The sequence below is a fragment of the uncultured Flavobacterium sp. genome (assembly GCF_963925415.1).
Lineage (GTDB): Bacteria > Bacteroidota > Bacteroidia > Flavobacteriales > Flavobacteriaceae > Flavobacterium.
On sequence record NZ_CAWUTS010000076.1, the window covers coordinates 1 to 42,013 of the forward strand.

The window sequence follows — 42,013 nt, forward strand, 5'->3', positions numbered from 1 at the left end:
TCCTGCACGCGGCATGGCTGGATCAGGCTTGCGCCCATTGTCCAATATTCCTCACTGCTGCCTCCCGTAGGAGTCTGGTCCGTGTCTCAGTACCAGTGTGGGGGATCTCCCTCTCAGGACCCCTACCCATCGTAGCCTTGGTATGCCGTTACCATACCAACTAGCTAATGGGACGCATGCTCATCTTTCACCGATAAATCTTTAATATCATGTTGATGCCAACTCGATATACTATAAGGTATTAATCCAAATTTCTCTGGGCTATCCCTTTGTACAAGGTAGATTGCATACGCGTTACGCACCCGTGCGCCGGTCTCAAAGGAGCAAGCTCCTTCTACCCCTCGACTTGCATGTGTTAAGCCTGCCGCTAGCGTTCATCCTGAGCCAGGATCAAACTCTTCATCGTATAATTTTAATATTGTAGATAAAGTTTACTAGGTCTATTGTGCTACTCGAAAAATCTTACTCTCTCTTAATTTACAATCCTAAATGTTGAAGAAATAAATTTCCTCGCTACTTAAAATTGTGCTGTCAATCCAATATGTCTATGAACGTGTCATTCTTTTTAATATCGCTTGTTTCTCAAAGCGGGTGCAAAAGTACAACTTTTTTTTTATCTCGCAAGTTTTAATGAAAAAAAACTTATTTTTTTATCCTTAAAAAATTACTCAATAAATCAATGAACTTGTAATGCTTTAACCAATTTCTTGGACGGCAAAGGTAAATCAAGTTTTTATATCTGGCAAACTTTATTTTGAAAAAATTTAAAGTTTTTCAACATCTTTTTTACCTCAATAATAGTATGAACTACTGCTCTAATGCGGGTGCAAAAGTAGAATCTTTTTTCTAATCCACAAGTATTAACTCATTTATTTTTATTCTTTTATTCGCATTTGTTTTTACACCTTTGGTTATGTGAACTTTACAGCATAAACTTTTTTTAATCCTTTTATTATTAAAACAAATAATAAACAAACTTAAAGCCCTTTTTAAAGAAAAAAATGTAGAAAATTAAACAACAATACAAGTAATATAAAAACTAACATGAAAATATAGTTAATATATATGGAGAAACTAACAAAAATTATAATGAAATTTCTTCTTTTTAAGATGAATTAATTAAAACGAATCGCTTTTAAAGGAGAAATTTTTGTAATGATGTAAGACGGAATTAACAATACTAAGAAACAAATGATTATTGTGCCTATATTTAATGCTAGTATATTTACTAAATTTATGTCCACTGGCGCAAGATTGACATAATAATTTTCTGGATTAAGTTTTATGATTCCAAAATATTGTTGAATGAGTAAAAGAAATATTGCGATTCCGTTGCCAAAAAGCAATCCTCTAAAAATAATATAAGACGCGTTATACAAAAATATTTTTCTAATGTTCCAATTATTTGCACCCAATGCTTTTAAAATTCCTATCATCTGAGTTCGTTCTAATATTAAAACCAATAAAGCTACTATCATATTAATAGTGGCAACAATTATCATAACTATTAATATGACTATCGTGTTGAAATCAAAAAGTTTTATCCATTCAAAAATGCCGTAATATTTTTCTTCTATAGTTATGCTGTTATATGTAGATGGAATTTGTTTGTAGATCTCTTCCCCTTTTTGTTTTATTTGATCAAAATCGTCTATAAAAACCTCGAAAGCTCCAATTTGATTTGAATTCCATTTGTTTATTTTTTGAATGTGACGTATATCGCCTATAATATAGGTTGCATCAAATTCTGAAAATCCGGAATTATAGATGCCTACAATTTTAAAAATACGCAAATTAGGCTTACTTCCTGATTCTTTTAAAAAGTAGGTTTTGAATCGATCATTTAATTTAAGGTTTAATCGATTTGCTATATATTGAGAAATAAGCACTTCTTCGTTTAATGTTGATTTTAAATTTGGCATTCTGCCTTGTGTTATATATTCGTGTAGATATTGAAAGTTACAATCTTTGCCTACACCTTTTAATATAATTCCTTCAAAAGAATCTTCGGTATGAATAATACCCGCCTTGCTTGCTACAGCTTGTATATGAGAAATGCCTGAGATATTTTTAAATTTTGGGTAAAAATTTTGCTTTATTAAAATGGGTGTTTTAGAAACTTCAGATTGATTATCATCATAGTTTGAAATTATTACATGACCATTAAAAGCTGAAACTTTTTCTCGTATTTTTTTTTGCAGTCCTACACTTATGGCCACAGAAAGAATCATCATCATAATGCCAATTGCGATAGCCGTTGTTGCAATTTTTATAATTGGTGAAGAAATACTACTTTTATAACTTTTAGTAGTAATTAGTTTTTTTGAAATAAAATATTCTAAATTCAAATTTGTTTTTACTTTTGAGTTCAAAAATACATCTTAAACTCTAATTACACTAATAATTTTATTACACCTATATATAATGAGATATTTAGCTTCATTTTTTGGATTTTTGTTTTTTACTCTATCGTGTGGAAATTCTGTGATAAAGAAAGAAAGAAAAGGAAATGTAACAAAAGAAATAATTAAAATTGACACTATTTTTGAAAAATTAAAAATGGGTGCAGATAATTTTGTACGCTACCTGCCTTTGCTAGCAGAAAAAAAAGTAGGTATTGTAACCAATCAAAGTGGCCTTTTATCTGACGGAACACATGTTGTTGATTTTTTACTTTTAAAATCTATAGATGTTAAACGAATTTTTTCTCCAGAGCATGGATTTAGAGGGAATGCAGATGCTGGAGAACCTATAAAAGATGGGAAGGATAGCAAAACCGACTTGCCTATAATTTCGCTATATGGTGACAATAAAAAACCCAAACAAGACCAGTTAAAAGGAATTGATGTAATGGTTTTTGATTTACAAGATGTTGGCTCTCGATTTTACACCTACATATCGTCGCTACACTATGTAATGGAAGCCTGTGCTGAAAACAATATAACACTAATTGTTTTGGATAGACCAAACCCGAATGGCAAAATTGTAGATGGTCCTGTTTTAGAAAAAGAATTTACAAGTTTTGTAGGAATGCATCCCATACCTGTTTTGCATGGAATGACAATAGGCGAATATGCAAAAATGATTAATGGGGAAAAATGGCTTAAAAATAATATTCATTGTGAGTTGATCGTAATTCCTTGCTTGAATTATAGTAGAACTATGGCTTATGATTTGCCTGCTAAACCATCACCAAATTTACCTAATGCCCAAGCTGTTAATTTGTATGCGAGTTTGTGTTTTTTTGAAGGCACCAATGTTAGCGTTGGCAGAGGAACGGAAAAACAATTTCAAATTTATGGCTCCCCTTTTTTACCTAAACGTAAATTTAGTTTTATTCCAACACCCAATATAGGGGCAAAAAATCCCATGCATAAAGATGCCCTTTGTTATGGCGAAGATTTGTCTTCTGTCTATAAAATAAAGCAATTGGAGTTAAAATGGCTCTTAAAAGCATATAACGAAACCTTTGATAAAGCTAAGTTTTTTAATTCCTTTTTTGTCAAACTAGCTGGAACACGAAAGCTACAAGAACAAATAAAATTAGGTGTTTCTGAAAAAGAGATTAGAAATAGTTGGAAAGAGGGGTTGAAAAAATTTAAAACAATGAGAGCCTCTTATTTAATTTATAATTAAAGGATGCTGCAACAGAGGCAATAATATTTTACATGGTATCTTTTGTAAATGTAATTTTTTGTTTCATTTTCTCAACAATATTATAGGCTGCAGGACAAATGGGGATATTTTTTAATGTAACATCTGTAATTTGATTGAATTTTTTTCGGTCGGTGTGAGGAAATTCACGACAGGCTTTTGGCCGAATATCATAAATAAAGCATTTATTATTGGCATCTAGAAAAGTACAAGGAACAGTGTTTAGTACATAATCGTTATCTTCATCAATACGCAAATACTGAGTAATAAAATCCTTTGGCTTTTGTTTGAAACTCTTTGATATTCTTTCGATATCGGTTATGGTAAATAAAGGCCCCGTAGTTTTACAACAATTGGCACATTCTAAACAATCGGTTTTTTTAAATTCCGCATCGTGTAAGTTTTGCATTATACCATCCAAATTTTTAGGTACACGCTTTTTTATCTTGTCAAAATATTTTTTAGTTTCCTTATGTGTATCTTTGGCAAGTTCTTTTAATTCGTCTAGATTTGGTTTTAGCATATTTTAAATTTCTTAGCACAAAAATAGATAACTTTAGACTAGAAAACTAATTATAGCATTGCCTATAAAAAGATTATACATAAATTCAGCATAGATGAAAGACCTATTTGGCAAAGCTATTTTAGATTATTTAACCCACAATTCTCCCGAAAATTTAATTACAGAAACATCTATATCTGATGAAGAAGAAATGAGTGTTGCCTATTTGTTTAGAAGTTTTGATGAAATGCCAAAAATAGAACAGAAAGCATTGCAGTTGACAAAAGGTATGGTTTTAGATGTTGGTTGTGGCTCAGGAACTCATTCACTTTACTTGCAAGAAAAAGGCTTTAACGTAACTTCTATTGATGTTTCTGAGAATGCCATAAAAGCTTGCAAATTACGAGGTATAAAAAAAGCTAAAGTTCAAGATATTTTGACGCTTGAGAATGAAAAGTATGATACCATTTTACTTTTGATGAATGGAACTGGTATTTTTGGAACTTTAGAAAATTGTTCGAAATACTTATTAAAATTAAAATCTCTTTTAAATGAAAACGGGCAAGTTTTAATTGATAGTTCTGATATCATTTATATGTTTGATAAAGATGAAGATGGTGCTTATGAAGTTTCTGCAAATTATTATTATGGTGAATTAACTTTTACTGTTCAATATAAAGGTGAAACTGAAGATTCATTTCCTTGGTTGTATTTAGATTATAATACTTTACAAAATGCTTGTTTAGCAAATGGTTTAGAATGCGAATTAATTCTAGAAGGTGAACATTTTGATTATTTGGCAAAAATTACAAAATAAAAAAATCCCAAAACGTTAATTTTGGGATTATATTTTTTATTACGTTAAATTTATTATTCCATATATTTCATCATCATTCCTTGAAGCGCCATTCCCCATTCTTTTCCAGACTCCATGTTTTTCTTTAATATTTCAGAAGCAGTGTCAGAAATTTTCTTTCCAACAGGCGATTCATAAAATTTAAGCATTTCTTTAACATCATCGTGTGTGTATGATGTCATATAATTTTCTGCCATAGCATCATATAATGAAGGTAATGTTTCATCAAACTCTTTTGAAAATTCTTCAAATTTTGCTTCTGGAATCATAGCCTTAATTTGGTCTTTTGCCAATTCCATTTGAGATGCAGAGCCCGACGCTTTAATAACTTTAATAACATCTGCTTTAAATTCGTCTTGTGCTATTGTTAGTTGAGCTACTAAAAGTAAAACAACTGATAAAATAATTTTCTTCATTATAATAGTTTTTTTTATTGCGTAAATATAAACTTTTTTTTTAAAATTATGGTATATTTAGGTATTTATGGGTCTGAAGTGAAACCCTCCATTTTGGGTTTTTCATAACATAATCAACTATTAATGGGGTCATTTGTTCTTTTTTACTCCATTCGGGTTGTAAAAACAAAATGGCCTCTTTATTTACTTTTGCTGCTTGTTCTTCTGCAAAAATAAAATCGTGTTTGTTGAAAACAATAACTTTTAATTCGTTTGCAATATTGTATGCCTCATCAACAGGCAATTTATTTTTTTTTGGTGAAAGACAAAACCAATCCCATTGACCGGTTACCGCATAAGCACCAGATGTTTCAATATGAACCTTTAAATGTTCATTTTTTAACTTTGCTGTTAAGTTTGACATGTCCCACATTAAGGGTTCACCACCAGTAACAACAACAGTTTCGGCATGTTTTTTGGCATTTTCGACAATGATATTTGAATGAGTTGGAGGGTGTAATTCTGAATTCCAACTTTCTTTAACATCACACCAATGGCAACCAACATCACAACCTCCAATTCGAATAAAATATGCGGCCGTTCCTGTATGGTATCCTTCTCCTTGTATGGTGTAAAATTCCTCCATTAAAGGAAGCATTACCCCTTTTTCAACTGCTAATTGTGTTTCTTTATCTAACATTATATTTTTAATAGTATGCAAATATAGGCAATGGGAATTAAAATTTTGAAAAAAGAAAACAGAATGTAACGAATAGCTTTAAGGTATAAAAAGCCGCATAGGCCAGCAGTGCTTAATTTTTCATGTCTTTTAACAAACCCTTTGCAAAATAACCAATTATTGCAATTCCGAATAAAATGCAAATCCACATAAAAGCATTTGATTGCCAAAAGGGTTTTTTAGAAGTGTTTTCTTTTTCAGTTTCAATTGTTGTAAGGTTTGAAATTGTTGCTTTTGGATAATCAATCTTAGATTCATTAATAAAATTACCCAAATCATACTGAGGCTTTGTCAATGAAGAATCAATACTAACTTGGTACTTTTCATTAGTTTTTATGTCTGCAATTACATATAATGACTTTTGTAGTAATTCAATTTCACTAAAAGCTAAAGGTTGATTGTCTTTATTTTCAATTTCAATTGTGAATTTTTTTTCAAAAAAACCATTTAACTGAAAAGAATTTAAAGTGCTTGAGTTTAAAACAAAATTTGAAACTTCTTCTTGAAAAATTTGAGTCTGTCTTTTTATCGTTTTTGTTTTTGTTAACAAAAGACTAGCATTTCTTGAAAACAACTTGTTTGAAATTACAAATGAAATTTGGTCTACTTTTTGAAAATCATCCGCTAAAAAAGTAATTATTGTTTTCTTGTCTTTCTTGTTTTCTGTAATTTTATATTGAAAATTTGTTACTTGGCATGTTTGGAGCTGCTTTCGATTAATCTTAAGACTTCCTACTTCGGATATGTTTATAGGCAAAGACTCTTTGTCATTTAACACAATTTTTAAAAAATTATAATCATTATTAGGCAATGTTACCGTTTTAATAACAAAATTATTGCTTATATGGTTAAGATTAGTAAATACTTGGTTTGAAATTAAGCCATACCAGTCTTTAGCATTATAACTGCCTGATATTTTATATTTTTTATTGTGTTTGGTGTTTGAAATTTTAAATGCTAATTCATTATTCTTGTTAAACAATTCATTGTCAATAACTAGTTCAGTAATGGAGTCTAACCGGCTTGTTTTGCTTATTATTTGTTTGCTTTTAAAAACGGCTTGTTCTGTATTTATGTTGTCTGAAGAAACAAGGTAAGAAACTTCATTGTTTTTAGAATCAAAAATTCTGAAATAGCTTAAGTTATCCATTGATGCAGAACGGACTTCTGGTGCAATAAAAATTTTATGATATCCGTTTTGTTTTACGTTTTCAATAGTTGCTTTATAATTTTGGGCAAAAGTAAAACCAAATATAAACACACAAATTATTTGAAGTTTAATTTTCATTTGATTCTTTTTTTGGGATTTCGTCTGAAACTAATTTTTGTATTTTTTGATAAACAAAAGATATGATTAAAACTAACACCCCCAGTAATATAAAGGCGGTTATTTTTCCTGATTCAGATGCATTATTAATGTCATACACAAATAATTTAATGATGGTTATACCTAATAAGGTTAAAGCTATAATTCTTAAATTTTTCCATTGCTTTCTTATTCCAACAACTAAAAAAATAAAAGAGAAGACTCCCCATAAAACAGGATATATAATTTTTATTATTTGTTGTTTAACTGTTTTAAATTTTATATTTAGATATTGATTTTTTTCGTAATCTAGATAATAGTCTGCTGCGTCTGGTTTTGGAAAATTTTGAGAAAACTGAACTTTATCAATACTGTTTTGAGAAAAATGCAAACCATGTGTCATGAATTCGTTACTTAAGATATAAACTATAGCAAACACAAACAGCCAAGGAGCGATTTTATAATTTAATATTTTTAGTTTAGGTTGGGTTATGGTAATTTTAAATAATTGAAATGCGAAAAAGGCTAAACAAGCTAGTGTAATATAATGCAAATAAAAAGCATAGTTTGTATTTGTTTCTTGGATAAAGTTTGCAGTAATTTCTTTGTTAGGGATATTAAAAAACCATACCATATAAAGAAAAGCACTTATTAACATAATAGCTACACGTGTTTTTATAAAAATTATGTTTTTATATTTTGAAACTAAAAACAAGACTAAAGCAGTATAAATAAAATGATAGGTCACCGAAAAAGACAATGCGGTATTTTTATTTAGAAACCATTGATTTGATTGATAAATGGTTTCTAAAATTCCTGTAAAGTAGATGACTAATACTGTTGCAATTACAAGTATTTTATTATAAAATGAAACGTCAAATGTGTAATTAAGTATTGTATAATTAGTAGCTTCTTTTTTAAGAAGAAGATATGTAACAATTAATGAAACAGAAACAAAAATACCTGATATGCATATTGGATTAAAAATTATTGAAAATTGATTTTCATTAAATGCATACTTATTCCAATCCATTATTAAACTAATAATTGTTAAAAACTGAACAAGAACAGCTCCTGTTTTAAACGAGGTTATTTTTGATTTTTGTGAGAACCAAAATAACAAAACAGCTTCGGCAGCCCAAAAAAGTGTAATTTGATTGCCATCAAATTGAATTGGAATAGTTAATGTTACAAAAGTTAAAGCCAGTCCAATTAAAAGATAAACAGCTTTTTTATCTAATCCAAATTTTTTATATAAAACTATGGCATAGCCCAGATTATATAATGCTAATAACAATGTAAAAATTCCTTTAAAATTGATTCCCCAATTGTGAATAATTCCTAAGCCTAAACCAAAAAACAAGAACGTGTTTACTACTAATATTCCGTATTCGATTGTTGAAAACACCCCTTTGTTTCTTAAATTATTCATCACAATTACAATGCTGAAAATGAAGTAGAATAAAGTTGCGAATAATAAAGCTCCCAAATGAGGTAATTTGTTATCGTATAATTCTGTTGTGTACCAAGAAGCAAATAAAATACTAGTTAATACGAATGATAAAATTGTAACTACTTTCCATTTTTTGAAGTAGGCAATTGCTAATAATCCAATGTTTAATATAGCTATATAACTAAATAATACTATGTAATTTCCACTTCCTGTGCTTATCATAAAAGGAACCGCAAAACCACCAATGTATGATAGAACAGCCAGTTCTTGCCTGTTGTAAGAAACAGAAACCAAGACACTAAATGCCGTAATTACAATCATTATAGCAAAGGCGACTGTTTGACTAAACAAATGATATTCATGAAAAGCAATAGCTATTGTAAAGTAAAAAATACTTATAGCCCCTGCTACTAAAACAGAACTAAAAGCTGCAAAGTTTTTCTTAAGTTTGTGGGCTACAGCCATTAACAATGAACCCGCTAAAATTCCAATTCCTACTCTTGCAGGCTCATTTAACCAATTTTTATCAATAGCTAATTTTACAAAAAAACTAATTCCTAAAACCAGAATTAATATTCCGATTTTATTAATTAAATTCTCTCCAATAAATTTTTCTAAATCAGGATTGTTATCTTTAAATTTATTAAACCATGATTTTTTTGGTACATAAGCCTGTTTTGGTACAGGAGGTAATTTTGATATAGAAATTGGTTCAACAGCATTTGTGGGGGTTTCTAAAACAGGGTTGTTGTTTTTATCAAATACAGAATCAACAATTAAAACCGGCTCTATTTGTTCAATTGTCTTAGGTATTTCATTAGGTTTTGAAACTTCTAAAATATCGTCTGTTGTTTTTTTAACTGATTTTAATTCGAGTTCCTTTTTTAGCTCTTGAATTTTATCATTTGTTTTAAATAATAAATTTTCTATGTTTTTGAACCTAGTGTTAATTGTATTAAAAATGACTATTAAAAAAAAAACTACTACTATATAAAACAGAAATTCCATAATTTAAATCATTAGGGTTAGGTCAAATGTAATAAAAAGTTTATTAAATAAATGTTTTATACATTTAACAATTCTAAAATACGGTGCTCTACAACTTCAGATTGCCAAATTTTTTCGATGTGATCCATTTGTAAAATATCAGCCATTATTTCATTTTGACGGTCTCCAACAGCTAAAGCCTCTGCATAAGGTTGATGGCTAAACGTAACTCTACTATATAAAGGAATCCATTTTTCAGGATGTTTATCTGAGAACCATTTTTCAATTTTCTTTTGCAATAAAAAATGAGCATCTGCAGTTTTTGTACTCATTTCTATGAAATTTCTGTACGACAACTCAGCTATAGCATCTGCATTTGGTTTGCGTAAATTTTCATATTCTGTAAAAATTGTTTGCCAATCGTCGCCATATTGCTGCATTAATTCATTTAAAACTGTGATGTCTTCAAAACCAACGTTCATTCCTTGTCCGTAAAAAGGAACAATAGCATGGCATGCATCACCAATTAAGGCAACAGTGTCATTATGTGTCCATGGAAAACACTTCATAGTAACCAAATAACTTTTTGGGTTTTTAAAAAAATCTTTTGATAGATCAGGAATAACTTCTGTCGTTGAAGGAAAATGTTTTGCAAAAAAGGCTACCAATACTTCTTCATTATTTAATTGTTCAAATGAATTTTCTCCTTTAAGCGGCATAAATAAAGTGCATGTAAAACTTCCATCTATATTAGGCAGAGCTATAAGCATAAAATTACCTCTAGGCCAAATGTGCAGAGAATTTTTATCTAATTTATGAGATCCATCAGCATTTGCTGGTATGTTTAATTCTTTATAGCCTATATCTAAAAATTCTTGCGAGTAATTAAACATGCTTTGTCGTTGCATTCTGTGACGAACTCTAGAAAAGGCTCCGTCAGAACCAAAAATCATATCAAACTTATGTTTTTTCCATTCTCCTTTTTCATCTTCTCCAACATGTAAAATAGCTTCCGATAATGAAACATCCCACACTTTTTGTTCAAAGAAAAATTCAACTCCGTTTGCTTCGGCTAAATCAATCATCTTTCGGTTTAATATTCCGCGAGATAATGAAAAAATAGCTTCGTTATCTTTTCCATATTTTTGAAAGTTTAGGTCTTGATCAACTGTATGTATGGCTCGCTTGTCCATTGGAATGCCAATTTTTTTAATTTCTTGTGCAATTCCTATGATTTCTAAAGCCTTCCAACCTCTGTTTGACATGGCAAGATTTATACTTCTACCCGAGAATTGAATATTACGAATATCGGGACTTCTATCATAAACATGTACTGAATGACCTGCTTTTCTTAGATATATTGCTAACAATGAACCAACTAATCCTGCTCCAACTATGGCAATTTTTTTTGGTGTTTGCATTTTTTTATACTTTGCTTTTATCAAAAAAATATGATAAAATTATGATTATTTATTTTTGAAAAACTATTTTATTTCCTACCGTCATGTTTTGTGATTTTGCCAAAACGCCACACATGTGAAAAAGCATTCTTGCTCCTACATTTCCGTCCCAATCATCATCACCTGGTGCAACTTCTACCAAATCAAACCCTATGATTTCTTTGTTTGATTCTGACAATCTACTTAATAAATATGCAGCTTGTTCATATGACAATCCTCCAGGAACTGGAGTGCCCGTATTGGGAGCGTATAAGCGACTCATTGCATCTATATCAAATGAAATACATACTTTTTGTGGTAACGAATATATCATATGGTCACATAAATGTTGCCAAGTATTTCCTTCAAAAAGTTGTTTTTTAATATCCGTGTCCGTGTGTACTAAAACTCTTCCTTTTTCTTCTTTTACAACATCAACTTCTTGTTTGCAAAAATCGCGAATTCCAACTTGTACTATTTTTGTAATTTGAGGAATCTGTAAAGCATTATACATAATTGAGGCATGGGAATATTTAAAACCTTCATAAGCAATACGCAAATCCATGTGAGCATCTAAATGTAGAATTCCAAAATCTTTATGTTTTGTTGCCAAAGCTTTATAATAACCCAAAGGTGTAGAGTGGTCTCCGCCAAGTAGCGCTACTTTTTTACCTTTATTCAACCAATATATGGTTTGTTGCTCTACCGCATCAACCATATTGAAACAAGCATGATTTATTTTTTCTAAATCTTGTTTTAAACTAAAGTTTTCTTCTAAATTTTCTCCTTTTTCAAGAGCATTGATGATAGGCTGAGCAAGTTTTTTATATTTTTTTGAATTGGAAGAAATATCTTTTGGTGCTTCATCTAAATGAATTCCTAATTTCCATAATTCTGGAAATTCTTGATGTAATAAGTCGATTTGAAATGATGCTTCTAAAACGGCTTCAGGACCATCACTTGCTCCTGATCCATAACTCACCGTTACTTCCCAAGGTACTGGAATTATAATTATTTCTGATTGTTCTGAAGAAAAAGGCAAACCAAAAATGGTAGCATCTGCTAAGCCAGGTTGCGATGGGTCAAATGTATTTATTATATCTTGTTTGTTCATTTTATAGATATTGGATGTCAGATGTTAGATTTTCGGATAAATTTCGTAAAATTTGATGATAGTTTTATTGATTGATGTTTTAATTTTTTGATTTATTTTGTAAATACTTCATAAACTTGATTGTCATTTTAATTAAAACTAAAAGGTCATTATTTAATAACTCATAATCAGAATCTTTTATATAATTTAAATCTTTTGAAACTAACAATTGTGTTTCTATTTCATAACAAGAACCTAATGTGTTTTCTAAAAAAATATTAAAAAATGTTTGTCAGATGATTTTGCTGAACCTTCTGCTATATTTGATGGAATAAAAATAACAGCTCTTGTTAATTAACTAATTAATCCAAATTTTTTAGAATCTGGAAAAACGCTTTTTTTTTATATATTTTGGGACAAAATTTTATACTGTTTTTCCAAATTTCTAATTTTTTATAATTATGCATGTTTTTTAATATATATTGTCAGAAAAATCAAATATCTGAAAATCTATTCGGATAATATTCCTTTTTTCAAAATTTGGCCAAATTGATACATATCTTCAAAACTTGAATAAATTGGAACGGGTGCTAAGCGTATTACATTTGGTTCTCTCCAATCTGTGATTACTCCGTTTTTCATTAAATACTCAAATAAACTTTTACCTTCGCCATGAAGAAAAACAGATAGTTGGCAAGCTCTTTCGTTTTGATTTGAGGGCGTTATAATTTCAAATGAACTATCAACTTCTTTATCAATTTCGTGTAAAATAAATTCTAAATAAGACGTAATTAAATTACGTTTTTTAATTAATTTTTTCATGCCAATTTCGGCAAACATATCTACTGATGCCAAATATGGTGCCAAAGAAAGGATTGGTAAATTACTTATTTGCCAACCGTCTGCGCTTCGAGCTGGATCAAATGTGGGCTCCATTAAAAATCGTCTGTCTTTATTGTGTCCCCACCAACCCGAAAATCTTGATAAATTGGTGTTGTTATGATGTTTTTCGTGCACAAAATATCCTGAAGCGTTTCCAGGGCCAGAATTCATATATTTATAACTGCACCAAGCAGCAAAGTCTATGTTCCACTCGTTTAGTTTTAATTCAATGTTTCCTGCTGCGTGTGCTAAATCCCACCCTACATAAGCTCCATATTTATGTCCCGCTTCTGTAATGGCTTTCATGTCAAAAACTTGACCTGTATAATAATTTACACCTCCTATTAATACTAAAGCTAGTGCATCTCCTACTTCATCAATTTTAGCTAAAACATCTTCCAGCCGAATGTTGTGTTCTCCTTCTCTTCTTTTAATTTCAACAATAGCATCTTCTGGTTTTAAACCATGAAAATCGACTTGACTTTGAAACATATATTGGTCTGAAGGAAATGCTTTTTCTTCGCAAATAATTTTATATTTTTTTGGTGTTGGTTTATAAAACGACACCATTAGTAAATGTAAATTAACCGTTAAGGTATTCATAACTCCTACTTCTGACGGCTTAGCCCCTACAATTTCTGACAGGGGTTTGCAAAATCGTTCATGATAATCCCACCAAGGTTTTTTGGCATAAAAATGGCCTTCAACGGCAAGATTTGCCCAATCATTCATAACCTCATCTACATATTTTTTTGTTCGTTTAGGTTGTAACCCTAAAGAATTTCCTGTAAAATAAATAACTTGTTTTCCGTTTACTTTTGGATATATAAATTCGTCTCTATATGAATTTAATTCGTCTTGAGCATCTAACTGTTGCGCAAATTCTTTTGTATTTTGGAAATTCATTTTTTTTTTTTAATATTTAATGGGGTGGTGTTTGTGTATCTACTTTGTATTGTGTGTAAAAATAGCGAAAAGTTTATAGGTTTAAAAGTATAGTTCTTTAAAAGTTTAATTTTATGTAAGATCATTGTTCATTAGCCCTAATGGGAATGACATCCTTTTTTGTAAAAAAAGATACAATGAACAGTAGGAAAATACATTGTTAATTGGCTCGTGCCATTTGCTTTTAATAAAAAAATCTCATCATTGCTGATGAGATTTAATGTTTTTATAAAACCGAAAGACAAGTTGAAATTAAATGATCAACATGGCATCTCCGTACGAGTAAAATTTATAGTTTTCTTTGATTGCTATTTGATAAGCTTCTTTCATTAAATCATGACCACAGAATGCAGAAGCCATCATTAACAAGGTTGATTTTGGCAAATGAAAATTTGTAATCATACAATTTGCGATACCAAAGTCATAAGGAGGATATATAAATTTATTAGTCCATCCTGAAAATGGATTTAGAGTGTTTTGTGATGAAACAGTGCTTTCTATGGTGCGCATTGAAGTTGTACCTACTGCACAAATTCTTTTTTTATTAATTTTTGCCAAATTAACAATATCACATGCTGCTTGATTAACTACCATTTCTTCTGAATCCATTTTGTGCTTAGATAAATCTTCTACCTCAACCGGATTAAAAGTTCCTAGGCCTACGTGAAGGGTTACTTCGGCAAATTCGACTCCTTTAATTTCTAATCTTTTTAATAGGTGTTTAGAAAAGTGTAAGCCTGCAGTTGGTGCTGCTACAGCTCCTTCTTCTTTTGCGTAAATAGTTTGGTAGCGTTCTGCATCTTCAGGAATTAAATCTCTAGTGATGTATTTTGGTATTGGAGTTTCGCCAAGTTCTGTAAGTTTTTTTCTAAATTCTTCGTAAGATCCATCGTAAAGAAAACGCAATGTTCTACCACGTGATGTGGTGTTATCAATTACTTCGGCAACTAATGAATCGTCTTCTCCAAAGTATAATTTGTTGCCAATTCTAATTTTACGAGCTGGGTCAACTAACACGTCCCAAAGACGCTGTTCTGCATTAAGCTCTCTTAATAAAAAAACTTCGATGCGTGCACCTGTTTTTTCTTTGTTACCGTATAAACGTGCTGGAAAAACTTTTGTGTTGTTTAAAACCATTACATCGCCTTCATCAAAATAATCAATAACGTCTTTGAACATTTTGTGTTCAATTGTTTTTTCTTTTCTGTTGATAACCATTAAACGAGATTCGTCTCTGTTTTCTGCTGGATATTCTGATAATAATTCGTCTGGAAGATTAAATTGAAAATGAGATAATTTCATTGATCGTTTGTTGATTTATGGTTTTTGAATTTTGATTTCAGGATTTTCTAAACTCAAAAGAGTGCAAATATACGATTGTGAAATAGGCCTTGTCAAGTGTTTTGATGTTTATTTTTATTTTTGCAACAAATACAGGCCTTCACAAGGTGTTTGTTTGGCTTGTTGGGTTCTTTATTCTGAAATTTGAAACCCTATGCTTTTTAAATCTTCCCAAAAAGTAGGGAATGATTTTGAAACCACTTCGGCTTCATTAATGATTATATTGGTTTGTAATGCTAATGGTGCAAATGCCATTGCCATTCTGTGATCTTGATAGGTTTCTATTGTAACGTTATCTTTTATATGAGACGATGGTTCTAAAATTAAACTGTTATTTGTAACCGAAATTTGCGCTCCAAGTTTTGACAATTCGTTTTTTAAAGCTTCTAATCTATCTGTTTCTTTTATTTTTAAGGTATGTAAACCTGTTAAATGACAACCCATTCCTAATCCGAAACAGGTTACTGCAATGGTTTGGGCTATGTCTGGAGATGATTGTAGGTTGTAGGTTGTAGGATGTAGGTTTTGAGAATTGAATTTTGAAATAGTAATTAAATTTTCATTAAAAACTGTTTCTACTCCAAAATCTTTGTATATTTCTGCTAATGCCGAATCTCCCTGTAAGCTGTTTTGCTTATAGCTTGATAAAGTTATTTGAGTACCAATATCTGAAAGTGCCACGATGGAATAAAAATATGATGCTGACGACCAATCTGATTCAATTGTGAATTGTGAATTGTGAATATTGGCTTTTGAATTTACAATAATAATATTTTTTTCAAAACTAGTTTCAACCCCAATGTCATTCAGTAAAGCCAATGTCATTTTTATGTATGGAATAGATGTAATTTGTCCTTCTAAAGTTAATTCTAAACCGTTTTCTAATTTTGGAGCAATTAATAATAGTGCAGAAATGTATTGACTGCTAACATCGGCTTTTAATGACACTCTGTTTTTTGTGATTTTTTGACCTTTGATTTTAATTGGAGGGAAACCTTCGTTTTCTTCATACGTAATTATGGCTCCAAGTTGTTTTAAAGCTTCAACTAATATTTTTATTGGACGTTGTTTCATTCTTGAAGAACCCGTTAAAACTATTTCTTTATTTTCTTGAATAGCAAAAAAAGCAGTTAAAAAACGCATGGCTGTTCCTGCATGATGAATGTCAATTGTTTTGTCCTTTGATGAAATTGCTTTTTGCATTACATCTGAATCATCTGAATTTGAGATGTTTTTTAATGTAATGTTTGGATACAAGGCTTGTAGTAATAGTAATCTATTGCTCTCAGATTTTGATCCGGTTATATTAAGCATCCTTTCCTCCGATTGAGGAGTTAATTGTGAGGAAGAAAGTTTAAAATTCATTGAGTTGCTGCGATTTAATAAAACACAAAGTTAAGTATTTTGAAGTAGATAGGAAAAAAATTATTTCAATTTTTCATTATCTTTATGTCTATTTTTATCTCGTATAGATTTTAATTCTAATTTTTTATCAAATGCTTCTTGAAGATTAATTCCAGTTTGGTTGGCTAAGCACAAAATTACAAAAACAACATCGGCAAGTTCTTCGCCGAGGTCTTTGTTTTTATCGCTTTCTTTTTCAGATTGCTCTCCATATCTACGAGCAATTATTCGGGCCACTTCACCAACTTCTTCCGTAAGTTGCGCCATGTTAGTAAGTTCGTTAAAGTAACGAACTCCGTGCTCTTTTATCCAAATATCTACTTCTAGTTGGGCATTTTTGATATTCATTATTATAGAGGCTTTATATTTTTACTAAAACTATTTTTTCGGTTTGTTTTTCAATCATCATTTTATAAAAGTTTTTAAGCATTGTATATTGTTCAGCTGGAACTATTGATGCATTAATACTAAACGACGAAGATATTTGAATTGTATTTGCGGTATTACTAATGTTAAATAAGTAACTGCCATAATTCTCTTGCATAGCTACATTTATTTTTTCCGGTATAAATTCTATTTTATAACCTTCTGGAATATTTAAAGTAATTTTATACAAATCAGCAAATGGTATTGAAAAATCTATTGGAAAATTTCTGTTTTCTAACTTAAATGGATTTTCTTTAGTTTCAAAAAAAAGTAATGGAGAAATGTACATTTTTTCACCTATAATTTCAACTAAATTTGAATTTTTAAACGAATAGGTTTCAACAATAGGCTTTTCCAAATCTTGCATATTAGAAACAGAATAATCATCTATTTGAATTCCTTGATATCTCTTTTCAAGTTTTTCAATGTACGTTTCTTCATTTAGTTTTGAATTGTTTTCTCTAAAAAAATAAGCGTTATAATCAAAATATTGATCCCTTAATTTTCCTTCAATAATTCCTGATTGATCAATATTTGCCATAATGATTACGTTTTCTTTTGAAATATTTGTTGGTAATAAATCAATATTTATTGAGCTTCCTGTATCTCGAATTAATCTTCCCGACCAGTTTAAATCACGAAGGGGTAAAATTCCAGGTAAAGAGTTTTTACTTGTTGCATCTAATAAAATTATTTTATTTTCTAGTTCAATTCCGGCAATTACATAATTAAAAGCTGAACGAGAAGGGTATAAAGCTATCCCATTTGAACGAGTACTTAATAAAACAGGATTTGCTTTTAGACCTGCATAGCGTAACATAGCCGTAAGCATAAGGTTTATGTCTGCTACATTTCCTGATTGCTCTTTATACGCCTTATTGACACCTTTTAAACAGCTATATCCGTTGCTTTCATTCCAGTTCATTTTGTTTTTTACAAAATTTAAAATCGCAATGGCTTTTTGTGAAGGAGAAGATATATTTTGTAGCAATGCATCAATTTCTGTTTCAAAGTAATTTGTTTTATTTAATTCTGGTCCAAAATCGTCATAATCATATATAGTTTTTGTTATAGTCTCCCAATCTGTAGAATATGTTTGCATCATTGAATTTGGAAACTTAGTCATTGCCAATTCATGGAACAAAGATGACATATAGTTTCTTATATTATTTACATATGGTTCATTTTTAACAGCCGAAACATTTTCTAATGAATATGTTGTTTTTGTTTCTGAAAAATTTATTTCTTCTACATTAAAATTAGCATTTGAAACTCGGTTTATTTCTTGTCTGTCTTTGCTTCTTAAAATTATTTTTTGAGTAATATTTTCTTTTTCTTTTTTTGGAATTAAATACCCTCTAAAATGTGTGTTGTACTCGTAATATTGAGGTATGGAAGTCTCATATTCTACATAATCAATTGGAATACTTGTTTGAAATTCCCATTCATCAATTGTTCCTTTTCCTATATCTTTTATAACGTATTCCAGTTCTATAATTGAACCTTCTTTAACGTTAGGCATTGCTATTTTCTTTTTTGACCAAAATTGATTTGTTTTTTCTTCGAATTCACCATCTGATCTGAGTTTTGATTTTTCTATCTTTTTTCCTTCAAGATTGTAGGTATTTGCTGATTTAATATATAATGTTTGCTTAGCATTTGTTTCATTATACAGAGGTATTTCAAAGTTTCCCCAATCGTAGCCTTCTTTTTCATAAATTTTTATTTTTACTTTTATATTAGTTATTATATAAAAACCTTCTTGTTGGTTGAACTCAAAACTAACTTTACCTTTTTTAAATAAAATTGCTGCAACGGCACTTGAATCAAGTGCATGATTTGTTTGGCTAAGTTCTTCAATTGTAACTTCCCCCAATTCGTATTTTTGGCTAAAAATGTTAAAGGACACCAAAAATGTTAAAATAAGTAGTTTTTTCATGTTTATAAAGATTTTGTAATAACAATTTTTAAATTATCGCTTTTTGCGATTTTTTCTCTAAAGTTTCTATAGGTTTCATATTTCAAACTTTCGTAAAAGCCTTCTTTTATGATTAATTTTCTTTTGTATAGTATTCGTTTTGAATCCGTGATGCTAAGTTGAATTTTATAATATCCAAACTCATTATTTATTTCTATATCATCAGGTTTAGCTTCAATTTCATATCCATCAGGAAGTACGATTTCAATTTGATCTTCATCGGTATACCCTCTTTGAATTTCAAAAGGAAATTTACGTAATTTATATCTTTTTGGTACGTATGAATTTTGATTAAAAGGATTTAATACAAACATAAGCTTTTGGTTAAAATTTTGAGCATATGATTCTGCTTCAAATTCTAATTCTTCTGTAAATTCAATGTTGTTTTTATCATTATTTTGTTTAATATCCTTTAAAATAAAGTTATTAATATTACTGAATTCTTGTTTGTATTTTTTTATTTGATCCTCACTACTGAGTCTTACTTTTGCCTGTTCCCAGTCGTATTGTAAACCTTTTGATTTGATTGTTAAATTGCCCGTTAACATTCCTTTTTCATTTATTTGATAACTACCTTTATATGATTTTAAATTATCAGATTCTGAAAATGTATTTGTTTTAACAATTTCTCCACCATCTGGTTTGATTACTAGTGCATTTCTGCCATCAGTAAAGTCACCACAAAACCCAAATGGGGAAGTTTGACTGGTACACTCAAGCCAAACATAGTGGTTATCGACAGGGATTGACAATATCATGTGATTGCCTTGCATTGAAACAAAATCATTATCAATATCTCTTTTTTCAGAATCTCCGTAGATTAGAGTATAATATGACTTAACACCTACAACTTCTAATAATGATTTTGCATAATTGGTTAATGCCTTACAATCTCCATAACCCAGATTGTCGACATCTTTTGCCATCATTGGCTTCCATCCGCCAATACCAATTTGAACGCTTATATATCTGGTGTGTTCTTGTAAAAAATTATAAATTATTTTTGCTTTATTTATAGGGTCTTTTTCAGCACCAACTAATTCTATTATTTTGCTTTTTGTTTTGTTAGGAATATCCGATATACCCTGGGCTAGTTTTTCGGAATACCATATTCCATATTCTTTCCAAGATTTTGCGTTTCCTTCAATTTCTTCAAGATTAAATTTTTCTAAACTAAATGAAACATTTGGAACTATTTTTTGAAATGGTGGTGCATCGTTTTCTTTCTTTAGCGAATTAATATTGGAAACTTTATAATGCAAAGAATTGGTGTGTTCTGTTTTTTCAATAGCATACCCTTCTATATTTAATTCTTTATATTTAAATCCTAAATCACTCGGATATTCAATTTTAAACTCTGAGTTTTCAACACTTTCAAAATAATCATTAATAGGATACCATTTTGGTATAAAAGCCGTGTTTTTACTTTCGACCTCACTTTCAAAAATAAGGGTAAATGGGTATGCTGTGGGTGTATAATTTAAATAGAGAACCCTTCCGCTTAACATTAAAGAAAAACCATCGGCTACACTTTGATCGACAAAGTCTTTTTGTTTGATTTTTTTTATTTCGTTACCATTAGAATCTAAAATTATTGCTTGTATTTTTTTTATTTTTTTGGATTCAGAATAGTATTCTTTAGCGTCTATGTTTTTTATTCCATTTTTATTTAAAACAGTAACTACTACTCTTTTTACTATTGAATATGATTTTTGAGATGCAATAGTAATTTGAATGGATTGTTCTCTAATTACACTATTGGCATCAGTTCTAAATTCTGATGTAATAAAACTTGTGCTATAATTTTGTTGGGAGTAAGAACCTAAACAGTGAAGCAATAAAATTAATATTATATTTCGCATTAAAATTTGTTAATTTATTATTAACGTTAAATGTATGTTTTTTTTTTTTTAATCAAAAAGTTATTCTTTATTTTTAGTATCAATAATTATGGTGACTGGTCCATCATTTATTAAAGCAACTTTCATGTTTGCTCCAAATTGACCAGACTGTACTTTTTTGTTGATTTTTAATTCAATACTTGAAAGAAAATTTTCGTACAACGAAATAGCTTTTTCGGGCTTTGCTGCTTTTATATATGAAGGGCGATTGCCTTTTTTTGTTGAAGCATGTAAGGTAAATTGACTAACTACAATAACTTCTCCATCAATGTCTTTTAGAGATAGATTCATGATGTTTTTTTCATCTGCAAAAATGCGAAGGTTTGTGATTTTTGAAACCAACCAGTCAATATCTTCTTGATTGTCTAGCTCTTCGATTCCTATCAAAATTAATAAGCCATGATTTATTTGGGCAACAACTGCTTTTTCAATGGTTACTGATGCTTCTGATACTCTTTGAATTACCGCTTTCATATAAATTGTATATTATGAATTGTATATTTATAATTCACAATTAGTTACTCGCTTTTTCTAGTTTTATCACTTTCAGCTCTTTCGTCTCCATAAATGTCATTTCTGTAATTATCCTCGTCTCCTTCTAATAATTGAAGGTAGGTTTTATATCTTGACCATCCTATTTGGTCTTGTTCTAATGCGTCTTTAATAGCACAATGAGGTTCTTCTTTATGCAAGCAATTATTAAATTTGCATTTTTCTTTTAAGACAAAAAATTCAGGAAAGTAATTACCAATTTCTTGTTTTTCCATATCTACAATTCCAAAACCACGTATTCCAGGAGTGTCAATAATTTGTGCACCAAAAGCCAAATCAAACATTTCTGCAAATGTTGTAGTATGTTTTCCTTGCGAATGAGATGCTGAAATTTGTTTAGTTTTTAAATTCAATGAAGGTTCTAAAGTATTCACCAAAGTTGATTTTCCAACACCTGAATGTCCTGAAAACATTGAAACTCTATCTTTCATTAAAGCTTTAAGTTCTTCAACTCCTGTTCCATCTTTTGCCGAAACACGCAAACATTTATAGTTAATTTTAGTATAAATATGTTGCATGTATAATTGTTCGTTTAATGTAGGCTCATCAAAAGTATCTATTTTATTAAAAACAATGACAGCCTCAATTCCATAAGCTTCTGCTGTAACTAAAAATCTATCTATAAAACTTGTTGTTGTTGGTGGATTATTAATTGTTACCAATAAAATAACAATATCAATATTTGATGCAATAATATGCATTTGATGCGATAAATTAACCGATTTTCTTACGATATAGTTTTTACGATCATGTATGGTATGAATTGTTCCAATATTTGCTTCATCTAGGTTATCCACATCAAAGTCTACCACATCTCCAACAGCAATGGGGTTAGTGCTCTTAATTCCTTTCATTCGAAATTTACCTTTAATACGACATTCGAAAAATTGATTTTCGTATGATTTAACGGTGTACCAACTTCCTGTAGATTTATAAACGATTCCTGTCATGTTTGCAAAGATATACAAACTAACTTTATTACATAAAAAAAAGGCTATCCTAAATTAGATAGCCTTTTAAAAATTTAATATTTAACTGAGCTTTTAAAATAAATTTACTGAATAATCATTCTTCCTAATTTATCCGCTTTTTTTCTTGAAGCATAAATTAAAAATTCGTTATCATTTTTTCTATAATAAACACCTGGTCTTATTACTAATTCGTTTTTGATTACTTCTTCTGGATCAAATCTTGTGATATTACCTTTAGCATCAAATCTAAATAAAGTTGGAACTGCATTGTTATAATTACCTAAACTTTTTATTTCCTCAATATCAGTAATTCCTTTATTTTTTTTATTATCATTAAAAATAATATTTAATTGACCATCTTTATAAATAGGAATAGCACTTAAGTATTCAGGACCTTTACCCATTACCGCTAATGGAATTGAAACGCTCATTCCTACTGAAAAACTTCCACTACTTGAACCTCCTGAAAAACCAATAGATAATACTGAAACTGCTGCTGCTTGATCTTTTGCTACTACATTACTCCATTCTAGAGAACCATCAGGTTTTAAGCAGGTTACAATTATTTCATTTTTAACAAAAGTTATAGGTTGAATTGCAAATGGACCTATTCCAGATTTTTTACCTACAATTACTAGTTGATATTCTGATAAAACAATTAAACCTCCATCATTTTTTTCAATTATTGTATGAATATTATATAATGGTTTTACATCTTTTCCTTTTTTAGCTCTTCTTTCTCCTAATAACTTTACTTTGGTTTCATAGTCAAACTCATTAAATTTAAGGTTTTCATTTACGTTTGTTGCTAAATTAATTGTTGCATTGTAAACGCCTTTTAATTCTTTATTTGCTTTTCCATTATCTCTAACACTTGAATAAAAACCTACTAATTGTAGCGTTTTTTTATTCGTAGCCATCATTTTACAATTGATTATTTCTTTATCTTTAAAATTAATATCAATTACTTCTTTTTTATAAGCATTCGCATTTTTAAATGCAAAAACTTGAAATTTTTCAACTTTTTCTTTCTTTTTAGAATCTCTATAACTTTCATTAACTACTAAGAAAACGTCGTTAAAAACATTTACATCAAAATCTGACAAAATAAATTGATAATCTTTTTTTGAATCATCATAAGTAACTTTATCTATGTTTGAAAAAACTTCTTTTAAGTTAGAGTCAAATAATTTTAGTGCATATTTTAGTGCATCTTCCTTTTCAAAAACAGCAGTATGCATAATTAGGATACTGTTTTCATCTGGTGAAACTTTAAAATAAAAAGCTCCTTTGTCTCTATTTTTAGCTACTTCAGATTCGAAAAGTGTAAGCATGTTTTTTTTCAACTTTCCATCTTCACCAAGCTCCAAACCTACTAAAGTATATATCTTGTCTTTTTTATGATACACACTTCCAATAATATATGGTTTACCATCTAACAAAGCTACTTCTTCAAATTCTATCTCTCTATCTTTTAACTCAGGCAAAACGATTAGTTTACTTGAAAGCATTTTCATTTCACCGGAACTAAAAGTTTTAATGTAATAATCATTCTTACCTTTTAAAGCTAAGGCATATACAATTCCCTTATTTTCGCCAAAAAGCTTTACAATTTTAGCTTTATCATCTGGTAATTCAACACCATAAGAAATTTTGATATTCTCAATATCATACTGTGCAAAAAGATTTGTACTACACCCTACAAGGAGTGCAAGAAAAAAATAGATTTTATTCATTTTTTATATTTTTCTTGCAATAGTAAGAAAAAAAAACGACAATCAGTTATTTACAACCTTTTCTTGATGATTTATACTTTCTTGGTGAATGGCTTTAAACAAATGCATCACAAAATCATTGCTTAATCCTTTTTCTTCACCCTCTAAAATCATTTTTCCTAAAATTTCATTCCAGCGTTTGTTTTGAAGGATAGCTACATTTTTTTCTTTTTTAAGCAAACCTATTTTATCTGCAACTTTCATTCTGTTGCCTAAAACTTCTAATATTTTGCCATCAAATTCGTCAATTTGAGAACGCAAACCGTTCATTTTACTGTTATAATCCCCTTCTTCATCTGATTCTTTTCTAACTTTTAAATCCTTAAATATTTGTTTTAAAGTTGCGGGTGTTACTTGTTGTGCTGCATCACTCCATGCGTTATCTGGATCTGTATGTGTTTCAATAATTAGTCCATCAAAATTCATGTCTAATGCTTGTTGAGACACTTCTTGAATCATATCTCTTTTTCCTGTAATGTGCGATGGGTCACAAATTAAAGGTAAATCTGGGAAACGATTTTGCAAGTCGATAGGTATCTGCCATTCGGGTATGTTTCTATATTTTGTTTTTTCATAGGTCGAAAACCCTCTATGAATAACTCCTAACTTCTTAATATTGGCTTTATATAGTCTTTCTACGCCACCAATCCACAACGCTAAATCTGGATTAACAGGATTTTTAACCAATACTATTTTATCTGTTCCTTCTAAGGCATCAGCAATTTCTTGAACTGCGAATGGGTTAACAGTAGTTCGTGCGCCAATCCATAAAACATCAATATCATGCTCTAAAGCTAATTTTACGTGAGCAGCATTTGCTACTTCAGTTGCCATAAGTAAACCTGTTTCTGCTTTTGCTTTTTGCAACCATTTTAAGCCTATTGCACCTACACCTTCAAAACCTCCTGGACGTGTTCTTGGTTTCCAAATTCCAGCTCTAAAAACACTTACGTCAGAATTTTTTAATTCGTGTGCAATTTTTAATACTTGTTCTTCTGTTTCTGCACTACAAGGCCCGGCAATTACTAATGGATGATTTAAATTAAAATCATCTAACCATGTGCGCATTTGTTTGTTGTTTTCCATAATTTAACTATACTAATTTAATTGTCTTATACCTATTTTAATATTTCTTTTATTCTATTTGTATTTTGCATTTCATTAAAAAGTTCTTCAAAATTTTCATTTTTTAATAATTCTTTGAAATGGTTTAAATTTAAAATGTATTCGTCTAATGTTTCAATAATATTAGCTTTGTTTTGTTTAAAAATAGGGGTCCACATGGATGGTGAACTTTTAGCTAAACGAACAGTACTTTCAAAACCACTACCTGCCATGTCAAAAATATCGCGTTCATTTTTTTCTTTTTCAATAACTGTTTTTCCTAACATAAATGAGCTGATGTGTGACAAGTGAGACATGTAAGCAATATGCTTGTCATGTGACTTAGCTTCCATATATCGAATTCGTATTCCTAGTTTCTGAAACAAATCTAAAGCTGTTTCTTGCTGTTTGTAAGCTGTTTTTTCTATTTCGCAAATAATGCTTGTTTTGTCTTTAAACAAATTTGTTACAGCTGCTTTTGGGCCTGAAAATTCAGTTCCTGCAATAGGATGTGTTGCCAAAAAATTACGCCTTCTTTTATGTTGAGCTACCGCTTCGCATATTGGAGATTTAGTTGAGCCAACATCTAAAACTAATGCATTATCATTGATACCATCTAAAATTTGAGGCAAAAGCATTAAAGCTATATCAACTGGAACAGCAACAATTACAACATCTGCTTGATCCAATTCATCCATTGAAACCTTTTTATCAATTATTCCTAAATGGAGAGCATCTTCTATATGAGTTTTATTGGAATCCATTCCACAAATAACAGCGTCATCATACTTTTTCTTTATATCCAAAGCCATGGAGCCTCCTATTAAACCTATACCAATTATGTAAATATTCATGTTTAATTTTATTTTAATTGCAATACTCTTATTTTAGCTTTTTAACATTGCAATCTTAATTGATATTACGTTTAACCTATTCTTTCTATGGCTTCTGTTATTTTTTCTTCTGTTACACATAACGAAAATCGTATATATCCTTCGCCGTTACTTCCAAAAATAGTTCCTGGTGTTATGAATATGTGTTTTTCATTTAATATTGTATCAATAAATTTTTCTGATGATTTAATTGTACTTGGCAACTTTGCCCAAACAAATAAACCAACAGAGTCATTATCTACTTCACAACCTAGTTTTTTAGCCAATTGAATAACGAGCGCTTTTCTTTTTTCATAGACTTTATTTTGAACCGTAAACCAGGATTTATCTAATTTTAATGCGGCTATAGCTCCTTTTTGAATGCCATAAAACATACCGCTATCCATGTTGCTTTTGACTTTTAATATGGCCTCAATAACGCTAGCTTTTCCCAAAACCATTCCCACTCGCCAACCCGACATGTTATAAGTTTTACTCAATGAATTTAATTCTATTGCTATGTCTTTTGCGCCGGCTGCTTGCAAAATTGAAATAGGTTTTTCATTTAAAACAAAACTATACGGGTTGTCGTTAATGATCAATATGTTGTGTTTTTTTCCAAAAGCAATTAGTCGTTCAAATAATTCTAATGAGCCGTTAACACCCGTTGGCATATGAGGGTAACTTACCCACATTAATTTAACTTTTGACAAATCAAGTTGTTCTAATTTTTCAAAATCAGGTTGCCAATTTGTAGCATCAACTAAGTCATAGTACATTGCTTTTGCTTGAACCAATTTGGTCACCGATGCGTATGTTGGATAACCTGGATTAGGAATCAATACTTGATCACCCTTGTTTAAAAATGCCATTGAAATATGCATAATTCCTTCTTTTGAACCCATTAAAGGTAAAATTTCTGAATTAAAATCTAAACCAACATTAAAATAATTTTGATAAAAGTTGGCCATTTCAAATCGCAATTCGGGCAAACCTTGATAGCTTTGATATTCATGTGCCTTTTCATCGTACATAGCGTTTTTAATAGATTCTATAACTTTAACCGAAGGCAACAAATCTGGACTTCCAACACCCATATTGATGACTGGCTTTCCGTCGGCTATAAGCTGACGAACTTCTTTAAGTTTTTTAGAAAAATAGTATTCTTCTACGCTATCTAATCTTTTTGCTGTTGGTATCATTTCTTGATGTTCTTAACTATTGTTTTTTGTTCTTGTATTCTCCTAAAACTTTAAATTGAGTCGTTATTATTTCTAAAATTTTCTTTCCTTTTTCGTAATCTTTATACGAATCAAATGTAAAGTCTACAAAAAAAGCGTATTGAAAAGGAGTTTCTATTTTTGGTAAGGACTGAATTTTTGTTAAGTTTAATTTACAATCACTCATTACATTTAAAACCGTTGCTAAACTTCCTTTTTTATGTTCCAATTCAAATTTTAATGAAACTTTATTAATTTCATTTTTATTGATTTCATTTTTTTGTGCCGTAATAATTACAAAACGAGTTTGATTGTTATTAATCGTTTGTATTTCTGCTTCTAATATGTCCAATTCATATAATTCTGCAGCTGTTTTACTAGCTATGGCACCCGTAGTTTTTAATTGATGATCATAAATTCGTTTAGCTGTTTCGGCAGTGTCCTTATCTTCTACAAGTTTAATGTGTGGGTAGTTTTTAAAGAAATCTTTGCATTGTAAAATGGCCATTGGATGTGAATGAACTTCTAAAATATCTGTTATTTTTTGACCTTTTAATCCAAGAAAATTATGATGTACTGAAAGATAATATTCTCCTATTATTTGTAAATTATTTTTATCAATTAACGCATAATTTGGTATTATTGATCCTGCTATAGAGTTTTCAATAGCCATTACGGCATAATTTGATTTATTTGTCAAAAGATTATCTACTAAACTATCAAAAGACATACATTCCTCTATTGAGATAATGTCCTGAAAATAGTTTAATGCTACTTGATGGTGAAATGATCCTTTTATACCTTGAATGGCTATTTTTTTCTGCATAATTCTCAATATTCTTTTAAATTTACGTAAAAAAAAATCCTGATTTTCATCAGGATTTTTACATTAGGTATAATTTAATTTTTTCTATACTATATAACAATCCTTATCTGTTTTCCAGAAGAAATAAGAAAAAATGCTATAATAAAAAAAAGTGTTTGTCATTTGTGTAATTCTACATTGCTAAAATAGAACTTTATTTGTAAAAAAAAACTTTATTTGTAAAAAAAAATTACGTAATCGTTTTCGTAATAATTGTAATCATCTTTTATCCAAAAATTATCTAGTTAACGAAACGGCATCTTTAAACCATTTTTTTCCATTTGTAATGCGGGTTACAATTAAAGCCGAAACTAAATCACCATTTGCGTTTAATAATGTTGCCATTGGGTCTACAAGGGTTCCTATAATCATTGCTGCAGGAAGTGCTTGTTCCATTGGAAATCCATAAACTGTTATTGCTAATACCTCACCTATATAGCCGCCATTTGGGATTCCTCCTTCAACTATTGACACTATTACTGTTATTCCAATAGCTATTAAAATTGTTTCTGGACTGGAGAGGTCTTTTCCAAAAATGGCAAAAATAACTGCAATTTTAATTATCGACGACATAGCAGATCCCTCTTTATGCAAAGGGGCTCCCAAAGGGATGACTATGTTTTTAATGTCATTTGGAATGTGTATTTTTTCGGCTCCATCTAAGTTAGCAGGTATCGTTGCAATACTACTGCAGGTTCCTAAAGCCGTAAAAGCTGGTGTTATATTGTTTTTCCAAAATGATTTTAACAAAGGAATACCACCCGAAAAAAATACATACAAACTAAAAAATACAATAAAATAAAAAGCACAAACTCCATAATACAAACCTAATGGCTTGGCATAAGCCCCAAATAATTGAGGTCCAAAAATACCAACTTGATTGGCAAAATAAGCACCTAAACCTATAGGAGCCAACTTCATAATTAAATTTAATAATTGTTTCATCACTTCATTACCCGAATTTAAAAAGTTTTTAAATTCTTTTCCTTTTTCACCAGATCCCAAAGTTGAAAATCCTATTAAAAATGAAAAAATCATAAGTGCTAACATGTTTTTTCTGGATAATAATTCAAAAAAATCATTGGAAGTTAACAATCCTGTTATTTGTGAGCCTGCGTCTATACTGCTTTCTGCCTCTAAAGGGATTGTTGAGAGAATGATATCTTGATGAATAGGAAAAACCATTACAGCAATTAACATTACTATGGCAGATATTAAAATTGTTCCTAAAAAAACACTAACAATTACAACAAACATTTTGCCTAACTTTTCTGTTTTTTCTAAATTGGCAATAGACGAAGCGATTGTAAAAAAAACTAAGGGAATTATGGCGGTAAAAAGTAAATTTAAAAAAATATCTCCTAAGGGCTTTATTACCTCAACTTGTTTGCCAAATACCAATCCTAATATACTACCTACAACTATACCGCCAAGGAGTAGTAAAATACTTTTATAATTTTTTAAGAAACTCATTGAATACTATTTTATATATTAAAAATTTTATCAAAAGTAAATATAAAAAACTAATAGAATAAAACCCTTTTTCTTCTTACTTTTGCTTAAATTTCATAATATGTCAATAGAAGTTAAGAATATTTCAAAAAGTTATGGTGCTCAAAAAGCGCTAGATAATGTTTCATTTTCTGTTAAAAATGGAGAAATTGTAGGATTTTTAGGACCTAACGGAGCAGGAAAGTCGACCTTAATGAAAATATTAACAACTTTTATAACAGCTGATCAAGGAAAAGCTGAAGTAAATGGTAATGATGTAATAACTTCTCAAAAGGCAGTTCAAAAAACGGTAGGTTATTTACCCGAGCACAATCCATTGTATTTGGATTTATATGTTCGTGAATATTTAGCTTTCAATGCGGATGTATATAAAGTGCACAAATCTAGAATTGAAGAAGTTATTCAGTTGACGGGCTTATCCACAGAAAGTCACAAGAAAATTGGTCAATTATCAAAAGGATACCGACAACGCGTAGGATTAGCCACTGCATTATTACACAATCCTGATGTATTAATTTTAGACGAGCCTACAACAGGATTAGATCCCAATCAATTAGTTGAAATAAGAGATTTGATTAAAAATATTGGCAAAAACAAAACGGTTTTTCTTTCAACTCATATAATGCAAGAAGTAGAAGCTATTTGTAACAGGGTTATCATCATCAATAACGGAAAAATTGTAACCGATAAAAAGCTTAATACCTTAGTACAAGAACAACAAGAGCAAACTATTGAAGTTGAATTTGATAAAATTGTAAATGCAGATACATTGAATGATATTCCTAATTTAAAAACGGTTAAAAATAATCATGGTTTTGTTTGGGAATTGATTTTTGAAACCGAACAAGATATGCGCCCTGTAGTTTTTGATTTTGCTCAAGAGAAAGGATTAAAAATTTTACAATTGAATTTGAAAAATAAAAACCTGGAACAAATTTTTAGAGAACAAACAAATATTAAGTAAGCTTGTTTTTATAGAATGACTTTTTTAATAATTATTGGTTAGTAAATAGAAACAAACTGTTTTTCTGAATTAATTTCACTTGCTAAAAATTAACAATGGTAAAATAGATCTAGAGAAGCACATTACTAAAAGTAAACACCCAAATGCATGAAATGTATAAAGACTAGCACCCATCCTTGAGTTTAACTTTTAAAAATAAAAACCAAATGAACCTTTTAAAGTAAATTTTTTTGCGTCGGGAAGGTTCATATAATTACCTCTCCAGGCAAAATCTAAACGAAAAACTTTTAAAATATTTCCAATTCCTGCATGGTACTCCCAGTACACTTTATCTGGAGTTTGATAATTTAAACCCGATGCGTTTATTTGTTTGTTTTTTTCAGAAACGGTTCCGTAAACTGTTTTTACACCTATAATTTCTCTCCAATTTAATTTTCTTAAAAAAGGCACTCTAGAAAATAGGCGTCCATTAAAGTGGTGTTCAAAATGAAGTGAGGCATACGTATCGGCAACAAAATCGTAGTAATTTAATAAATTATAAGTATTGTCAATAATAAAATACGACTGATTTCCGGGCACTACACTCATTAAACTTAAGGGAACTTGCCCAAAGGTTTTTCCTAATTCAACTGTGGTAAACAGTCGGCCAAACCCCCCAATTAAAAAAGGTTGACGGTAATAAAATTGAACTTTATGATAATCAAAATCACTATCTAACAAACCTTTTAAGCCTTGACTGTAGCTTAAAAACAATCGAGCAAAATTAAAATCTATATCCAATCGTTCTACACCGTACCCTATCGTTTTTCTGCCAGGTGTAAATTCGACTTGAAAATTAATTTCTGCCTGTTTAATATTTCCTTTAGTGCTTGTATGAGTATCATCTGTAAAATAATCTAAACTAAATGTTTCTGATGCTGATTCTAATGTTCGATATGAAAAATTGGTTTGAAAAAGCAAATTTTTTAAAGGTTCTATTTCTGCTCCAAGCGAACTTAAACTTATGTTTGTTAATTTGTTATTTGTTCCGCTTGAAAAGAAAGATGATGATGCAAAACTTCGTCCCAATACATCATTTGAAGTGGTTAAACTCACCCCTATTTGTTCGATATCTTGTCTATTTCCACCTGAAATAATAAGTCTGTTTTTTTTATCGACTAACCATTTTCCAGAAAAACCATATTTAAGCTTTTGGTCTTTAATACCATAAGCCATGTATCCTTGAATACGCCATGGGTCATTTGGTCCAAAGTAAGATCTTCCACCTATTCTGATGCGCTGTCCTTCTACATCATTATAGCCAAATGTTGAAAATAAGGGTCCTATGTCTACATGACCAACCTGAATATAACCGCTTCCTAAGATGGTAACCAAATCATAAACACGTTTAAACTTTGGCACTGTCATTAAAGTGTCGAGTAATTGATATATACCTGATTCGTTTTTGTTTAAGGTTTCAAAACGGTTGTCTTCCCAATATTCGTCTGGTTTGTTAAAAGCTGTTTTATCGTAGAAGTTTACTTCTTTTTTATAGAAATTATCTTCTTTTTTAATATCAAATTTGTGGTTATTAAACAACGTAGTCCTTTTGCCGTATACGCCTTTTGAATCTTCTTTTTTAGAAATACTAAAATCAGACATCATATGATCTCGTTTTAAAAGAAAAACCGAATCGTTTAAAACTTCGAATTCTTGTTCGATGTAAATTTCTTTAACCCAGTTGATGTTTGCACTTTTACTAGCTTCTAAATTTATTTTTCTTATAGCAAATGTGGTGTCGTTTACCCAAAAATCACCTTTAAAAGTTAATTCATTTTTTCTACGGGGATAGTAAGTTATATTATAACACCATTTATTGTCTATAGACATACTATCACTCAATACATAATTATATACATTGATTCCTGTTCGAGACAAGGGGCTCACAAAATCTTTATCGAAAAATTTTAAGTAATTGTCATAAATATCGTAATCCGCATATAAATCTTTTATAAAAACGGTAACACCATTACTGCTTCCTAAACCTGAGTTTTTATTGGCCTTAAGAATTTCTTTTTCTTTTTTAGTTGTATTGTCTCCATAAACCTGACTGATTTCTTCATTTATGAAAATTGGTAAAAATGCTTTACCTGTAATTCGAGATGTATCCATTTGCTCAAAAACAAACTCCAATCCTTTAAATACTTTATTTGCTTTAAAAGTACTATCTATAGAATTCATGTCAAATTCTACTTTTTCATATTTGTCATATTGATATTGATCAAACATTTGGAGACCATTTTTTCTTCTGCGCTCCCAAATTTTTCGTAAAATATCAATAGCAGGATTGTTTTTTTTTGAAGTTTTACCAACCGAAACAACAACTTCTTTTAACGCAACGCCTTCTTTTAAAATGGCATTAATTTTTAAATTTAAACCCTTATTTAATGAGATTTCTACTGGTTCATAACCTATAAAAGAAATAACTACTGTATCATAATTTTCTTTAGATTCAAAATAAAATTTTCCGTTTTCGTCTGTTATTATACCTTCTTTTGAATTTTTAAAAATAACATTTGCAAAAGCAATAGGTTCATTAAATTCATCCATTACTTTTCCTCCAATTTTAGTTTGAGCAAAAATTGCTGTAGAAATAAATAATAAAATAACTAAAATTCTAAATTTCATATGATTTGTTACTAAAAAAAAACTTCATCAAAAAAATTTGATGAAATTTAAATATAGTTGTTTTTTTTTTATTTATAGGTAACTTTTTTTACAGCTTTTATAACATCGTTCGCATTTGGCAACCATTCTTTTAATAATGAAGGAGAATAAGGCGCTGGAGTATCTGCTGTTGTAATTCTTTGAACTGGAGCGTCTAAATAGTCAAATGCTCTTTCTTGAACCATATATGTAATTTCTGATGCAACACTTGCAAATGGCCAAGCCTCTTCTAAAACAACCAATCGATTTGTTTTCTTTACCGAATTAATAATAGTATCATAATCCATAGGACGTACCGTTCTTAAGTCGATTATTTCACACGAAATACCTTCTTTTGCTAATGCATCTGCAGCAATAAAAGCTTCTTTGATTATTTTTCCAAAAGAAACAATTGTTACATCTGTACCTTCTCGTTTTACATCTGCTACTCCTAATGGAATAGTATAATCTCCTTCTGGAACTTCACCTTTATCACCATACATTTGTTCTGATTCCATAAATATGACAGGATCGTTATCACGAATAGCCGCTTTTAATAATCCTTTTGCGTCATAAACATTTGACGGAACTACTACTTTTAGACCGGGTGTGTTTGCAAACCAATTTTCAAAAGCTTGAGAGTGTGTAGCCCCAAGTTGTCCTGCTGAGGCCGTTGGTCCTCTAAATACCATTGGCATAGGAAACTGACCAGCCGACATTTGACGCATTTTTGCAGCATTATTTATAATTTGAGCAATACCAACGAGAGAGAAGTTGAACGTCATATATTCTACTATAGGACGGCAACCGTTCATCGCAGAGCCTACTGCAATACCGGCAAAACCTAGTTCAGCAATAGGAGTGTCTATAACACGTTTTGCTCCAAATTCTGCTAACATACCTTTTGAAGCTTTGTATGCGCCATTATATTCGGCAACTTCTTCACCCATTAAGTAGATAGTTTCGTCTTTACGCATTTCTTCGCTCATTGCTTCACAAATAGCTTCTCTGAATTGTATCGTTCTCATTTATTTTGATTCTAATAATAATATTTAAACGCAAAAATAGTAAAAAAAAAATTCAAATTTATAATTCAAATTCAAATAAACGTGGATTTTACAACTATAACCTTTTCGTAAAATTAAAGTTTAACATATTTATTATGCGTGCATAGTATTTTTTGAACATTTTTTTTGTAATTTCGTATTTTAAAATTCAAATTATATATTATGAAAATTTTAGTTTGCATAAGCAATGTACCTGATACTACTTCCAAAATTAATTTCACAAATGATGGCTCTCAATTTGACACCAATGGGGTACAATTTGTGATCAATCCTAATGACGAATTTGGCCTAACAAGAGCCGTTTGGTTTAAAGAGCAACAAGCTGCTAGTGTAACAGTGGCAAGTGTTGGCTTAGTTGACTCTGAAGCGACCTTAAGAAAAGCTTTGGCCATTGGCGCTGATGATGCTATTAGAATTAATGCAACACCAACTGACGGAATGTTTGTAGCCAAGCAGCTAGCTGAAGTAATAAAAAATGGTGATTATGACCTTATTATTGCAGGAAAAGAGTCCTTAGATTATAACGGAGGTATGGTTCCAGGGATGATATCTGCTCTTTTAGGATATAATTTTGTAAATTCATGTGTGGATTTAAAAATAGAAGCTAATAACGCAACTATACAAAGAGAAATTGACGGTGGAAAAGAAACTCTATCTGCATCTTTACCTTTAGTTATTGGAGGACAAAAAGGCTTGGTTGAAGAAAAAGATCTCCGCATACCAAATATGAGAGGAATAATGCAAGCACGAACTAAAGTTATTACAGTAATTGAGCCAACAAATAATGAAACTGCAACTCAAGCTGTGATGTTTGAAAAACCAGCAGCAAAATCAACTGTTAAGCTAGTAAGTGCCGACAATTTAGACGAATTAGTAAACTTACTTCATAATGAGGCAAAAGTGATTTAAAATTTTAGAAGACAAATTGATGGAGGCATACCTTGCCTCATTAAATTCAAAAAAATAAAAAAATAAATAATAAATATCATGGCCATATTAATATACGCAGAATCATCAGAAGGAAAATATAAAAAAGTTGCATTTGAATTAGCTTCTTATGCAAAAAAGATTGCAACTTCGTTAGGAACAACCGTTACTGCCCTTACAATTAATGCAAATTCTACATCAGAATTAGCAGATTATGGTGTAGACAAAGTACTAAAAGTAACGGATGATTCTTTATTAAAGTTTAGTGCAAAAGCATATGCAGATGTTATTAAACAAGCAGCTAAAAAAGAATCGAGTCTAATAATTGTACTTTCTTCAACAACAGATAGTTTGTATCTAGCACCTCTTGTCTCTACTTATTTAAATGCAGGGTTTACTTCCAATGTTGTCGAACTACCTTCAAGTTTTAGTCCTTTTCAGGTAAAAAGAACCGCTTTTTCTAATAAAGCATTTAATTTAACTGAAATCAGTACTGAAATAAAGGTATTAGCAATTGCTAAAAACTCATTTGGATTAATTGAAACAAAATCTAATCTTACAGAAGAAGTTTTTAGTCCAACTTTGACTGATGCAGATTTTGCTGTAAAAGTAGAAAGTATTGAAAAAGTATCCGGAAAAGTAACTATAGCCGATGCAGAAATAGTTGTTTCTGCTGGTCGGGGATTAAAAGGTCCTGAAAACTGGGGAATGATCGAAGAGTTAGCTTCGGTTCTGGGAGCCGCAACAGCTTGTTCAAAACCTGTTTCAGATATAGGCTGGAGGCCACATAGTGAGCACGTAGGGCAAACCGGAAAGCCTGTCGCAGCAAATTTATACATTGCAATTGGAATCTCGGGAGCTATTCAACATATAGCGGGTATTAATTCATCAAAAGTAAAAGTTGTTATCAATACAGATGCAGATGCTCCTTTTTTTAAAGTAGCAGACTATGGTGTGGTTGGAGATGCATTTGATGTTGTTCCAAAATTGATAGAAAAATTAAAAGCTTTTAAAGCAGCAAATGCTTAAAAAGTAATGTTCATAAATAAATTATATTAAAATTAGAGCTATCTTTGTTTAGATGGCTCTTTTTTTTATTTTTGGAATTCTACTAAGCTTTTTAAATCTATTGAAAAGACCATCTAGTTAGAACATAAATTATAATATCAACAATCTAAAATCTCCATGAGTTTAGTAAAATTAACTATAAAAGGCATATCCTACAGTCAAACACAAAATGGTGCATATGCACTCATTTTAAATGAAGTAAATGGCGATCGAAAATTGCCCATTGTAATAGGCGCTTTTGAAGCTCAGTCGATTGCAATTGCTCTCGAAAAAGAAATAAAACCTCCAAGACCTTTAACGCATGATTTGTTTAAAAGTTTTGCAGATCGATTTGATATTATAGTTAAACAAGTTATCATTCATAAATTAGTCGATGGTGTTTTTTATTCAAGTATTATTTGCGAAAGAGATAAGATTGAAGAAATAATTGATGCCAGAACATCAGACGCCATTGCTCTGGCGTTAAGGTTTTACGCACCTATATTTACATACAAAAATATACTTGACAAAGCGGGAGTTTATTTAAACACAAATCCATTAGAGTCAGAGATTGACGACGTTAATAATGATGGTGTTTTATCATCTCCTAAAACTTTTGGAATAGAAGATGTTGTTTCAAAAGGAGAAAGTTACAGTCAATTTACCTTAGAAGAGCTTTACCAAAAACTAGATGTAGCCGTTCAAAACGAGGATTATGAAAAAGCTGTACACATACGTGATGAAATTTCAAAAAAAGAATCTTAACAAAACGAACCAAACAAAATGTTTAAAAAAATAGTTTTATTGTTGGCTGTATGCTTCAGCTTAAATGCTTTGAATGCTCAAGAAATCGAAAGAAAATGGCAGCTATCATCATCACAAGATGATTATTTAGAGCTTCAAAAAGGTACTTACACACTACAAATCATCAACGACAGCATCAATCAAAAAGGAGATTATTTGGTTCAAGAAAATTTTATCTTTTTGTTCGAAAACGGTTCTGAATCTCCCACAAAGAGATTCATTATTGAAGCTAAAACAGATTCTACTTTAGTTATAAAAAACAAAGGAAAAGTATATTCATTTTTTGCCTCAAAAAAAGAAAAACATAAAAACATAAATGACCAGCTTATTAAAAGCAAAGGAATGACTTTTACCAGTGTTTGGAGAGGAATACTTGGAATGATTTCGCTGTTACTTGTCGCCTATTTTTTTAGCAGTAATAAAAAAGCAATCAATTGGAAAACAGTTGGAATTGGAATTTTTGCACAATTAATTTTAGCTGTCGGTGTATTAAAAGTGCCTTTTGTAAAATCTGTTTTTGAATTTGTTGGGCATTTATTTGTATTAGTTTTAGACTTTACAAGATCTGGAAGTGAATTTCTTTTAGGAGGAATGATGAATATTGATAGTTTTGGTTTTATATTTTTATTTCAAGTGCTCCCGACTATTATATTCTTTTCAGCGTTAACTTCACTACTGTTTTATTTGGGCATTATCCAAATCATCGTAAAAGGAATGGCTAAATTTTTAACTAAATTATTATCCATTTCAGGTGCAGAAAGTTTATCCGTTGCTGGAAACATTTTTTTAGGCCAAACCGAAGCACCTCTTTTAATCAAAGCTTATTTAGAAAAAATGAATAAGTCTGAAATGCTTTTAGTTATGGTTGGAGGAATGGCAACCGTTGCTGGTGGTGTTTTAGCCGCTTACATAGGCTTTTTGGGAGGAAACGATCCTGTTTTACGACTGGAATTTGCTAAACACTTATTGGCCGCATCTGTTATGGCAGCTCCTGGCGCTATTGTTATTTCTAAAATATTGTATCCTCAAACGGAAGAAATAAATTCAAATATTGAAGTTTCTAAAGAAAAAATTGGATCAAACATACTTGATGCCATTTCTACAGGAACCACAGAAGGTTTAAAATTAGCGGCAAATGTAGCAGCTATGCTGTTGGTTTTTATTGCTTTTATAGCTATGATCAATTACACACTTGGTTGGATTGGCGGCTGGTCTGGATTGAATGAAGTTATTGCGCACAACACACCTTATCAAGCTTTTTCACTTGAAACAATTTTAGGAATTGTTTTTTCGCCCTTAATGTGGTTAATAGGTGTAGCCCAAGAAGACATGATGCTAATGGGCCAATTATTAGGTGTTAAATTAGTTGCGTCTGAATTTGTAGGATACATACAATTAGCTGAATTGAAAAACATGGCCAATAGTATGCATTTTACATATGATAAATCTGTAATTATGGCTACCTATATGTTATGTGGATTTGCCAACTTTGCATCTATCGGAATACAAATTGGCGGTATTGGATCTCTGGCGCCAAACCAACGGAAAACATTATCGGAATTTGGACTAAAAGCTGTAATTGGGGGAAGCATAGCTTCGCTACTTTCGGCAACTATTGCTGGAATGATTATTGGATAAATACATAGGTTGTAAAATAATAAATTATAAATTGAACTTATGTTTTTAAATCATTTTTTTAACTGTACTTTTTGTAAGGCAGAAAACAAAATAAAAATAGAGGAAGACGACAGAGGCACTCTTCAAATGAAAAAGGGAGATGAATTGCCTTATACTTGTTTATCTTGTCACAAGAAAGACAAAATACACCTTAATAAAATTTTTGCAAAATCAAACAAAATTATTCTTTATTTAAGCGTTTTGGTTTCTATTATTTCGTTAATTATTACATTAAAATTTGGGTTAATTGCTTATTTATCATTTAGCTTTCCATTATTAGTTTATGCATATTTAAACAGTCTAGAAAACAATTTTAATTCTTACAGAATAAAAACAAAATAGATACTGAATCAAACTCAGTATAAAATAAATTAAAAATAAATAACATGAAAACACATCAAATTTTATACGTTTTAAGTATCGTTATACTTCTTGGAATTTTAATGATATTAATTAATTTTCCAAATTCCAATAAAGCTGCACTTATTGCAGGAGCATTTACTTTTATTGGTTTTGGACTTAATATTGCTGGCTATACTTTAAAAAAAAAAGCCAATTAAAGTTTAATTTTAAAACTTCTAAATTCAGAATTCTAATTTCTAAATTAAAAAAATGCAACAATATCACGACTTAGTAAAACACGTTTTAGAACACGGAAACCAAAAAGGCGATAGAACAGGAACAGGAACAAAAAGCGTTTTTGGTTATCAAATGCGTTTTGATTTGACTAAAGGATTTCCGATGGTTACAACTAAAAAACTACATTTAAAATCTATTGTTCATGAATTGCTTTGGTTTTTAAAAGGCGATACCAATATAAAATATTTACAAGAAAACGGCGTTAAAATTTGGGATGATTGGGCCGATGAAAACGGAAACCTAGGCCCTGTTTATGGTTATCAATGGCGCAATTGGAATGGAGAAGAAATTGATCAAATAAGCGAACTAATAGATACTTTAAAAAATAATCCAAATAGTAGAAGAATGTTGGTTTCGGCTTGGAACCCAAGTGTTTTACCCGACACTTCAAAATCTTTTGCAGAAAATGTAGCTAATAATAAAGTAGCCTTACCTCCTTGTCATGCCTTTTTTCAATTTTATGTAGCTGATGGAAAATTAAGTTGTCAATTGTATCAACGCAGTGCCGATATCTTTTTAGGTGTGCCGTTCAACATTGCTTCGTATGCATTGTTTACCATGATGATTGCACAAGTATGCGACTTGCAATTGGGAGACTTTGTTCACACATTTGGAGATGCTCATATATACAACAACCACATGGAACAGTTGGAATTGCAACTTTCTAGAGCATGCAAACCCTTGCCTAAAATGATTTTAAATCCTGAAGTAAAAAACATATTTGATTTTAATTTTGATGATTTCACTTTAGAAGGTTATGATCCTCATCCACATATTAAAGGTGCAGTAGCCGTTTAAATTTTTATATCATGAATAATCTTATAATAATCGCAGCCACTTCAGAAAACAATGCTCTTGGAAAAGATAATGTTTTAGTTTGGCATTTGCCAGATGATTTTAAACGTTTTAAAACTTTAACTTCTGGTCATTATATTGTAATGGGAAGAAAAACATTCGAAAGTTTCCCAAAACCTTTACCTAATAGAACACACGTAATCATCACTCGACAAAAAGATTATAAAGTTCCTGAAGGGTGTATAGTGGTAAATAGTTTAACAAAAGCTATTGAAATTTCTCCAGAAAACGAAGAAGTTTTTATCATTGGTGGCGGACAAATTTATCAACAATCAATTGATATTGCTGATAAAATTGAACTAACTCGAGTTCATACAACAGTTGAAGCTGATGCTTTTTTTCCTGAAATTGACACCAATGTTTGGAATGTTATTGAATCTGAATTTCATTCAAAAGATGAAAAGCATGCGTTTGATTTCACGTATTTAACTTATGTAAAAAAAGCATAAAACTTTGTTTTTATTTTTAACTTAAAAAAAAAACAAATAACCATTTGATAATGTAAAATTAGAGTCTTTATCTATAAAATTGTTTATTCCATATAATTTTCTCAATTTTATGGTACTTTTATAAATCAACATGAAAAAATTATTCTTTTTTATAGTCTTTATTTCCACAACAGCATTTTCACAAACTACAGATTTCGCTCAACATGTTAATCCCTTTATTGGAACTGGTGGCCACGGACATACTTTTCCTGGTGCAACAACTCCTTATGGAATGGTACAATTGTCTCCTGACACACGAATTGATGGCAGTTGGGATGGTTGTGGGGGATACCATTATTCAGACAATGTCATTTATGGGTTTTCGCACACGCATTTAAACGGAACGGGCGTTTCTGATTTTGGCGATATCATGTTAATGCCTACAATGGGCGAACCTTCGTTTAACAATAAAGTTTATTCTTCTGCATTTTCGCACGATAATGAAAAAGCTTCTGCAGGATTTTATAGCGTTACGTTAGACAAACATAATATTGATGTTCGATTAACCACTTCAACTCGAGTAGGTTTTCATGAATATACATTTAACAAATCTGGGCAAGCGAATATTATTTTGGATTTAAATCATCGAGATAAACTTTTAGAAGGAAGAGTAAACATAATAGATGATAAAACTATTGAAGTTTTAAGGAGAAGTGATGCTTGGGCAACTAATCAATATGTTTATGCA

36 protein-coding genes, 1 rRNA gene and 1 pseudogene are annotated in these 42,013 nt (G+C 30.3%); 12 read left to right on the forward strand and 26 right to left on the reverse strand.

Going from position 1 to position 42,013, the window contains the following annotated elements; translation table 11 throughout:
* Positions 1-406 (reverse strand): 16S ribosomal RNA (locus AABM47_RS05915); the annotation flags it as partial.
* A 709-nt stretch (positions 407-1,115) separates the two neighbouring features.
* Complete coding sequence (locus AABM47_RS05920; protein ID WP_338410003.1) at positions 1,116-2,348, reverse strand: FtsX-like permease family protein; 1,233 nt, start codon at positions 2,346-2,348, stop codon at positions 1,116-1,118.
* Positions 2,349-2,424: 76 nt separating this feature from the next.
* Here AABM47_RS05920 and AABM47_RS05925 point away from each other — a divergent pair, with 76 nt between their 5' ends.
* Positions 2,425-3,636 carry a DUF1343 domain-containing protein gene (locus AABM47_RS05925; protein ID WP_338410004.1) on the forward strand — a complete coding sequence of 404 codons (1,212 nt, stop codon included), beginning with the start codon at positions 2,425-2,427 and terminating at the stop codon, positions 3,634-3,636.
* Between the two features lie 28 nt (positions 3,637-3,664).
* On the opposite strand, the gene AABM47_RS05930 is transcribed toward AABM47_RS05925, so the two are convergent.
* Entirely contained in the window at positions 3,665-4,177 is a 513-nt protein-coding gene (locus AABM47_RS05930; protein ID WP_338410005.1) for a YkgJ family cysteine cluster protein, read from the reverse strand.
* A gap of 94 nt (positions 4,178-4,271) precedes the next feature.
* On the opposite strand from AABM47_RS05930, the gene AABM47_RS05935 reads away from it, so the two are divergent.
* Positions 4,272-4,973, forward strand: coding sequence for a methyltransferase domain-containing protein (locus AABM47_RS05935; RefSeq protein WP_338410006.1), 702 nt, complete (start codon positions 4,272-4,274; stop codon positions 4,971-4,973).
* Positions 4,974-5,026: 53 nt separating this feature from the next.
* Here the strand turns inward: AABM47_RS05935 and AABM47_RS05940 are convergent, their stop codons facing one another.
* From AABM47_RS05940 to AABM47_RS06040, 21 genes are all read right to left on the reverse strand, one after another.
* Positions 5,027-5,428 carry a DUF2059 domain-containing protein gene (locus AABM47_RS05940; protein ID WP_338410007.1) on the reverse strand — a complete coding sequence of 134 codons (402 nt, stop codon included), beginning with the start codon at positions 5,426-5,428 and terminating at the stop codon, positions 5,027-5,029.
* Positions 5,429-5,474: 46 nt separating this feature from the next.
* On the reverse strand, positions 5,475-6,107 hold the full coding sequence (locus tag AABM47_RS05945) for a 7-carboxy-7-deazaguanine synthase QueE (protein ID WP_338410008.1): 633 nt from the start codon (positions 6,105-6,107) through the stop codon (positions 5,475-5,477).
* Positions 6,108-6,219: 112 nt separating this feature from the next.
* Positions 6,220-7,434 carry a hypothetical protein gene (locus AABM47_RS05950; protein WP_338410009.1) on the reverse strand — a complete coding sequence of 405 codons (1,215 nt, stop codon included), beginning with the start codon at positions 7,432-7,434 and terminating at the stop codon, positions 6,220-6,222.
* Complete coding sequence (locus tag AABM47_RS05955) at positions 7,424-9,913, reverse strand: DUF2339 domain-containing protein (RefSeq protein WP_338410010.1); 2,490 nt, start codon at positions 9,911-9,913, stop codon at positions 7,424-7,426. The genes AABM47_RS05950 and AABM47_RS05955 overlap by 11 nt, the downstream gene beginning before the upstream one ends.
* Positions 9,914-9,969: 56 nt before the next feature.
* Positions 9,970-11,313, reverse strand: a complete 1,344-nt coding sequence (locus tag AABM47_RS05960) for an NAD(P)/FAD-dependent oxidoreductase (protein ID WP_338410011.1) — start codon at positions 11,311-11,313, stop codon at positions 9,970-9,972.
* Positions 11,314-11,362: 49 nt separating this feature from the next.
* A complete protein-coding gene (locus AABM47_RS05965) occupies positions 11,363-12,445 on the reverse strand; it encodes an agmatinase family protein (protein WP_338410012.1) in 1,083 nt (360 codons plus the stop codon).
* A 79-nt stretch (positions 12,446-12,524) separates the two neighbouring features.
* A complete protein-coding gene (locus AABM47_RS05970) occupies positions 12,525-12,653 on the reverse strand; it encodes a hypothetical protein (RefSeq protein ID WP_338410013.1) in 129 nt (42 codons plus the stop codon).
* A 281-nt stretch (positions 12,654-12,934) separates the two neighbouring features.
* Positions 12,935-14,212 carry a kynureninase gene (gene kynU, locus AABM47_RS05975; RefSeq protein ID WP_338410014.1) on the reverse strand — a complete coding sequence of 426 codons (1,278 nt, stop codon included), beginning with the start codon at positions 14,210-14,212 and terminating at the stop codon, positions 12,935-12,937.
* Positions 14,213-14,503: 291 nt separating this feature from the next.
* Complete coding sequence (gene queA, locus AABM47_RS05980) at positions 14,504-15,553, reverse strand: tRNA preQ1(34) S-adenosylmethionine ribosyltransferase-isomerase QueA (RefSeq protein ID WP_338410015.1); 1,050 nt, start codon at positions 15,551-15,553, stop codon at positions 14,504-14,506.
* Positions 15,554-15,724: 171 nt separating this feature from the next.
* The gene (gene aroA, locus AABM47_RS05985) at positions 15,725-16,957 is read right to left on the reverse strand and encodes a 3-phosphoshikimate 1-carboxyvinyltransferase (RefSeq protein ID WP_338410016.1); all 1,233 of its coding nucleotides are present in this window, start codon (positions 16,955-16,957) and stop codon (positions 15,725-15,727) included.
* Between the two features lie 60 nt (positions 16,958-17,017).
* Positions 17,018-17,344: a nucleotide pyrophosphohydrolase gene (locus AABM47_RS05990; RefSeq protein WP_338410017.1), complete on the reverse strand. Its 327-nt coding sequence runs from the start codon at positions 17,342-17,344 to the stop codon at positions 17,018-17,020.
* A gap of 13 nt (positions 17,345-17,357) precedes the next feature.
* Positions 17,358-19,361 (reverse strand): DUF3857 domain-containing protein, encoded by a 2,004-nt coding sequence (locus AABM47_RS05995; RefSeq protein ID WP_338410018.1) that lies wholly within the window; start codon positions 19,359-19,361, stop codon positions 17,358-17,360.
* A gap of 2 nt (positions 19,362-19,363) precedes the next feature.
* Positions 19,364-21,262, reverse strand: coding sequence for a DUF3857 domain-containing protein (locus AABM47_RS06000; protein ID WP_338410019.1), 1,899 nt, complete (start codon positions 21,260-21,262; stop codon positions 19,364-19,366).
* A gap of 60 nt (positions 21,263-21,322) precedes the next feature.
* Positions 21,323-21,775 (reverse strand): D-aminoacyl-tRNA deacylase, encoded by a 453-nt coding sequence (gene dtd, locus AABM47_RS06005; protein ID WP_338410020.1) that lies wholly within the window; start codon positions 21,773-21,775, stop codon positions 21,323-21,325.
* A 44-nt stretch (positions 21,776-21,819) separates the two neighbouring features.
* Positions 21,820-22,803 carry a ribosome small subunit-dependent GTPase A gene (rsgA, locus tag AABM47_RS06010; RefSeq protein WP_338410021.1) on the reverse strand — a complete coding sequence of 328 codons (984 nt, stop codon included), beginning with the start codon at positions 22,801-22,803 and terminating at the stop codon, positions 21,820-21,822.
* Positions 22,804-22,907: 104 nt separating this feature from the next.
* Positions 22,908-24,560, reverse strand: coding sequence for a hypothetical protein (locus AABM47_RS06015; RefSeq protein WP_338410022.1), 1,653 nt, complete (start codon positions 24,558-24,560; stop codon positions 22,908-22,910).
* A gap of 42 nt (positions 24,561-24,602) precedes the next feature.
* Complete coding sequence (locus AABM47_RS06020; protein WP_338410023.1) at positions 24,603-25,685, reverse strand: bifunctional 3-deoxy-7-phosphoheptulonate synthase/chorismate mutase type II; 1,083 nt, start codon at positions 25,683-25,685, stop codon at positions 24,603-24,605.
* 32 nt (positions 25,686-25,717) lie between these two features.
* Complete coding sequence (locus tag AABM47_RS06025) at positions 25,718-26,557, reverse strand: prephenate dehydrogenase (protein WP_338410024.1); 840 nt, start codon at positions 26,555-26,557, stop codon at positions 25,718-25,720.
* Positions 26,558-26,628: 71 nt separating this feature from the next.
* Positions 26,629-27,777: an aminotransferase class I/II-fold pyridoxal phosphate-dependent enzyme gene (locus AABM47_RS06030; RefSeq protein WP_338410025.1), complete on the reverse strand. Its 1,149-nt coding sequence runs from the start codon at positions 27,775-27,777 to the stop codon at positions 26,629-26,631.
* 16 nt (positions 27,778-27,793) lie between these two features.
* Positions 27,794-28,621 carry a prephenate dehydratase gene (locus tag AABM47_RS06035; RefSeq protein ID WP_338410026.1) on the reverse strand — a complete coding sequence of 276 codons (828 nt, stop codon included), beginning with the start codon at positions 28,619-28,621 and terminating at the stop codon, positions 27,794-27,796.
* Between the two features lie 276 nt (positions 28,622-28,897).
* The gene (locus tag AABM47_RS06040) at positions 28,898-30,133 is read right to left on the reverse strand and encodes a dicarboxylate/amino acid:cation symporter (protein ID WP_338410027.1); all 1,236 of its coding nucleotides are present in this window, start codon (positions 30,131-30,133) and stop codon (positions 28,898-28,900) included.
* A 100-nt stretch (positions 30,134-30,233) separates the two neighbouring features.
* On the opposite strand from AABM47_RS06040, the gene gldA reads away from it, so the two are divergent.
* Positions 30,234-31,136: a gliding motility-associated ABC transporter ATP-binding subunit GldA gene (gldA, locus tag AABM47_RS06045; protein WP_338410028.1), complete on the forward strand. Its 903-nt coding sequence runs from the start codon at positions 30,234-30,236 to the stop codon at positions 31,134-31,136.
* Positions 31,137-31,325: 189 nt separating this feature from the next.
* Here gldA and AABM47_RS06050 read toward each other — a convergent pair whose 3' ends face one another.
* Complete coding sequence (locus AABM47_RS06050; RefSeq protein WP_338410029.1) at positions 31,326-33,803, reverse strand: DUF5686 family protein; 2,478 nt, start codon at positions 33,801-33,803, stop codon at positions 31,326-31,328.
* A gap of 68 nt (positions 33,804-33,871) precedes the next feature.
* A complete protein-coding gene (locus tag AABM47_RS06055) occupies positions 33,872-34,849 on the reverse strand; it encodes a pyruvate dehydrogenase complex E1 component subunit beta (RefSeq protein ID WP_338410030.1) in 978 nt (325 codons plus the stop codon).
* 201 nt (positions 34,850-35,050) lie between these two features.
* Here AABM47_RS06055 and AABM47_RS06060 point away from each other — a divergent pair, with 201 nt between their 5' ends.
* The 9 genes and pseudogenes from AABM47_RS06060 to AABM47_RS06100 all read left to right on the forward strand — a co-directional run.
* A complete protein-coding gene (locus tag AABM47_RS06060; protein WP_338410031.1) occupies positions 35,051-35,797 on the forward strand; it encodes an electron transfer flavoprotein subunit beta/FixA family protein in 747 nt (248 codons plus the stop codon).
* A 78-nt stretch (positions 35,798-35,875) separates the two neighbouring features.
* Positions 35,876-36,844, forward strand: coding sequence for an electron transfer flavoprotein subunit alpha/FixB family protein (locus tag AABM47_RS06065; protein WP_338410032.1), 969 nt, complete (start codon positions 35,876-35,878; stop codon positions 36,842-36,844).
* A 156-nt stretch (positions 36,845-37,000) separates the two neighbouring features.
* Positions 37,001-37,627: a bifunctional nuclease family protein gene (locus tag AABM47_RS06070; RefSeq protein WP_338410033.1), complete on the forward strand. Its 627-nt coding sequence runs from the start codon at positions 37,001-37,003 to the stop codon at positions 37,625-37,627.
* 18 nt (positions 37,628-37,645) lie between these two features.
* Positions 37,646-39,304, forward strand: coding sequence for a nucleoside transporter C-terminal domain-containing protein (locus AABM47_RS06075; RefSeq protein ID WP_338410034.1), 1,659 nt, complete (start codon positions 37,646-37,648; stop codon positions 39,302-39,304).
* Positions 39,305-39,343: 39 nt separating this feature from the next.
* Complete coding sequence (locus AABM47_RS06080; protein WP_338410035.1) at positions 39,344-39,685, forward strand: hypothetical protein; 342 nt, start codon at positions 39,344-39,346, stop codon at positions 39,683-39,685.
* A gap of 44 nt (positions 39,686-39,729) precedes the next feature.
* A complete protein-coding gene (locus AABM47_RS06085; RefSeq protein ID WP_338410036.1) occupies positions 39,730-39,903 on the forward strand; it encodes a hypothetical protein in 174 nt (57 codons plus the stop codon).
* Positions 39,904-39,955: 52 nt separating this feature from the next.
* Positions 39,956-40,780 carry a thymidylate synthase gene (locus tag AABM47_RS06090; RefSeq protein ID WP_338410037.1) on the forward strand — a complete coding sequence of 275 codons (825 nt, stop codon included), beginning with the start codon at positions 39,956-39,958 and terminating at the stop codon, positions 40,778-40,780.
* 11 nt (positions 40,781-40,791) lie between these two features.
* The gene (locus AABM47_RS06095) at positions 40,792-41,286 is read left to right on the forward strand and encodes a dihydrofolate reductase (RefSeq protein WP_338410038.1); all 495 of its coding nucleotides are present in this window, start codon (positions 40,792-40,794) and stop codon (positions 41,284-41,286) included.
* 130 nt (positions 41,287-41,416) lie between these two features.
* A pseudogene (locus tag AABM47_RS06100) lies at positions 41,417-42,013 on the forward strand (alpha-mannosidase); the annotation flags it as partial.

Coding starts and splice junctions, on each gene's coding strand:
- AABM47_RS06055 (WP_338410030.1), bottom strand. CDS start 34,849: ATGAGAACGATACAATTCAGAGAAGCTATTTGTGAAGCAATGAGCGAA.
- AABM47_RS06075 (WP_338410034.1), top strand. CDS start 37,646: ATGTTTAAAAAAATAGTTTTATTGTTGGCTGTATGCTTCAGCTTAAAT.
- kynU (WP_338410014.1), bottom strand. CDS start 14,212: ATGAATTTCCAAAATACAAAAGAATTTGCGCAACAGTTAGATGCTCAA.
- AABM47_RS05925 (WP_338410004.1), top strand. CDS start 2,425: ATGAGATATTTAGCTTCATTTTTTGGATTTTTGTTTTTTACTCTATCG.
- gldA (WP_338410028.1), top strand. CDS start 30,234: ATGTCAATAGAAGTTAAGAATATTTCAAAAAGTTATGGTGCTCAAAAA.
- AABM47_RS05945 (WP_338410008.1), bottom strand. CDS start 6,107: ATGTTAGATAAAGAAACACAATTAGCAGTTGAAAAAGGGGTAATGCTT.
- AABM47_RS06050 (WP_338410029.1), bottom strand. CDS start 33,803: ATGAAATTTAGAATTTTAGTTATTTTATTATTTATTTCTACAGCAATT.
- AABM47_RS06065 (WP_338410032.1), top strand. CDS start 35,876: ATGGCCATATTAATATACGCAGAATCATCAGAAGGAAAATATAAAAAA.
- AABM47_RS06095 (WP_338410038.1), top strand. CDS start 40,792: ATGAATAATCTTATAATAATCGCAGCCACTTCAGAAAACAATGCTCTT.
- AABM47_RS05965 (WP_338410012.1), bottom strand. CDS start 12,445: ATGAACAAACAAGATATAATAAATACATTTGACCCATCGCAACCTGGC.
- AABM47_RS05930 (WP_338410005.1), bottom strand. CDS start 4,177: ATGCTAAAACCAAATCTAGACGAATTAAAAGAACTTGCCAAAGATACA.
- aroA (WP_338410016.1), bottom strand. CDS start 16,957: ATGAATTTTAAACTTTCTTCCTCACAATTAACTCCTCAATCGGAGGAA.
- AABM47_RS06025 (WP_338410024.1), bottom strand. CDS start 26,557: ATGAATATTTACATAATTGGTATAGGTTTAATAGGAGGCTCCATGGCT.
- AABM47_RS06020 (WP_338410023.1), bottom strand. CDS start 25,685: ATGGAAAACAACAAACAAATGCGCACATGGTTAGATGATTTTAATTTA.
- AABM47_RS06035 (WP_338410026.1), bottom strand. CDS start 28,621: ATGCAGAAAAAAATAGCCATTCAAGGTATAAAAGGATCATTTCACCAT.
- AABM47_RS05955 (WP_338410010.1), bottom strand. CDS start 9,913: ATGGAATTTCTGTTTTATATAGTAGTAGTTTTTTTTTTAATAGTCATT.
- AABM47_RS06060 (WP_338410031.1), top strand. CDS start 35,051: ATGAAAATTTTAGTTTGCATAAGCAATGTACCTGATACTACTTCCAAA.
- AABM47_RS06080 (WP_338410035.1), top strand. CDS start 39,344: ATGTTTTTAAATCATTTTTTTAACTGTACTTTTTGTAAGGCAGAAAAC.
- AABM47_RS06085 (WP_338410036.1), top strand. CDS start 39,730: ATGAAAACACATCAAATTTTATACGTTTTAAGTATCGTTATACTTCTT.
- AABM47_RS05960 (WP_338410011.1), bottom strand. CDS start 11,313: ATGCAAACACCAAAAAAAATTGCCATAGTTGGAGCAGGATTAGTTGGT.
- AABM47_RS05935 (WP_338410006.1), top strand. CDS start 4,272: ATGAAAGACCTATTTGGCAAAGCTATTTTAGATTATTTAACCCACAAT.
- rsgA (WP_338410021.1), bottom strand. CDS start 22,803: ATGACAGGAATCGTTTATAAATCTACAGGAAGTTGGTACACCGTTAAA.
- AABM47_RS06030 (WP_338410025.1), bottom strand. CDS start 27,777: ATGATACCAACAGCAAAAAGATTAGATAGCGTAGAAGAATACTATTTT.
- dtd (WP_338410020.1), bottom strand. CDS start 21,775: ATGAAAGCGGTAATTCAAAGAGTATCAGAAGCATCAGTAACCATTGAA.
- AABM47_RS05940 (WP_338410007.1), bottom strand. CDS start 5,428: ATGAAGAAAATTATTTTATCAGTTGTTTTACTTTTAGTAGCTCAACTA.
- queA (WP_338410015.1), bottom strand. CDS start 15,553: ATGAAATTATCTCATTTTCAATTTAATCTTCCAGACGAATTATTATCA.
- AABM47_RS06070 (WP_338410033.1), top strand. CDS start 37,001: ATGAGTTTAGTAAAATTAACTATAAAAGGCATATCCTACAGTCAAACA.
- AABM47_RS06090 (WP_338410037.1), top strand. CDS start 39,956: ATGCAACAATATCACGACTTAGTAAAACACGTTTTAGAACACGGAAAC.
- AABM47_RS06000 (WP_338410019.1), bottom strand. CDS start 21,262: ATGCGAAATATAATATTAATTTTATTGCTTCACTGTTTAGGTTCTTAC.
- AABM47_RS05950 (WP_338410009.1), bottom strand. CDS start 7,434: ATGAAAATTAAACTTCAAATAATTTGTGTGTTTATATTTGGTTTTACT.
- AABM47_RS05995 (WP_338410018.1), bottom strand. CDS start 19,361: ATGAAAAAACTACTTATTTTAACATTTTTGGTGTCCTTTAACATTTTT.
- AABM47_RS06015 (WP_338410022.1), bottom strand. CDS start 24,560: ATGAATAAAATCTATTTTTTTCTTGCACTCCTTGTAGGGTGTAGTACA.
- AABM47_RS06040 (WP_338410027.1), bottom strand. CDS start 30,133: ATGAGTTTCTTAAAAAATTATAAAAGTATTTTACTACTCCTTGGCGGT.
- AABM47_RS05990 (WP_338410017.1), bottom strand. CDS start 17,344: ATGAATATCAAAAATGCCCAACTAGAAGTAGATATTTGGATAAAAGAG.